Source organism: Dactylosporangium sp. NPDC050588, from assembly GCF_040654975.1.
Lineage (GTDB): Bacteria > Actinomycetota > Actinomycetes > Mycobacteriales > Micromonosporaceae > Dactylosporangium > Dactylosporangium maewongense.
This window is the reverse complement of the sequence record NZ_JBFAJA010000102.1, coordinates 1-46,025: the sequence shown is the minus strand read 5'-3', so window position 1 is coordinate 46,025 and position 46,025 is coordinate 1. Positions and strand designations below refer to the sequence as shown.

Here is a 46,025-nt window from a genome sequence, read left to right as displayed (position 1 = left end):
ATCGACCGGCTGGCTGTCGCCCCATCCCCAGCACAAGACGATGACCATCGACCCGCTCGGCGGCTACCCAGACTGAACATCCTCATCTGCCGCGATCCGTGCGGTTCGCCGTCACAGTGTGGGTCGTGCGTGGATCCAGCGGCTGGGACCAGGTGGGTGGTTAAGCCAGTAGGTGACCACTCTGGCGGTCGTCGCTGGCTGGGGCGAGAGGGTGCGGTTGGCGGGTCATTGCGGCGAGTGCGGCGGCGACGGTCTGCAGGTCGGCGCGGATGTAGGTCGTTGTCGCCGGTCCGGTGTTGTCGGTGTGGCCGGCGTAGGCGCGGGCGATGCCGTACCCGAAGTGGCGTTCGACCCAGGTCAGGGTGGTGTGGCGGAGCCAGTGGGTGCTGATGCCGTGTGCGGCGACCCATGGCAGGTGGGAGCCGATGCGGTGCCAGAGGTGGTCGTAGCGCGGCTGGTGAGTGGTTTGCCGTCGCGATAGCGCAGGAGCGCATCAGTGGGCAGGACGGCACCGCGGATGTGGGCGTGCTCCGCGAGGCGGGTGGCCAGGTCAAGGCTGACCGGCTGCCACCTGATGGTGCCGCCCTTTTCGCGGAGTAGGACGAGGCCGCGTTCGGCGTCGAGGTCCATGAGCCGCAGTCCGAGCGACCCGCCGCGTCGGCAGGCCGTCTCGGTGTGCAGGCGTAGGAGGAGCGCGTCGAGGACGACGTCATTGCCGGTGGTCCTGGCGACAAGATTGATCTCGGTGAGTTCATCGGCGGTCAGCGCGCGGCGGGTGCTGGGCAGGCGTCGGGGTTTGCTGATGCGGTGGGCCGGGCTGTCGGCTGCGTCGATGAGGCCGTCGTCGACAGCGCACTTGTAGTAGGCGCGGGCAGCCGCGACGAACAATTCGCTGGCGTAGCGGCCGCCGCGGCTGTTGCGACGGTGACGGGCGGTCGCGACGACCACGAGCCGCAGCGCCTGGATCTCGCTGGCGGCGATGTCGTCGATCGTCCGGCCTGCCCAGGTTTTGACCATCCGGTTCCAGTAGCTGCTGTAGACGCGTCGTGCGCTCGGCCCTGCGGCCGCGACGACGTGCGGCAGGTACTCGTCGAAGGTCGGCTGTCGTGGTCGTGCGTCGTGCTGTAGATCGGCGAGGGTGATCCCGAGGCCGGCGAGCGAGGCCCACGCTGCTGCGACGCGGTCCGGATCAGCGACCACGGCGACCATCCGCGAGGTGCGCGTGGTGTTCGGTGAGCAGCCGGACGATCATCGCCGCCGGATAGACCGTTCATCTGGCGACGACGAATATCGGCTGCCAGCACGATCTGGTCGCCGCTGGAGATCCCGCACAGCTGTCGCGACGCAGCGGGCACGGTGAGGGTGCCGCGGGTGTCCACCAGGAGTCGACCGCGCGGGTGGCGTTGGATCAAGATCGTGCCGTCGATGACGTCGATGCCGAACCGGTATTCGGAGTTCCAGCCCAGCCGGCGCAGGAGAGTGCGGGCGGAGCAGCGTCCCGCCCGGTCGAGTCGGGCCAGGTCGAGTTCGACGCCGTCGGCCCCGGATGGTGCCCGTGGCGGTGGCAGCGTCGGTAGTGGTGGAGGCTCCGGGCTGGGCCGGGGGAGCGGCTGAGGGATCAACGCGCCGATCGGCTGCTCGACGGCTGGCCCGCTGCGTCTCATGGCGGTCATCGTGACCGCACCGGGATCAGAGCACGCGTACCACAAACGGCCTGGTCACCCGATCGAGTCACCGAGCATGCGGTAGCGCGCCAACATCGCGGGCGACCGGGCCCTGAGGTGATGTTGGTGTATTCCCACACATACTGGTGTCGAAGGGGGACGTTATCCCCCATTTGTGGAATACGTGCTCGAAGCACGTGTCCATGCGCAAATTCTAGCAATGCCGATACGCAAATTCAACTGAGTATTTAGGCAGCTCGGAGGTGGTCTGGAAGGTCTTCGACGCCGCTATGGTCGCAGGTCAGTGCACGTATCAGCGAGGCGGGTTCAAGTGGCGAGTGAACCCGAATTTACCGCGTGCATGCGCAAAGCGGGCGCGTGCATGGTTCGATGGACGATAATGCGATGCTGTCTGCCGCTACGTGCAATTGGTGCACATCTTTTCCTGTCGATTAGCCGGTACTGGCTGTGTCGACGAGCCTCGATCGTGATGTCTGCCGCGTCCATAAATGGGTGGTGCTTGCTGCCAGCTTGCCCCGGCGGACCGGGCTCGGGCAGGTGTAATGCTTCCTTCTGAGCACTCGCAGGTGCGAGGAGTCACGACCGCTGCGGACACGCCCAGCCGACCCGCCGCAAGCAGCTCGGCCAACGATCAGCTCATGCAGCGGCTGCCCGACGCTGGCCTCGTGCCACTCCTTGAACCGCCGCCAACACGTCGCACCGAACGCACCAAACGCAGCCGTCGGTAACGCATTCCGCGACACCCCGGTCCGGCCGCAAACAGGCTGGGGGACTGTAAAACGAACGGTGTAACTCCTGATCAAGGAGTAGCACCTGATGGCGGATGTGTTGATCAATGGGGTCGATACTGACCTAGTGGCAAAGCGGAAGCCGGCCCAGCCGGCCGTGGACGGCGTCGATGCGCAGCTCGTCGCCCAGTTGGTGGAGCAGGCCCGCACCGCGGGCCTGCAGCTGACCGGCGAAGGCGGTCTGCTGCAGCAGCTGACCAAACGTGTTCTGGAGTCGGCGCTGGAGGGTGAGATCACCGACCACCTCGGCTATGACAAGGGCGACCCGGCCGGCAAGAACGGCGGGAACTCCCGCAACGGAGTGCGCGGTAAGACGGTCCTGACCGAGGTCGGTCCGGTCGAGCTCGCCATCCCTCGGGATCGGGACGGCAGCTTCGAGCCGCAGATCGTGCGCAAGCGGCAGCGGCGCCTGACGGGCGTGGAGGACATGGTGATCTCCTTGTCCGCCAAGGGGTTGACGACGGGCGAGATCGCCGCGCACCTGGCCGAGGTGTATGGCGCGGACGTGTCGCGGCAGACGATCTCCACGATCACCGACAAGGTCGTCGAGGGGATGGTCGAGTGGCAGAACCGGCCTCTGGACCCGGTCTATCCGGTCATCTTCCTCGACGCGATCCACGTCAAGATCCGGGTTCTGTCGCTGATCTTGTGATGCGAGTGGTGGTCACCTGCTCAACAGAACGCGTTTGCGGAGCAGATCGAGGCCTGCGCGACCGAACATTTGCCGCTTCAGCATCTTGAGGCGGTTGATCGTGCCTTCAACCGCTCCAGAGCTGTAGACAAGCGAAAGTCCATTGTGGACCGCGTTATAATCGCGGCGAAGGTTCCGGGCGAAGGACGCCAACGGTGCCAGGCTGTCTCGTTCAACCGCGGTGATCCAGTCTTCGAGCCGGTCGCCGTGCCGTCCGGTCATCATGACCGCGAACGCCCGCACATGGCCGACAAGTCGGTTCAGTGCACTGTCACGGCTGCGGATCTGTTGCAGCGCAGTCTTTTCGGCATCCTTCAGATGATCGGGGTGGGTCATGATCCAGGATGTGACCTTCCGGACGGACGGCGGTTTCGGGCCTGGCTGCGGGGCGTGGCCGCGGCCGTGCCGGAACCGTCGCAGATACCGTTGGACCGCCAGTTCACCACCGGGGTAACCGAGCTTCTTGATCTCCCGGAACAGCGCCGTGGCGTTGCGCTCTCCCTCGTGCCAACGTTGGTGCAGATAGCCGGTGTAGTCGTCGACGAGATGCTCCCGCTGCTCGGTCTTCGCGATCAGATCCTCCACCGAACGAGCCTGGACGAACTTGCGCACCGTGGCCTGGTGCAACCCCAACTCCCGTCCGATCGCCGCCTTCGACAACCCTTTCGCCGCCAGAGCATGCACTGCGGCGTACTGCTCCCGGAACCGGGTGACGATCTTCTTCTCCGGCAACGGCTGGACCGTTGCAGGAGCTTCATCCACCGGGACCTGCGGCGCCGGGTCGCCCAGATGAGCGCGATGCTCGTTGACCGTCTTCTCGACCGCCTGGCCAAGGTTCTGCCACAGATGGAACCGATCAGCGACCTGCACCGCCTGCGGCGCACCCTGGCTCGCGCCTTCCCCATAGCCACCCGAACGATCACGACAGATAACCTCGATCTCGGGATGCTGCCGCAGCCAGGCCGCGAGATCGTCACCCTCCCGGCCGTCGAACATATCCAACGGCCGGTGCGTGTCCATGTCGATCAGGACCGTGCCGTAATGCCGGCCCCGCCGGAACGCGAAGTCATCCACGCCAACCGCATGCACCGGCCCCACCACCGGCTCTGGCAACGCCCGCACCAACCGCAGCAACGTGTGCCGGCTGACGACCAACCCGGCCGCAGCCGCCAACCGCACCCCAGCCCGACCAGCCAACGCCAACCCGATCTGCGTCAACAACCCCTGCAGCAACGGCGTATAGCGACCATGCGGCCTCGTCAGACCCTCCACCTGCTCGGCGAACGTCACCGCCGCACACGCCGTGTTCTCGCACCGGAACCGCCGCACCCACAACCGAACCTCAACACCGACACCACCAGCCGCAACATCCCGAAGCCGGCGCCGATAGCCGCCATGAACCCGCCCCGACGGCACCCCACAACGACCACACACCGCCGCCTCCGACCGCACCCGCGCCTCGAGCACCACCACCCCCAAACCGCGTTCGACTCGATCGATGAACAAGCCCGCAAGATGCGGCAACAGCTCTTCCAGAACAGAACACGCCGAGCATGATCGCGAATACATCGACCTTCATGGGCGATCTGTCCACATCACAAGATCAGCGACAGAACCAAGATCCGGGACGGGAAGGTCGCGAACCGGCCGATCTATGTGGCCCTGGCCGTGACGGTCGAGGGCACTCGCGACATCCTGGGGTTGTGGGCCGGCGACGGTGGTGAGGGCGCCAAGTTCTGGCTGCAGGTCCTTACGGAGCTGCGCAACCGTGGTGTCGCGGACGCGTGCATGGTCGTCTGCGACGGGCTGAAGGGCCTGCCCGACGCGATCGAGGCGACCTGGCCCCTCGCGGTGGTCCAGACCTGCATCATTCACCTGCTGCGTAACAGTTTCCGGTATGCCGGCCGGCAGCACTGGGACGCCATCGCAAAGGCGCTGCGACCCGTCTACACGGCAGCGACAGAGGCTGCGGCGCGGCAACGTTTCGCCGAGTTCACCGATGCCTGGGGCGCTCGATATCCGGCGATCATCAGGTTGTGGGACAACGCCTGGGCGGAGTTCGTGCCGTTCCTGGCGTTCGACACCGAGATCCGCACCGTGGTGTGTTCCACGAACGCGATCGAATCGGTCAACGCCCGGATCCGCCGCGCGGTCCGGGCCCGCGGCCACTTTCCGAACGAGGCCGCCGCGCTGAAGTGTGTCTACCTCGCCGTGATGAGCCTGGACCCGACCGGCACCGGCCGGCGGCGCTGGACGATGCGCTGGAAACCCGCCCTCAACGCCTTCGAGATGACCTTCGAAGGACGACTCTCCGCAGGTCGCAAGTAGTTCTCAACGAGTCGAGTTACACCGTTAAGTTGACAGACCCCAGGCTGGCGGCACTCGGTGAAGATCAGCTATCGCGTGGTGGCGATGATGACTAGGAGCAGATCTGTGTGGGCACGTGCCGGCCGGCAAGGTATTCAGCGGTCGCGGCGAGGTGCCGGGCGGGGAGAGCGAGCGCGGCGAGGCGGCGGGCGCGGGTGACGGCGACGTACAGCACGCGGAGGGATTCGGCTGTCTCGTGCTCGGTGGGGGCCGGGCCGGTCGGAGCTGGGACTGCTCCGGCAGTCCATGTCGAGAGCAGGTGGGTGGTGCGCTCGTCGTCGGGGAGGAGCATTAGGACGGCGTCAGTTTCCTCGCCTTTGACTTGGTGCACGGTGTCGGTGCGAATTGCCTGGTTGGGGATCGCACCGGTGGGTACGCCGGCGAGGGAGGCCGCGGACTTTCTGGCCTTGCCTCTTGGGCAGGTCAGGCTCGTGCCCGCAGGTGCAGCGCTGCTGGGCAGGGGTCGCAGCGTGTTGAGGACGCGGCGGGCGGCTGCGCACCATTCCGCGGCGGGAATGGAAAGATCGGGTAGCTCGTCGAGGGCCCGGGCGGCAAGCCGGCGCAAGTGGTGCGGGTCGATTCCGTAGACGCTGAAGCGGTCGGCGGCCGTGGTTGTGTCGGCGTCGAGCATCCAGTGGCGCACCACTGCGGCCTGCAGGATTTGTTCGGCCAGGGACCGGGTGCGTTGGTCCGGCATCGTCTGGCGAAGCGTTGCCACTGCCCACGCCAGTGCGCTGGTGGGGTTGGCTGGTGGCCGGCGGGGGTCAGTTCCGGCGCCAGGCAGTGTCCCCGCAGCGTGGGCCAGGACAAGACGGCCGGTCGGGGGGATGCCAGCCTGGGTGGCGATGACGTCGAAGGTCTCCAGCTCCTTCCCACCGTCAAGGGGGATGAGGTGGACGGGCAGGTCGAGATCATGGTGGTCGGCCAGGGCGGTGTCTGCTGGACGGCACTGCGGATCGGCACGCATGGTGGCGGCGAGTCGGCACACCGTGGTGGAGGAGCGCCAATTGCCGGTCAACTCGATGGTGTCCAGCTTGCCCAGCAGGCGTTTGATCGCGGGTGGGCCGGGGTTGCGGAAGCCGTATATCGCTTGATCGGGGTCGCCGATGACGAGCGTTGGGAGGCCCATCGTTTGGATGGCCAGAAGCAGATTCACGTCTACGTCCGAGCAGTCCTGCGCTTCGTCGACGACGAGTTCGCTGAACCGCGCGGAAAGCATCTGTCCGAGAAGATCCGCATGTAGGTTCAAGTAGCGGTCAGCCACGCGCCGGGTTTCTTCGCCGGTGAACATCCGGTGCTCGTTCGCCAGCTGGCTGCGCCGTTGTTCGGCCAGGCGACACACCTGCTTGATCTGCTCGTCGCTGAGGTGCCGACGACTGCCGTCGCTGCGGGCGCGGCCGGTCAGCGTGGCGACCGGTGCACTGAGCTGGCCGGGGTAGCGAAACTGGAAGTCCGCGAGGTCAAAGGTGTACCGCTGCTGAGGCTTCGAGGGGTCGGGCAGGTAGTCGATTTGGCGCAGCTGCCGCGGCGCGTCGCGCCAGCTTTCCAGTCGCCGGAACGGTCTGGGGTTGGCTTCATCGGGTGGAGGCAAGAACGGCCGGACGAGGAAGCGCCAGAAGAATCCGTCCAAGGTCATGATGGCGTGGGGGTGTTGCAGCAGGTCGGGACGGCCGAGTTCGTGAGCACGGGCGCGGATCTGCGCTGCGGCGACCTTGGTGAAAGAAGCGATGGCGCGTCCGATGGGCTGGTTGCGCGGTGTGGCGCAGTGCCGGTTGACGATGGTCCGCGTCTTTCCCGCGCCAGGGCAGGCCACGACTGCGCAGGGAGCGGTCGCGGTCACCACGGCGTCCTGCTGGGCGGCGGCGATCGCCCGATGTCGGCGCAGGTCTTCGCCGAGCGTGGAGGCGGTTGAGGCTGTGGTCATGACAGTGGTGCGATCAGCCAGGCCAGGGCGTTGCGAACGTACGTCGGAACCTGCAGCGTGTGGCCGCCGGCTGTGGTGTGGTCCAGAAAGTCCTGCGCGAAGTCGCCTTTACGCAGGCGCGACTTCTTCATGGCGGCGATCAGGATGCGGGCGCGTTCGTCGGCGTCGGCGGCGGTCTCGACGCGAGCTTTCAGTTTGAGTCCGGCGGTGGGGCGCTGCACGTACCATGCCGGCCAGAAGGCGGCGTTGCCGGCTTCGAGCAGTTCCGGTTCGAGGGTGCTGGGGGAGGCGAACACCGCCGCAGCGTCGGTTGCCACCAGGCCGTCAATGAGTCGCTCAAGGGCGCCGATGGGGTCGTGACGCTTTCCGGGATCGGTGTCGGTCAGCACCGCGACTCGGTTGCCGATACGACCTGATGGCGTCCTGGTCAAGAGCATCCGCAGGTAGGGGCCGAAGTCGACGCCGTCGATCGCGACGATGGTCGAGCCGACGAAGCGGGTCCAGTCGCGGCCGGTCAACAGGGTGCGCGCCATCGCGGGCAGCAGGAGAGCCTCGGCGATCCCTTCGACCAAGATGGTGCGCGGTCCGAATAGCATGCTGCTGCGGGTGGCATCGAGGTAGCGGTTGACCCGTGCCCGGTCCGCGGCATCGAGGCCGAGTTCGGTGACCGCCACCGCGGCGGCGGTGAACCTCACCGACACCGCGGGATCGGGCGAGTCGCCGGCGGTAGCCGGCTGGGGTACCGCGACGGGGCGGCGCTGCAGCACGACGATGTCGTCGACGTCGGTGTGGGCGGCCAGCAGCGGCGCGTGTGTGGTGACGACGACCTGGATGCGGCCCAGCCATCCGTTGTCGGTCTGGCGCTGAGAGTCCTGAGCGGTGCGAGACAGATAGTCCAGCAGCACGGCCTGCAGCTGGGGATGTAGGTGGGCCTCGGGCTCTTCGACCAGCAGCAGGGTGAGATCGGCCTGGGCGGCGGCGTGCAGGTGGGTCAGAACAGTCGCGATGAAAGCGAGGTTGGCATAACCCATGCCCGACTCGGCGAGGTCACGAGGCTCCACCCCCGCATCGGCCATTCGCATCCGCAACCCGCGTACGAGGCTGGCGAGGTCTGCCCGGCCATAACCCAAGTCGGTTGCGTGCTCGTGCGCGCCGCTGGTCAGTGCGGTCAACGGTTCGTTGACCTTCTCGGACGCGCGCACCAGCACGGGATTGCGTTCAATGAGGCGCAGGTGCTCGCCGACCTCGCGCTGGAAACGTGCCCGGTCGTGACGCGTGCCCGTCTCGTCGACGAACGCCTCGTCGGCGAGCAGCCGCTCGACGATCGCCCGGATCCGGGAGCTGCCCGCCGGACCCAGTTCCCGGGCCGCATCGCGCAGCGGGGGCAGGTACACGTGCCGCAGCCGACCACGGGCCCCGGGGTCGGGGTCGTCGGCAACAGCCCCGCTGCCGGCGGCCCAGCTCATCCGGCCACGGGTCTCCGCCAAGCCGGGAGGCTCGTAGACCAGCGCGTAGTGCGCTTGCGTCTCGTCGGCGGTCGACGATGGGATGAAGGCATCGCTGTACGGGGCGAGTTCCGATGCCGTGCCGCGCAACGTCATCCGCAACGTGAAACTCGAGTAGTCGGCGACCCGGCAGACATCATCATCGTCGGCCCACAACGACCGCCGGCCATCCAGCGGTTCAGTGAGCATGCGCAACGCGTCGGTCACGCCCGACTTTCCGGCGCTGTTCTCACCAAGCAACACCGTCACCCCGCGCCGGAGCGCGATCCGCGCCTCGGCGAACGCCCGGAACCCAGTTAGCCCCAGCTCCGCCAGGTACACCATGTCCTCCCCTCGTCGCGCAGCGTACGCAGCGCGACAGCGGGGCGGAGTCGGCGGACTGGGGAGAGTCCGCGAGCGAAAGGTGCCGTAACCAAACAGGTCATCGCTCGTTGCGTCGGCCACGCAGACCAACCGAGGCTAGCCCAGCCGGGACGGCAAAACTGGCCAGAACGATTGAAAAGGGTGCTCGGCGCGGCAACGTCGCGTTGTTGCCCCCGGCAGTCGCCTGCGACCGCCTTGCCCGGCGTGCGCCTGCAAGGCGCCATGTGGCGCCACGGCAGCGTTAAGCGCATCTGCGGGATCACGTGGTCAACAAGCCGACGGCGCGCAAGGCGCTCTCACACGACACGTGGCACACATCGCCATGGTTCAGTGCCTTGAACTCGGCTCGGTGCTCGTCGGGACTCCAACGATCTAGCACGAAGACGCTGAGCTGACCACACCCCTGACAGACGGCGGTGTGCAGCAGTGGACGCAGAAGGTAATAGCGACCGAACTGATCGACTGCATAGGGACTGAACACTTCGACGTTGCCTGTAGTCGTGTCACGTCGCAGGCGCACCACACTGTGGTCGCCCATGAGTTCACGGAAGGCAACCTGGGTGCTGTTGGAGTAGCTGTCCCAGAGGGCCTCGTCCACGTGCCGGAGCGGGTAGTCGGCAAGCCATTCGGCCGCCGCGATGACCTTTTCCAACTCTGCCCGGGCGGACTCGCACAACGGTGCGAATTCGTGTACTGCTGGCACGCGGCCGTGAGCCATGTGGTTGCGACGTTCCTTCAAGTCCGCGACGGCCAGGGCGATGTCTCCGCCGAACTGGGCGAAGTTACGCAGCGGGGAGTCAGCTGGAATGGATGCGGTGGAGGCGACGCCGGCCAGGTCCGCCAGCATCGTGGTCCAGACGCCGAACGAAATCGGTGTACCTTGCTTGATCTTGCTCGACAGTGCGCGCAGTTTGGGCAGCGCCACCTGATGAGCAAACGCGAACTGCACGCCGACAGCGGCGCAGTACGTCACCACAGTCTCGGCGCAGTCGAGGACCGCCCGGTAGCCCGCTTCGTCCGGGCGTGCGGCATCGAGGGACCGCCACCGGCTGGCGATGGGGTGCGGCAGGGTTGTGCGGACGCGGGACGCGAACGCATCCAGAACTTGGGCGGCTTCCCACCGCTGACGGGTCAGCCGACCAGCTGCGATGATCTCGGCGCGCGCCGCGGAAATGTCTCGCCATTGGAAGAACAAGTCGACGGCCGTCATCGTCTGTCGGCGCCATTGGTCGAAATCATCCGCGGCGGCCGTCAGGTCGGCGATCGCCCGAAGTGTAGACCGGTCTAGCCGCGGAACCATGAGGTCGGCGAGGTCGTCGGGGGAGATGGTGACCAACTGCCGCCGGGAGACCGCCTCGTCGCCGAAGATGGCGTCGCCGCCCAGGTAGCGGCTGTACAACAGAGCCGCCCCGGGCGGAAGCGTATGCACTGGACGCAGGATGGCGAAGCGGGCCACGCTTGACGGCTGCAGCGCCGACGCGATCCACACGTTGTCCGATGTGCCGCACCACCGATAGTGCGGAACGATGAGGTCACTGTCCTGCCATGCACCGGCGGCGGGATCAAGCACGTCGAACACGTCAGTGAGCGGCTCGAAGTCCCGCTGGTCGGCACGGTCTGCCTTCACCGACGCAAGCGCGACGGCGGACGCAATCCGGCTGTGTCGTTCGCCGTCATCGCGGCGTTCAACATCGACGATATTGAAGATCCTGCCGGCGTCGCCGGGCGTTGACTGCCTGGTGTCCAACGCTTGGCCAGCCATCAGGTAGACGATGTGTTGTCCCCAATGGCGCAGGATTTCGGCCTCTGGCCGTGCTGCGGTCGCCGTCCACGGGAGATCCACGAAGGCGAGTACGGGCACCGCACCAGTGCCGCTGAGCGAAGCCCGGACACGTGCGAATACTGAGTTCAGTACGACAGCCGTCACCTCCTGGGTCATCCAGGAGGTCGAGCTCTCCCAGTGGTCCAGCGATACGTACCGTGGCTCGCGAACAAGATCGACCAGTATGCTGACGTCCACCGTGTGCCGGATCGCGGCCACCGCCACCGCAGCATGCCATTCTCTCGGCGCGGCGCGCTTCACCAACGCCTTTAGCTGCTCTCGCAGCATTTCGTCGGAGGGATCTGCGAATCGAAGCCGAACGAGCGGGCGCTGCGTGCCATCAGGGCCGGGAACGGTCGAAAGGTCCTCAACAGCCCGTAAGTGCCGTAGCAGTGTCTTAACCGCGGGCAATCCTTGCGCCACTACCTGTTCGGGGGCGAGGTCCGCCCCGCCCGTTTCCGTCAACTCCGGCACGACCACTGTCGAAGCCAGCCACCGGATGGCCTCCTCCACAAACGCCGCTCGGTCCGCCGTCCATCGACGTCCGTGTTCGCCTGGGAAGTAGATGCTATCGCCCCCGAGCCCGAAAGACTTCAGATGACTACGCCACGCCTCCTCCTCCGCCGTGAAGAACGGTTCGCCGCAATCGGGGCTTGCTGCCTCGACTAGGCAACTGCGTAACTGCTCAAGGCTCGACGAGTGCTTGGCGAGCGGCAGGGAACGGAGGTCAAGGCCGAGCCGCAGCCGTAGCGAGTAGCGGAAGCACCTCAGCTGGCCATGGCTTCGCATCGCGGCGAGCCCGAGCACGACGGACTGGTCGGAGGCTGGGTCGCGCCACTCATGTACGACGTGGCCCAGTTGATGCTCCGGGAAGAAGCGGCTCCATCCCGTGCGGGCTAATCCTTCAACTATGTGCGGAGTCAGGACGAATTGCACGAGCCGCGCAAACGTGGTTTTCCCGGACCCGTTGGCGCCCATGAGCAGGTCCGGAGCACCGGTTGTACCGAGGTCCAGGCATTCGTCCGCGAACGGCCGTCCCGGCGGCCCGACGGTGAGCACGCGAACCGTTCCCAGCTGGTACAACGGACCAACTCCTCATCGGGCGACAACACCGAGCGCGCTTGGAGACTACTCAGTCGACGTCGATGCGGACCACCCAATGGGGTTTCGTCGTCACCCGCGCAGGGCGAGTCTGCATAGTCGCTTCCACGGGATGCCGACATCGAGTCTTCGAAGTGGTGACACCGACGGCGAGCTCTACCAGCCCTCACCAGCCCCATGATCGACCCGCGCGGACCACGATCAACTTCCTGGACCCCTTGCCAAGGATTACCTGCATAATGCCGCGATGTGGGCGGGTGAGCTCGAGAGCGACTCTCAACGCTCTCGATTAATCGCCCGTTCCTTCGCCAGGTCATCGATGACCCAGCGCAGGGCCGACACGGCGTTCGAGTAGCGGAGGTAACGCGGGTTCTGGTTTGACTTCGGCTCGCACCGCTCGCGCATTCGGCGGAGCTCATCGATCATCTGCTGGAGTCTCTGTTCGTCCGTCACGCCGATCATCGTGGCCCCGCAGAGGTCGACGGACAAGGCGCACGCCCATTCCGCGATCCGCGCGGTTTGTTGTCGTGCGGGTCAGTGCACAGATCCATCGTCTGAGGTCAGGCGGGTGTTTAAGCCGGTGGGTGGCCACCGTCTGGTTGATTGTTGGTGGTTTGGGCGAGTGGGTGTGGTTGGCCGGTCATGGTGGCGAGGGCGGTGGCGACGGCTTGCACGTCGGCGCGGATGTACGTGGTCGTGGCTGGTCCGGTGTTGTCGGTGTGGCCGGCGTAGGCGCGGGCGGTGCCGTATCCGAAGTGGCGTTCGACCCAGGTCAGTGTGGTGTGTCGCAGCCAGTGGGTGCTGATGCCGTGGGCGGCGACCCAGGGCAGGTGCTGGCCGATGCGGTGCCAGAGGTGGTCGTAGCGGCGGCTGGTGAGTGGTGTGCCGTTGCGGTAGCGCAGGAGCGCGTCGGTGGGCAGGACGGCACCGCGGATGCGGGCGTGTTCGGTGAGGCGGGTGGCGAGGTGGAGGCTGATCGGCTGCCATCTGGTGGTGCCGCCCTTTTCGCGGAGCATGACGAGCCCACGTTCGGTGTCGAGGTCCATGAGGCGCAGCCCGAGGGCGCCGCCGCGTCGGCAGGCGGTTTCGGTGTGCAGGCGGAGCAGGAGCGCGTCGAGGATGGCGTCGTTGCCGGTGGTCCGGGCGATGAGGTTGATCTCGGTGAGCTCGTCCGGGGTCAGGGCCCGGCGGGTGCTGGGGAGGCGTCGGGGTTTGCTGATGCGGTGGGCGGGGCTGTCGGCTGGGTCGATGAGGCCGTCGTCGGCGGCGCAGGTGTAGTAGGCGCGGGCGGCGGCGATGAACAGTTCGCCGGCGTAGCGGCCGCCGCGGTTGTTGCGGCGGCTGCGGGCGGTGGCGACGGCCGCGAGCCGCAGCGCCTGGATCTCGCTGGCGGCGATGTCGTCGATCGGTCGGCCGGCCCAAGTGCTGGCCATGCGGTTCCAGTAGGTGCTGTAGACGCGTTTGGCGCTGGGTCCTGCGGCGGCGACGACGTGTGGCAGGTACTCGTCGAAGGTCGGCCGTCGTGGTCGTGCGTCGTGCTGCAGGTCGGCGAGGGTGATCCCGAGCTCGGCGAGCGCGGCCCACGCTGCGGCGAGACGGTCCGGGTCAGTGACCATGATGGCCGTCCGTGAGGCGGGTGTGGTGTTCGGTGAGCAGCCGGGCCACTATTGCCATCGGATAGACGGTTATACGGTCACGGGTGAGGTCGCCGGCGAGTACGATCCGGTCGCCGCCGCAGATCCCGCACAGCTGTCGCGCCGCGGCGGGCAGGGTGAGGGCGCCGCGGGGGTCCGTCAGGACCCGGCCGCCCGGGTGGCGTTGGATCAGGATCGTGCCGTCGGCGACGTCCACGACGAGTCGGTGCTCCGGGTGCCAGTCCAGTTGGTGCAGCAGCTTCCGGGCCGAGCAGCGCCCGGCCCGGTCGAGCCGGGCCACGTCGAGTTCGATCCTGTCCGGACCGGTCGGTGCCCGGGGTGGTGGGAGGGTCGGCAGCGGTGCCGGCGTCGGGATGGGCCGGGGGAGTGGCTGAGGGATCAGCGCGCCGATGAGCTGCTCGACGGCTGGTCCGCTGCGTCTCATGGCGGTCATCGTGACCGCGCCGCGATCGAGGGGCGTGTGCCACAAACGGGCTGGTCACCCGATCGAGTCACCGAGCACGCGGTATCGCACCAGCGCCGTGGGCGGCCGTGCCCTGACGTGATGTTGGTGTAATCCCACACGAACTGGTGTCGAAGGGGGGATTAACCCCCACCCATAGCATCCCTGCCCGAAGCAGGGATTCATGCGTTTATGCTATCGACACGGTTTCATTCCTTCAAGTCCTCGTCGGATCTCGGCCGTTGCCCGCTGTAGTTAGTCGAAAGCCGGTTGACGGCGGTACAGGCCATCGCCCCGTCGCGCTCGTTGGCGGTCGGCTTGCTCTGCCATGTCGAGGTGTTGGGCTGAGTTACGAGCGGGCGTTTCAGGTGGCATGAGACAATTCAATGGTCGCGCCTGACGATGTGCAGGGCCGCAACGCAACGGCGCCACCATCCATCCCGCCGCCGGTGGCCGGTGGGTTCTCTCAAGGTCTGTTGTACCCGCGCAGCGTCGCGACCTGCTGCGTTGCCATTGGTGACGAGCACCAGGACCGCAGCGGCGCGCAATGCCAGCGCGGCGTCGACGGGCCCGACATTGTCGGCGTAGCCGTGTGCAATGAGGTTCCGGAGGTTGGTGCCGTAGTTGAGCAGCAAGGTGCGTAGGAAGCGTTCCCAGTCGGGGTCAAAGTCGTTCTCAACCAGCAGCGGCAACAAGCTTCCGAGGCCGGGAAACTGGCCAACCGAGTCGCCGACGGCGGCCCGGTACATAGGTTCGTTGAGTTCGAGTAGCAACGCTCGCGTGGCGGCTTCGACCTTCGGCACGATGAGGTGGCAGCATGCGTCGTATTCTTCGACCCAGTACAGCTGGAATGCCGTGGCCAATGCCTGAGCCAGGTTCGGCGCGGCTCCTGATTGGAGCAGAAAGGCCTTGAGGTCGGCCTGGGATGGTATTCCGAATCGCTGTTGAAGTTGAACCAGTGCGCGGGCCAGGAAACGGCCGCGCATCTCCATTGTCTGTTGTTCGATCTGCACGAGCGCGTGCTCCAGGCGATCTGCGTCGCCGTCCAGCGCCCGGGCTGGAAGGTCGCCGTCGCGGAAGATCACCATGGAGGCGAGGCGGGTCATCACCGACGCCTGAAGGTTTCGGTTGGCTGCGCGTTCGTTGGCGGTAAAGCTGCCACTGGGTGCCGTTGAGTGCAGCCAGATCGAAAGTGCTTGCCGCCACTCGGATGCCTGCGAGAAGCCGGGCAGGTGGGCATGGAAGAACCGGGATGGCGTAGTGATCTTGTACTCGGAGACGGTCCAGGAGACCCTGGGCGCAGACTGCAAGCCTGCGACCGCCCTCTTCTCCAGGTCGGCCAAACCGTAGGTGTGGGCGGCCGCCGCAGCTTCGCTATACCGGTTCCTGATGATCATCGGATCGGTCGCCGCGTCGGCCTCGGCGATCATCGCGTTCACCTCGTGCCGGCTCGCCTGTTCTGCCCGTTCGCTGCCTTCGCCGGCGCGGCGCCGGATGAGGGTGGCGAATCCGCTGATGATGTGGACCTGCGAGTACGCAAGGACAGCCCGGTCAAGCAAGGTGTCCACGTCGGGGTCGACGGATTCGGGCCGTGTCCGCCCTGGGCTGATCAAGGCCGCGAGGACTGTCATGGCGGGGTACGGATCGCCTTGGTCGACGCCCTCCGTCGCCAGCGTCTTCATGGCCTCGTGGATCGCGTTGGACGTCGTGGTGTCGTTGAGGCTGACCCGGCGGGCGAGGACCCACGCTCGGACGAGGCTGTCGCCTCGGTGCCGACGTGAAGTAGGTGGCTTGGATGCCTCGAGATACGCGTTTATCGCCTGCTCGGCGGAGGTGCGACGGTTGCGCAACAGGGTGAGGGTGAAGACGATGTCCCAGCATCGTGCACGTGCCATGGGATGCCGAACGTGCTCGGCAAGCCCGAGCCAAAGTGTGCGCATCGCTTCTGTGGCGTCGCGCAACGCCACTGGCAGCAGCGACGGTCCGTCCAGCGGCTCCAACCGTGCGTCGACTCGGGCTTGGTCCGGTGTCGTTACTTCCAGCAGGTACATGAACGTGTGAAACAGCGCCATCTTCTCGGAGCGGCTCGTCAGCGGATCGATCTGCGGCGAGAGTTCATCGACTCGCAACGCGACGTCATGCGGATCCGCTGCGCCATCACAGGCGGCGTCGACCAACGTTGCAAGCGCAGGCAGTCGTTCCGGATCGTGGGTGTATGGCGGGATGGGACCGGCTGTCACCGCTTCGTCATCTGGCGGAGTGGAGAGGGCGTCAACTTGTGGCTCGCTCACGATGCCTTCCTGCAATACGTGGAGGGAGTCAAGTGAACCAGGTCATTCAGTTGCCGCTCCAACCGTTTACAGCGGGGCGCAGCGTCGGCGCCCGCCGCGGGTGGGCCAATGGGGGCTTTCTTGCTGATCTTGGCTCGTGCCGTACATGAGCCTGGGGCAGCATCCGGCGGGCCTCGGCCCTGCGGTGAGGACTCCAGACCCTAACTGCCGTCACCGGCAGACACCACCGTTTCTGCGCCAGAGCCGTTAAGTTGACAGACCCACTGCGGGCGGGTCCGCAGTTCTCAAGATGGGATCACCGACTTTGTTGGCTGTGCCTAGTCCGACGCCAGCGACCAGAAGCCCTCGGCCAGCTCGACGAACGGTTTGGTTGTGGTCTCGGGATGCACGCTGACGAGCTGGAGGAACACGATCTCGTCGGAGGCCAGCTCCGGTAGACCAAGGTGCTCGATGCGTCGGCGATCCTCTACTCGGCCGCCGCGGAACAGGAACAAGCCTTCTTGGGCCAGCTTCGGTTGCGCATCGCGCAGCCGTCTCGCCGGATCGGCCTGCATGACGACCGTCGCCAGAGCCGTACGGGAGATGGGGCGTCCCCGCGATCGCCGGGCGAGCTCCACGACCCTGTCGATGCTGCTGGCTTGGGCGAAGATTTCCTGCCGGTCTTCCTCGTCCAGTTCGGCCAGCACGTTCCGTTGGAGCGGTTTGTCTCTGAACAGCCATATGAGTCCCGAGTCGAGACGGTCTCGGCGCAGGGAAAACTTTCCGTCTCTATTCTTTGCCGGAGCCGCGAGGTCGTCGGTCACACGACCGAGGGCGAGGCCCCACTCTCCGAGTTCTTCGTTGGCATACACCAGTATGACGAGTTGGCCGGTGTTCTCCGGTCCGAGTTGCCACGCACCCCGGGTCTGGGTGAACTTGAAGTCCGCCTCGACACCGTCGATCGATAGGTCGAGGCGATGTCCATCGGTGAGTCCGAAGGTGCGTTGAAAGGCCAGTTCGACCTGGGCGCCGACGGTAGTTTTTTCCGACTTGAGGAGTTGTTTCAGGCTGTACCGACCGGTCCGCGGACCGTCGATCACCCCGTCCAGCGCCTCGCGCACGGCTGTCGCCGTCCGCTGGCCATTTGGATCGAGGCGCCGCAGCAGAGCGACAGCCCGCCACAAATCCGCGTCGGTGTCTGGCGATAGCGGTGCAACGATCGGCTGTTCGAAGTCGTCCTGCGCCTCGGCGGTGCTGCCAGCCCCCGGTTGATGCACCGGGAGGTCGATCTGCGACTCGCCGGAAGGTACTCTCACGGCAGCTGCGGTCGCCGTTCCTTCTGGCCCAATCGTTTCGGCGCCCAGTTCCAGCCGCCCCGACAGCAGGGCGTCGAGATCGTCCGGTGGTACCGCCCGCGAGTACAGGAATCCCTGCGCATGCTCGCACCCCAGCGACCGCAGCGTCGCCGCCTGCTCCTCGGTCTCCACGCCCTCCGCCACCGTCTGCAGCGAGAGCCCTCCGGCCAGCTGGAGGATCGCGCGCATCAGTGTGGTGTCCACGGCGGTCGCGATGAGCGTGCGGTCGATCTTCAGCACGTCGACGGGCAGGTGGACGAGGTAGGCCAGGGAGGAGTACCCGGTGCCGAAGTCGTCGATCGCCACCCGCACCCCGTCGGCGCGCAGCGCGTCCAGCCGGGCGGTCGAGTCGGCGTCGGCGACCAGGGTGCTCTCGGTGACCTCGAGGACGAGGGCCCGGGCCGGCAGCCCGGCGGCGTGCAGGGCGGCGCGGACGCGCTCCACGAAGTCGGGTTCGCGCAGCTGGTGGGCGGCCACGTTGACGGTCAGGCTGATCCCGTCGCGGGCGTGCCAGGCGCGGGCCTGGGCGCACGCCTGCTCGAGCACCCACCAGCCGATCGGCACGATGAGGCCGGTGGCCTCGGCGACGGGGATGAAGACGCCGGGCGGGATCGCCTCGCCGCCGGGCGGGGTCCAGCGCAGCAGCGCCTCGACCGCCGTCACGCGGCCGTCCGCGAGGCGGACCACCGGCTGGTAGTGCAGCGCGAACTCGCCGTCGCGCAGGGCCCGCCGCAGGCCGGCGGCGAGCTCGGGCGTCTCGCTCGCGGCTTCCACACGGTCGAGGAGCGGTATCAGGTCCTCTGTTCGTGCTGTTCCTCGCGGCGCGAATCGGCGGGCCACGACGACCCCGACGACCAAATCGTCGCCAGGGCGCCGAACAGGTGCGCCTGCCATGATTGAAGGGATGGCGGCAGTTCTTCCATCGCCGGTAGCCCAAACGTCATCGGTGTACGAGGAGGTGTGAGGTTCGGTGCCCAGCAGGGCACGGTCGATGATCACCCGAGTGCCGGCCGGGATTGGGTCGGTCGCGGCGAAGCCCGCGACCGATGCGTCGAACGCCTGAGTGCACCTCATCACCGCAAGGTCGGTCCGCTCGTCGACCACGGCTATCTGTGCGGGGATCGGCTGGCTGTGATGGTTGAGTGCAGTGACGACTATGTCAGGTTGTAAGTCGCTGACGATGTGCAGGGCAGTCACCAGGACGCCAGGTCGAGCTTGGAAACAGGTGCCGACGATATTTCCGGCGCGGTCATGGACCCGGCCAAGATATCCCGGAATGTCCTGGCCGTCGGGACGTGCAGGCTCCATCACCGTTCCGTCGACAGGTTCGTTCGGGCGGGGAAGTTCGACGTGGAGGCCGGTGGCGGCGGCGAGGACCCGTGCGACCTCGGAGGCGGTTGGTCGGCCCGCGGGGTCCTTGGCGAGGCAGCGGGCGATGAGCTGGCTGATGTCGCCGGGCAGGCCGGGGATCTCCGGGAGCGGGTGTGGGGGCTCATAGACGTGGTTGGTGATCATTTGCGTTGGCGTGTCCGCGTGCCACGGGAGTCGGTCGGTGAGGCAGCGGTACAAGAGCAGGCCGACGGTGTACACGTCGGTCGCCGGGATGACCCCGCCGCCAAGGAGCCGCTCGGGGGCCAGATAGGCGGGGGTACCGAAGATGGTGCCGTCCTCGTCGTCGGGGGCGAACGAGCCGGTGAGCCCGGCCACGCCGAAGTCGAGGATCTTCGCTCCGGCGGCGGTGAGCATGATGTTGCCGGGCTTAATGTCGCGGTGCACCAGGTTGCACTCGTGCGCTGCGGCGAGCCCGGCGGCGACCTGGGCGCAGATCTGGGTGGCGCGGCGCCACGACATAGGGCCGCTGCGCAGCCTATTGGACAGCAGCTCGCCCTCGAGCAGCTCCATCACGATGTACGGGCGCCGGCCGTACCGGCCGTACGTGTTCGCGGTGGGGTCACCGGCCTCGCCGTAGTCGTGCACGGCGGTGATGTTGGGATGATGGAGGCGGGCGAGGACCTGCGCCACGGCCCGGAAGGGCTCCGAGTTGCCGGGCTTGTCGGCGAGCAACTTGACCGCGACATTGCGGTCCAGCGCAAGATCCTGGGCCCGCCACACGACGGCCATGCCACCGGTGCCGATGGGGGCGATAAGCCGGTACCTGTTGTTAAGGATCTCGTGCCTGTTGCCAAGGATCTCGCCAGCCACAGCCGGTTCGGTGCGCACCGCTGCAATCCAGGCGTGCACCGGTGAGCGGTCCGCGCCAACATGTAGCGTCAGTGGCCGCAAGGCGGTCCATGATGCGCCAGTAACCGTATGGGCGACTGCCGTACGCAAGGAATCTGAGAAAACGACTGCGAGGTTGGCGTCGGTTGGGAGGCGCAGCTCGGGTGCGTTGAGCACTTCCGAGTTGAAGCCGGCTTCGTTCGCCAGATACATCGCTGCGCGAACCTGCAGCCGATCCTGCGGTTCGATGTCCTGGTTGGCGGTGACGATTCCATTGGCGAGCGCGGCGAGCAGCTCTGCGGCGCCGTCAGCGGACGTGCGAAGTGTCAGGTCGCGCCGGGGGTCGCCGCCGATCCGTTCGACGTCGTATTCATTCATGATCCGCTCGACGAAGACGCTTTGAAAGCGTGCTTCCAGCTGCTTACGCCGATCGCCAGCCTGCGCGATTTGCAGGTCCATCACCACGAGGCGGGCGGCACCGGCGTCGAGCTCGTTTGGGCCGGGCCGTTCGCCGCCAGGTGTGGAGGCGGCATGCGGCGCTCGCGACCGTACGATGGTCATCGATCCGGTTCCGGACGACCGCAGCGCCGGTGTCGACTGGACGCCGGCCCGGGCCATCTCGTGGTAGACGTACTCGTAGACGTCGTTGATGGTGATGACGCCGTCGCCGTCGGCGTCCGCATCGCCCGTGGAGAGGCCCTTGACGACCGCTGCGGTGAAGGCTGACATCCCTGGTCTGCCGTCCTCGCCAGTCGTCTGCCACGCGTACTGCGTGCCCTGCGTCGCGGTGAGGACGGCTCGTCTGACATCCGGCGCGAGGGGGTCGCGGACGTCCGGGACGGTGTTGCGCCTGTCGGCCATCGCGCCGCTGAAGCAGGTGTCGATGAGCAACACCTGCTGCCGTGCGCGGGAGTGGTCGAGCAGGTCCATGATCCATTGCGAGTCGATGGCGGTCGCCAGCAACCTATCGCGTCGGGTGTCGGTCGTTGCGAGGTACAGGTGCCCCCGCGGCTCCAGCATCCCGTGACCAGTGACATACACCAGGACCTGGTCGTCGGGCCCGCTGCCGGTGAGGACGTCGTCGAGGGTCTGCCTGATCGTCCGTTCGTCGCGGTCGAGGAGGACGGTGACGTCGTAGTTGCCGATCGACGGGTCTCGCAGCACCTCGGCGATCGCGCTGACGTCGGCGACCGCGCCGGGCAGTGGCGGCAGCTCCGAGTCGGCGTACGTAGACGTGCCGATGACGACAGCGATCCGGCGGCCGGTGGAGACCGGCCGCGGCGGGGGCTGCTGTCCGGCGTCGATGCCGGCCCATCGATCGCGGGCGGTCGGCCCGGTCCAGGAGGCGGCGATCCGCGACACCAGCTGTTCGACGTGGTCGATGAGCGGGATGACGAACGGCACCCCGCCCGGGGCCAGGCCGTGGCTCATGGAGCGCACCGGGTCGACGTACTGTTCGGGGTCGATGCGTGAATTGGGAGGATCGTCGAAGGTCGTTTCGAGCTCGATCTCGAACCGACCGAGCGAGTCCCAGGATGTCGCCGACACCAGCACCCGGATGCTCGACGTCGGTCCTGACCGGCGGATCTCCTCCACGAGCGGGAGGAGGTCCGGGACATCGTTCACGACCAGCACCGTGCTCGGCCCGCTCGCCAGCCGCCGGGCCTGCATGGCCCGCCGCACCCGGGCGATCAGGTCGGCGTCGGGCCGGGGAGCGTACTGCGCGACGTGCGGCAGCCCGGCAAGGTCGGCGAGGGGGTTGGCCGGGCCGACGATGAAGAACTCGAGTTGGTCGGGGCGCCGGCGTCGGGCGAACGACAGCACCAGCGACGACAGGATGGTGCCCTTACCCGAGAAGATCCGGCCGACGATCGCGACATTGCCGTCGTCGAGGTCGACCGTCAACGGCTCGTAGTCCCTGCGGCTCTCGTCATCGACACCGCCGACGACGCCGAACGCCCGGCCGTCCGCCGGCAGCCGGGCGAGGAGCTCGTCCAGGGTCGGTGGGTTAGCACGTGCCGGCACCCAGATCGGCGGCTGCCGGTCTGGATGGCGCGCGACCGCTCGTTCGATCAGCATGTCGGCGACCGTCCGGCGTTCGTCGTACGCCACCGCCGTCGTCGCGGGCAGCATCTGCGTTGCGTGTTGCCGGTCGTGCGTCTGGGTGACGAGATTGGCGAACGGTGCGTGCGGCTCATCGAGCCGCACCGTGATCGTGGTGACTGCACCTCTCGGGATGTCGTTGGTGTCGGCGTACAGATACGCCGTCTCGACAGCGTCGCTGCCGACGGCAAGCGTGATGCACTTGGGCTTCGCTGCGGGGCTGCCGGCGCGGCTGCGGATGGCCCGGTGCAGGCGGCGCCGGTCCTCCTGCCGGCTCAGGTCCGTGACGGCCGCGACGACGTGGGGCAGGACGTGCAGGTCGTCGAACACCCGGTCACCTGTGGTGTCGAGCAGGACCAGGTTGACCTCGCTGGGGCGGTACGTGCAGGCGAACGCGAGCGCGATGGTGCGGAGCGTGTCCGTCCGGGCGCGCTCGGTGGAGAACACCGCCGTCACCACGTGCTGGTCGGTGTTCAATGGAAGGTACACGGGCTGGCCGGCCACGGTGCCGACCGGCGCACTCATCCACGGGGACGGGGCGAGGTCAAGGTCCAGCAACAGATGCAGCGGCACCCGCTGGTCCGTTCGGTCAGTCGACGCGTCCACCGGCTGGACCCGGGCCAGCAGCCGCAGCAGCGGTGCCGCGACGTCGTCGGCGGTGTCGCGCAGCGCAGCCCGGATCGGTGCGACGTCCGCGCCGGGCAGCAGCGCCAGCTCGCCGAGCAGCGACAGGACGTCAGTGTTGCCGGCGCGCAGACGGGCGAGCGCGGCCTCGATCTCGTCGGCGACCCGCAGCGCGGGGTCCGGTCGTGCGGCCAGGCGGCCGCGCATCGCCACGAACCAGTCCGGCGACAGCTGCACGGGCGCCGACGTCCCGGCGCCGGCCTCGTCGAGCCATCGGAACGCTGCGGGCGGGTCGATGATGCTCAACGCGGTCAGCTGCTGGGCGTGCAGGAGCAGCGGCTGCCCGCCCCACACGCCGGGGCGGTCGCAGTACCGCTCCAGCAGCAGCGCCACCTGGACGGCACGGTCCACCCCGTACCGGGTGCCGAGGCTCAGCAGCAGGTGGCGGCGCAGGTCGGGCTCGAACTCGTACAGGTCGCCGCCGAGTTCACGGAACAGCGGTGAGCCCAGCAGGTCCGCCTCGACCGTCCACGGCAGCTCGTCCGGCGGGTCGAGGAAGAAGTTGGTGCGCAGGAGGTTGAGCAGCGTCGGGTCGACGGCGACCGGCACGGCGGCGTGGCAGGCGAGGTCGAGCGCGCCGGGTGGCAAGGTCGAGCGGGCCTCGGCCAGGCGGGCGGCCGCGGCCGACGCGGCGGCGAGCGCGGTCACAGTGGGCGCTCCAGTGTCGCCGGCCGGCCGCGGAGGACGTCGACTGCGGCGTACATGCCGTCCCGGTCGAGCGGGAACATGGGCACGTGCCGGGCCAGCTGGCCGGCCGTCGTGCCGGCCCAGCGTCCGCGGGCGAGCGGGTTCAGCCAGGCGAGGTGGGCCCGGCGGGCGGCGACGGCGAGCGCGAAGGCGACCGCGTCGTACAGGCGGGTGATGGCGAACGAGCCGCGCATCGCGCCGGCGTCGCTGATGACAGCAACGGACGAGCCGGGGGTGGTGTCGGCCAGGAGCGCCGGCAGCGGCCGTGAACCGGTGAGGTCGGGGTTGCGGTACACGCGCCCGCCGGGCAGCGGCGTGATGCGGTCCAGCACGGGGTCGAGCTCGGCGCCGAGCGGGTCGGGCAGGTCGGCCAGCGGGCTGCGGTCGGGGCTGCGGCCGGGGGAGTTGTGGAAGTAGGCGATGGTGATCTCGTCGAGGCGGGCGGCGCGGACGATTGCCCGCAGGACGTGCTCGACGAGGCCGTGGAACGGGGTCATGGACCCGTTGAGGTCGACGAGCAGCAGCAGCCGGGCGGCGTTGACGCGGCGCGGGGCGAGCACCGGCGGCATGGCCACGCCGGTCGACGCGTAGCGCACGACGGTGGCGTCGACGTCGAGCTCCGTCGGCGGGCCCTGGCGGACGGGCAGCCGCAGCCGGCGCCACACCTGGGCGACCTCCCGCTGCGACAGCGGGTACTGCGGCTGCAGCATCAGGAACGGCGCGGACCGTCCGGAGCGTGGCGGGCCGAGACCGTCGCCGAGGCGGGTGGGGGCGGTGATGGTCAGAGCTTCCGGCATCTCGGCGTCGGCGGCGGGTGGGGGCAGCTCGACGGCCGACTCGGGCGCCGGGAAGGCGACGGGCGGCCCGTCCGTCACCGGTGCGGCGCCACCCTCCACCGGCCACTCAGGCACGTCCACGAGGTGCAGCGTCGAGACGATGAGCTCGGCATCGCGGCGGGACTTGGCCCACAGCGTGACACACAGCGCGCGCAGCTCGTCGGGGGATCTGAGACCGTGGCCGGTGCTGAGCACGGTCCGCAGCGCCGCGCAGTCATCCACGCCGATCGGCAGTCCACGGCGGCGCAACCGGATCACGAGGTCGTGGAGGAACGCCGGCATCGGCGGGCTCATGGTGTGCTCAACCGTTTGCGGGCCCGGTCCTGGTCGGCGCGCTGCTTCACCAGTGCGCCGATCTTCGGCAGCGTGGTGAGGCTCTGCGGGTCGACGTCGTCGCTCTGCAGGCAGCGGGCCCAGTCCAGCAGCTCGCTGAGGCCCGGTTTGCGGGCCAGTTCGACGCCGCGCAGGCGCTGCAGGACGTCGATGGCGCCGCCGCGCAGGGCGGCGTCGGCGATGCCGTGCATGTCGAGGATCGCGTCGAGGTCGTCTGGGTGCTCCGGGAACTCGACGTAGTGGAACGCGCAGCGGCGCAGGAACGCGCCCGGCAGCTGCTTCTCCTCGTTGTTCGTCACGATGATGATTGGCCGCAGGTCGGGGCGGTCCGGCGGCACCTCGTACCGCAGGCCGGGGACCTCGTCGATGTCGAAGCGCAGCTCGTCGAGCTCCCGCAGCAGGTCATTGGGGAAGTCGAGGTCGGCCTTGTCGATCTCGTCGATGAGGACCACCGACCGGCGGCCGTGACGGGCGCGGGCGATGGCCCTGCCGAGCGGGCCGAGCCGGACGTAGCTGCGGTCGTCGGGCAGCGTCTTGGTCCACGGCCGGTGCAGTTGGGCGTCGGACAGGCGGCGCACCGCGTCGAACGTGTACAGCAGATCCCGGCCGCGGCTGGTGGACTTGATGTGCGCCTGTTCCAGCGGCAGCCCGAGCCGGTACGCGACGGCGTGCGCGAGGCGGGTCTTGCCGACGCCGGGGTCGCCCTGGACGAGCAGCGGCCGGCCGAGGGTGATCGCGACGTTGACCGCGTCGCACAGGTCGGCGGTGAGCAGATACGGCTCGGCCGGCACGGTCCGCAGCTGCGGCCTGCCGAGCGCGCCGGGCGCCGCCTCGACGTCCTCGATCGGCCGCTGCGCCGGCACGTCATCGTCCAGGTCCAGTCGCATCGACGTGTCGACGCCCCGGCTGACGTTCACGTCATGCCTCCTTCACCAATTCGCCCTGCAACCATGCGCTGAACTGTGCGGGGTCCTCACATCTGCGGGCCGCGTTGATGCTGCTGTGCAGCGCCCCGTACGTGAGCGGGATGCTGAACCCGTCGCGCAGCTCGGCGCGTTTCTGCACGTAGCCGCTCCAAGGGCGGGCCAGATCGGCCGGCCAGCCGAGGCCGGCGAGCACGTCACGGGCCCACTTCGCCACGTCGAGCCGGGTGAACACGGGCCGGCCCAGATCGAAGACCCCGCACGGCGCGGGAGTGTCGGTCGCGGTGACGAACAGCAGCACGAACCAGCGTTCGATCGGTCCGCAGCCGTCCCGGACACCCTGCCAGAAGCCGTCGACGGCGGCGGGCGTCGCGTCGTTGACGAGGACCTGGCAGACGATGCCGGTCTCGTCCAGCTCCGGCAGGTGCTGCAGGATCTGCTTCACCTTGTGGTCCGGGTCGGCGATGACGGCGCCGAGGCTGACGTCGTCCTTCTCCTCGAGATCGCCGAGGCAGTGCGGCAGCCACGCGCAGAGCCGCTTCGCCACCGCGGTCTCCTCGGCCGTCACCCAAATCCCGAGCAGCCCGGCCTGCCGGTCGAGCAGCAGGTCGTGGATCACGTTCTTGGCATGGTCGAGGTCGAAGTAGGCGTCGTTCTGGTGGCGCACCTTCGCCGGCACGGCCCGCGCCGCCGCAACCTCGCGCCCGTACGCCTCAGCGTAGGCCGCGACCTGCCGGTTCGCCGGCCGGCAGGCCATCAGCCGGCGGGTCAGCAGGTCGTCCCACCCCTCGGCCACGGCCTGCTCGACCAGCCGGAACGCGGTGTCGTGCAGCGGCCCGTCGCCGGCGATGTCGGCCAGGTTCCGGTCGAGGTCGATGCGGACGAAGACGGCGAGCTGCTGGTAGGTCGGGTAGGCGCTCTTGAGGGCAATGATCAGCAGGCGCATGCGGATGCCGTCCATGGCGTCCGCCCTCAGAAGACCGCGAGGTCCGGCGGCAGCGCCTGCCGGATCGCGGTGATCGGGACGGCACGGTTGTGCGTCGGTAGGTGCCCGCGGCGCTTGTCCGGGTCGCCGCCCTGGTGCATCGCGACCACCGCGAGGGAGATGTCGAACACGGGGGCACCTGACGAGCCGTGCGCGGTGTTGACCATGTGCCGCAGCCGGGTGCCGTTACCGTTGTAGTCGATGGTGTGCCCGAACGCCATGCTCAGCGGCTCGCCGTCGAGGTGCTGCAGCATCACCAGGTCGTCGTAGGCGGCGAGCGAGTCCTGCCGCGCCGGCCGCAGCCAGCCGCCCGGTGTCCCGGCGGTGCGCAGGACAGCGAAGTCCAGCTCACCGGCGGCGGGCAGGCGGTCGCCGGGATCCTCCAGCGTGTCCACCGGGCTCGGCGGTGCGGCGGCCATGAGCCAGTCGTGGTGCAGCGGGGCCGTCGCTCCCGCGTCGTCGTGGCGATGGTTGAACTGCAACCGGATCGTCGACGGTGTGACGTCGTCCAGCACGTGGTGGGCGGTCAGGCACAGATCCGGGCCGATGAGGAACCCGGTGCCGAGCGGTCGCAGACCGGCGGGCGTCTCGGCCGCGACCCGGCACACCACGCTCTGCGCCGCCGCGAGCCGGGCGCGCCAGGCGTCGGGGTCGAGCTCCGGCGCGCGCGGGCGGACGGTCCGCTCGAAGACGTCGGCGGCTTCCGGTGACGGGGCGACCTCCGCCCGCCACCCGGTGTCCACGGCCCAGGCCCGCACCAACGGGTTGCCGGCGCGGTCGGCGAGGACCGCGTCGATGAGGTCCGGCAACCAGCCCTCGGCCTCGCCGGCGGTGATCACGGCGAAGACGACCTCGGTCATGCCGACGTTGCCGACCAGGTCGGACAGCCGCCGGTCCAGGTCGAACCGCAGCACCTGCTCCAACCCGATCCGAGCCGGATACGCATGCAGCAGCGCCCCGGCGAGCTGCCGCAGCTGCGGGCCGCTCAACGCACGAGAGATGCCACACCACCTTCGATCGACCACCCCAAGGACTGTCACTGTACGACAACGCACGGTGCCACAACTCCTCCGCTCCGCCCACCCGGAGGTTCGGTCGAACGGCCAGGGTGGCGGGGTGACGCCGTGGCGATAATGTCGCGATGACGTCGATGCGGCACGCGCGGGAACGGATCACGGTCACCGATCAGCAGCTGGCCGGTTGGACCGGCACCAGGTCACGCACGGAGCTGCTGTTGTCCGGCGCCTGCCCCGCGTGCCATGACTCGATGTTCATGAACCTACCGCTGACCAGCACCTCACTGGAGAGCGCACCCGGCCTGCCCGCCCCGACGACGCTGACCGCCTCCGTGCCGTGCGCCTGCCGCGGTGAGCACCCAGACCGGCCGGAGGGCGTCGCGGACGGTTGCGGTCGCACATGGACGGTCACCGCGACGTTCGTCTCCGACACCCAGGTCGACGTCGCTGCCGCGAACGACCCGTACCTAAGCGAGGCGGCCGAGGCGCTGCGGTCGGAGACGGCCGGCCGGCTGCAGTCGGTGCGCACCGCCGCGGACCGGTGGACAGCCGCCGTGGTCACCCTCATCGGGCTCGTCGGCATCGTCCTGCCTGCCCTGGGGCGCGACGACATCCGTTCGCTCGAGCCGTGGGCCCAGGTCCTCGTCGGCGGGTCGCTGCTGGCCGCGCTCGCCGCCGCCGCGGTCGCCGTCGTCAACGGTCATTCGGCCGCCCACGGCCTGCCGGTCACCCGTGCGGTCGCCGACGACGAAGGCCTCCGCGAGTGGTACGTCGCCCACCGCGCACGGGCATCGGTCGCAGGCGCTCGCCTGCGCCGGGCGATCATCGCCGCCGCTGTCACCATCGCCGCCCTGGCCGCGGCCGTGGGAGTGACGACGTTCGCCCCGGCCGCCCCGCCGGAGTCGACCCCGGTGCAGGTCACCCGCCCGGACGGGGCCACCGTATGCGGTGTTCTGCTGCCCTCCACGGCCGACAACACGCTGCGGATCCGTCGTGCCGACAGCGGCGACATCGAGATCCTCCGTCCGTCCGACCTTGTCCGTCTCAAACCGGTAAAGGTGTGCTGATTTGACTGGTTCATCGCCCTAAAGGGCGTCGGTGCCGAGCCAGCCGTCAAGTCGAGGGTCTGCGGCGGCGTGGTCGAGTTGGCCGCCAACTCCTTCACACGGGCATGGATCTATTTGTCAAGCGCGCGCTGAAGGTCAGTGTCCGCTTCTCAAGTTCGACGCCCGCGGTGTGCAAGATGCGGCGCGCCTGCTTGCGGAAGTAGCCGTTTTGACGCGCAATCTCGGCCTGAGAGGCGCCCTCCTGGCACGCTGATACGACGCCCTCGGCCAAGGCCCGGCGGGCTGCGGTGCGTGCCTCGCTGGCGGCCCAGACCTTCACTTCGGCGGCGTTCTCAGCGACGGGCACGGTGTTCTCAGCGCCCTGGTCAGCTCGTCGAGGGGGCCACGTTCAGGAGCCTAATAATTGCAGGGCTCTCTGCGTTGTACCACATGATGATCTTGGCGCGACCCCATGCTGTGCCGCACTACTGCGACGCAAACGTGTTCAAGGCTTCGCTAGACCACCCGCTGGTCGTCGATGGGTTGCGCGAGCGGGTGCGGCTGGCCGGTCATCGCGGCGAGGGCGGCGGCGACGGCTTGCAGGTCGGCCCGGATGTAGGTGGTGGTGGCTGGTCCGGTGGTGTCGGTGTGGCCGGCGTAGGCGCGGGCGGTGCCGTAGCCGAAGTGCCGTTCGACCCAGGTGAGGGTGGTGTGGCGCAGCCAGTGGGCGGTGATGCCCTGGGCGGCGACCCAGGGCAGGTGCCGGCCGATGCGGCGCCAGAGTTCGTCGTAGCGGCGGCTGGTTAAGGCGCGGCCGTTGCGGTACCGCAGCAGCGGGTCGGTTGGCAGGACGGCGCCGCGGGCGGCGGCGTGCTGGGTGAGGCTGGTGGCGAGGTCGAGGCTGATCGGCTGCCAGCGGACCGTGCCGCCCTTCTCGCGGAGTTGGAGGAGGCCGCGTTCATCGTCGAGGTCCTGCAGCCGTAGGCCGAGGGCGCCGGCGCGCCGGCAGGCTGTTTCGGTGTGCAGGCGCAGCAGGAGTGCGTCGAGGATGGTGTCGTTGCCGGTGGTGCGGGCAACGAAGTTGATGTCGGTCAGTTCGGCTGGGGTGAGTGCCCGTCGGGTGGTGGGCAGTCGCCGGGGCTTGCGGACCCGGTGGGCTGGGCTGTCGGCGGCGTCGATGAGGCCGTCGGCGATGGCGACGTTGTAGAAGGCGCGGGCGGCGGCGATGAGCAGTTCGCCGGCGTGGCGGCCGCCGCGGCTGTTGCGCCGTGCTCGGGCGTTGGCAACGATGCGTCGCTGGAGTGCCTGGATGTCGCTCGCGGAGACGGCGTCGATGGTGAGTTCGCCCCAGGCCGTGGTCATGCGTTGCCAGTAGCTGCGGTAGGCGCGCAGCGCGCCGGGCCCTGCCGCGGCGAGGACCTGCGGGAGATATTCGTCGAAGGTCGGCAGCGTGGGTCGGGCGTCGTTCTGCAGGTCGGCGAGGGTGACGCCGAGCTCGGCGAGGGCGGTCCAGGCGGCGTCGAGCCGAGCGCGGTCAGCCGCCATCGGCTGCGGCGGACCGGTCGACGAGGAGCCGTGCGACGGTGTGGGCCGGATGAATGAGGAGCAGGTCACGGCCGGGGTGGGCCAGGAGGACGACCACGTCGCCGACGGCGAGGTGACACAGCTGCCGAGTCGCCGCCGGAACGCCCAGGAGACCCGTGGCGCCGATGGTGTGCCGTCCGGCCGGGTTGGAGGTCGCGGTGATGGCGCCATGCGCGATGTCGAACTGGATGCGGTGCCCGGGTGGCCAGCCCAGGAGGTGCAGCAGCGCGCGGGCCGAGACTCGGCCGGACGGGTCGAGCCGGCCGACGTCCAGGTGCGCCTCGGCCTGGTCAGGGCCGGTGCGAGGTGCTGGCAGATGGGGCAGTGGTGGCCGTGGCGGGCGGGCGCGGGGGAGTGGCGCGGGGATGAGTGCCGCGATCATCTGCTCGACCGGGGCTAAATTGCTGCGCGGCACGCGGGTCATCGTCGCCGCCGGGGCGCGGTCCGCACATGGCGAAACCCGACCGGGTGGTCACCCGCTCGGGTCTGCTGTTTGGATGCTATGGTCCCCACGATCTTGGTAAACATTCACCAAGACCAGTGTCGAAGGGGGGAAACCCCCACCCATAGCATCCCTGCCCGAGGCGGGGATTCATGCGTTTAGCCTATCGACGAAGAACTGCTTCTTCAAGTGGCTAACCCTGTCCCGGGTCGGCCGGCAAATGTCGTCGGCCCCGAACTGAAAAGGCGAAGCGGCGACCCGCGCCGAGTCCTGGGTGAGCAGCTCGGAGAGCTGTTAGCGCCGCCGGGACCAGGGGCGATCCCGTCGACGTCGTTCGTTGGGCCCGCGCGACGGGATGGATGCAGTCCGCGCACGGCAGTAGCTGGCAGGCCTGGTTGCCTGCCGGCCGCTTGAACTTCTGGCTGTTTGTCTGGCATTCGACTCGGTGTGCCATGAAATCTCAGTGCTGTCGTGCATGTGCTATTCGGCTCGGCGTGGTGCTGGCAGTTCGGTAGCACGTCGCCGTATTTGGAAACATCGCATGAAGGCTTCTTCGCCGTCTTCGATGACCTGGTGGATGTGGGTATGAATAGTCAGGTCATCGTTGGAGCTGTGGCTGGTGGCGATGGCGTGCGAAGCCTCCTCGCGGCGCTTGGCCGGCCGGGGCGCCGCGGGCCACGGCGCCGAGCCGCCGCATCCGCAACGCCGCCCAACACGCCGGCGCGGCGACGAGCGAGCGCGTACGCACGCAGGCCAGCACGCCGACACGCCGACACGGTCGACACGGTCGACGGCGTCGCCCCCGGCCAGATCGGCGAAATCGGGGGTCAGCGCCGGGGTCCTCAGCCTTGCCGAACGCCGCCGGCCATGACGAGAATCTCGCCGATCTCCGCGCCGTACGGCGCGAGGTCGCGCAGGTTCAGCAGGGTGGCGGAGCCCGGTGGCTTGGTGCGCCGGCTCAAATCGAGGAAGGTGGCGGCGAACCGCGCGGGCTCCGGCTCCAGGTTGGCCTGCGCCAGGGCGATGACCCGGTCGTACATCGCCACGTCGGGAATCAGCACCAGGTCGGGGTCCTTGGGGAGGCGCACCCGGTCGAAGCGGACCCCGCGGAAGGTGCAGTTCTCGAGCCGAGCGTCGGTGAAGTCGACGTCCTCCATCGGGTTCGGGTCGGGTTTCGGCTCGCCGAGCACCCGCCCGTCGAAGATCACGTCCTTCACCGGGCCCGCGAAGCGGCAGCGGATGAGGCTGGACTGCCAGAAGTTCACTTTCTGTAGTTGCGCTGACGAGAAGTCGCAGTCCCGGTAGACGGCGGTGAGGGTGCTGGCGTCGATCAGCTTCGCCCCGACGAAGCTGACCCGTTCGTAGACGCTGCCACGTCCGCCGTGCCAGTAGCCCAGGCTGCTGTCGCGCAGGTTCGCACCCGCGAACGAGCAGTCCGTCACGTCTGTGGCGAACACCTTCCAGTCGCGGCAGACGGCTCGTTCGAAGCGGCAGTCATCGAGCTGACATCCGGTGAGTTCCACCAGGCTCACGTCGGCATGGCTGAGGTCGAGGCCGGTGAGACGGACGCCCGTGAACCGCAGGTACCTGGCACCGAAGGTGATGCCACGCAGGTCCACCCGCGCGTCGACGGTGTCCAGACCCAGGTCGCCGAGCGCTTCACCGGTTTGGAGGCGGCGCAGGATGTCGGCGGCGGAACTCCGCCCGGTGGGCGTGGTCCAACGCCGCTTCAGCGCGGCGGCTGAGGTCACTTCCACAGGATACCTACGCCTCTGCCCAGCCAGCCGTAAAGCTGGACATGGTCGTCCCACTTGTCTGGGGTGGTGAGGTCATACCAGGCGGCGTTCGCGTGCGGCCACGTGTTGGTCCAGTCCGGCGCAGGTTCTCGCGGCCCTGAAACATACAGCGCGCGCAGGGAGGGATCCCGCTCGCTCAGATCCTTGACCCGCTTGTCCAGGACGTTGCCCTTGTAGGTCTCCTCGAACCTGCCCGGGTGCCGGGCGATCGCCGCTGCCTGGGCGTCTGAGTAGCCGATGACCCCGCTGTCCCATTCGGCCAGTGCCTGGTTGGTGTGGGCCCGCAGCCGCGCCGCGATGGCGTCCGGCACGGCAATGGTGTTGCCGGCTTCGTCGACGACGCGCGCGCCGCCGCTGCCGCTGCCCGAGGACGCTCCGGTGCCGCCGCCGCCGAATCCGCCTTCGGCGGCCCGGCCGGCGTTGGCCGCCTCGGCACCTGACGCGGCTCGCGACGAGCCGCGGATCATGTTGATGAACGGCCGGAACCCGCTCGACAACCCGCCGGTGATGGCGCCGATCGCGAGGTCGGTCCAGGTGGTCGGCCGGCACTCCGCGGTGTTCACCACCCAGGAGAAGCCGGCGCCGGCGGCCATGTTGACGCCCGTCATGGTCAGCGTGAATGCGGCCGTCCCGGACTCCAGACCGAGCGCTCCGGCGGCGGCGATACCGGCGGCCGGCATGAGCAGCCCGGCCGCGCCGCCGATGAGCGCGCCCTTACCGGCGGCCATCGCCATGTCGCCGTAGCTGAAGTTCGGGTCGTCGCGGTGCTGCCAGGCGTAGACCCCGGCGCCGACGATGCCACCGATCGCCGCGCCGGCGAGTGCGGTGACGCACATCGGGCAGTTGCCGCTGGGGTCGGTCTGCTGCAGCGGGTTGTTGTCCGCGTACGCGTACGGCTGGCGGGTGTTGTCCACCATCGGGTCGACGGTGAGGAACTGGCCGGTCGCCGGGTCGTAATCGCGGGCCCGGAGGTAGACGAGTCCGGTGTCGGGGTCGGTCCAGTTGCCGGTGTAGCCGAACGCGCTGGTGGCGGTGCCGGTGTGCCCGACCCGGTTGCCGTAGGCGTCGTAGGTGTTCGTCGCGACCGTGGCGCCGGTGGCGTCGGAGATGGAGCGCACCGAGCCCAGTGCGTCGGTGTGCAGGTACTCGATCGTGCCGGTCCTGCTCACCTGGGCGTACGGGGTGACGCCGGGGCCGTAGAGGTAGCGGTGGTCGCCGTCGTCGAGCAGCAGCGGCATCGGGCCCGCGGACGCCCACACGAACCGGCTGGTGGTGCCGTTGCGGGTGCGGCTCTGCCGGAGCCCGTCGGCGTCGGTGGTGTAGCGGGTGGTCGTGCCGTCGGCGGCGGTCACCGTGCTCAGCGCGCTGCTCTGGCTATACACCAGGTTCGTGGAGGCGGACCCGGTCGTTGCGCGGATCCGGTCGCCGTTGCCGTTGTACGTGTAGCCGGTCGCCGTACCACCGGCCTTCGTGGAGGTGGTCAGCTGCTGCGCCGCGTTGTACGTCTGCGTGGTGCCGTCGGCGAGCTGCTGGAGCAGGCCGGCCGAGGTGCTGCGGTACGCGCCGCTGTCGGCGCCGTTCGTAGTGGTCGTGGTGAGCTGGCCCAGCGGGTCGAACCCGTAGCTGCGGCTTGCGGTGTCGGTGCCGGTGAGCAGCTGGCCCGCGGGGTCGTAGCTGTAGCCGTACTTCGACGTCGTCGCGCCGGGCCCGGCATGCGTGATGTCGGTGATGCGGCCGGCCTGGTCCCGCGTCGTCGTGGTCGTGACGCCGTTGGGGACGGTCAGGCTGACGTTGTCGCCGTCGGCGTTGTAGCCGAAGCGGGTGACGTTGCCGGTCCAGTCGGTGGCGGAGGTCAGCAGCCCACCGGTGTCGTAGCCGTAGCTCACCGTGTTGCCGCCGGGGTAGGTGAGCGCCGTCAGCCGGCCGGCGGCGTCGTAGCTGTAGCCGACGGTCGCTCCGCCCCCGTCGGTGGTGGCGGTGACCTGACCGGTCGCGTCGTAGGTGTACCGCGTGGTGCCGGTGCCGTCGGTCATGCTCGACCGCATGCCGCCCGCGTCGTAGGTGAAGGTGACCGCCGGGGTGGCCGGGTCGCTGTATGTGATGCCGGTCAGTTGCCCCGCGGCGTCGTAGCCGCGGGTGACGGTGCCGCCGCCGGGCTGGGTGACGGTCGCGATCCGCCCGGCAGCGTCATAGGTGTAGCTGGTGCGCAGCCCGCCGGGCTGGACCTTGGACAGCGGCAGTCCGGCGTCGTCGTAGATGTAGGTGGTGCGGTTGCCGTCGGCGTCGGTGAAGGTGCCGAGCTGCCCGTCCGCGGTGTACTCGAACCGGATGGTGCTGCTGTCGGGGTTGGTGACGAGCGTGACGGCCCCGGCGGCGTCGTAGGTGCTGCGGGTGGTGCGCCCGTTGGGGTCGGTGACGCTCACCTGCTGACCGGCGGCGTCGTAGGTGTAGGTGGTCGCGTTGCCCGCGGCGTCGACGGTCTTGGTGATCTGGCCGACGACGTCGTAAGTGATGCTGGTGCGTGCCCCGGACGGCAGGGTCGCGGTGAGCTGGCGGCCGTTGCTGTCGTAGGTGTACCGGGTGATGCCGCCGTTGGGGTCGGTGGCGGTGAGCTTCCGGCCGAGCCTGTCGTAGGTGAACGTGGTAGTGCGGCCGGTCGGGTCGGTGATGGCGGTGGTGTCGCCTGCCGCGTTGTGGGTGGCGCTGTCGGCGGCGCCGGTCGCGTCGACGCCGCCGGTGACCTGACCGGCGAGGTCGTAGCGCATGGTGGAGGTGTTGCCTGCGATGTCGGTGACGGTGGTGCGGTTGTGGTCGCCGTCGTAGCCGTAGCGGACGGTCCGGCCGAGCGCGTCGCTGCTGGAGATGAGCCATCCGGCGGCGTCGTAGGTGGCGGTGGTGGTGTTGCCGCCGGGGTCGGTGCCTGACACGACTCGCCCGTCGGCGTCGCGGGTCACGCTCACGGTGCGCCCGTTCGGGTCGGTGACCGCGGTCTGCATGCCGTTCGCGTCGTACGTGTAGCGGGTCACGTGCCCGCCGGGGCTGGTGACCGTTGCGACGGTGCCGTCGGCGTTGAAGGTGCGCCGCTGGACGAGTCCGTTGGCACCGGTGCCGGTGAGCTGGTTGCCGCGGGCGTCGTAGGTGGCCGTGCTGGTGTTGCCCAGCGGGTCCGTCGCCGCGGTCTGGTTGCCCAGCGCGTCGTAGGTGTACCGGGTGGTGCGGCCGAGCGCGTCGGTGGTGCTGAGCAGGTTGCCGGCGCTGTCGTAGGCAAACGTGGTCACGGCGCCGCTGGGGTCGGTGACGCTGGCCCGCTGGGAGGTGACCGGGTCGTAGGTGTAGGCGATGTTGGTCTCGTCGCTGGTGCCCGCGGCACGGGTGAGGGTGCGCAGCTGGCCGTCGAGATATGCCTCGACGCTGCGGGTGCCGTCCGGGTGGGTGACGGTGACGGTCGCGTCGCCGTTGGTGCCGCCGACCGCGTAGGCGAACCCGGTGACGCGGCCGATCGGGTCGGTCTGCTGCACGACGCGGCCGGCGTCGTCGTAGACGTTGGTGGTCACGCCGCCGCGCGGGGTGGTCGTGGTGGTCATCTGGTGCTTGGCGTCGTAGCCGTAGCGGGTGATGCCGCCGGCGGCGTCGGTGACCGAGGTGAGGTCACCGGCGGTGTTGTGCGTGTAGGTGGCGGTGGCGTCGGACGGGGTCTTCGCCGTGGCCAGCTTGCCGGCCGCGTCGTAGGTGAAGGTCAGGGTGCGACTGGACGCGTCGGTGACCTGGCTGAGCCGCGCCGACGCGTCGTAGGCGAAGCGCAGGCTGTTGCCGTTGACGTCGGTCTCGGTCAGCAGCTTGCCGGTGCTGTCGAAGACCAGCGTCACCCGCTGTTTGCGCACGAACGTGTAGGTGCCGTCGGCGTTCTTGACGAGGGTCGCCTGCAGCCGCGGGGCGCCCTGGAAGGTGCCGTCGCCGCCTCGGTAGAAGGTCGCGGTGCTGCCGTTCTCCTGCGTCACGTAGGCGAGGCCGACGCTGCCGGACGGCAGGGTGAGGCGCATCGAGTACGGCCAGGCCCAGCCGTTGCCCAGCGGGGTCGGCAGGGCGGCCGTGGCGGAGCTGTAGGTGCGGGTCATGCCGAGCTGGATGCCGCGGCCGCCCTCCAGCTTCAGGTCGACGGCGGTCTCCACGAGTGCGCCGGTGTCGGTCTGTACCGGGTCGCCCTCGCACGTGTGGCAGTCGCCGTTCTCGGACGGGTTGCCGCCGCCGGCTGTCTCGTGCCAGAGGCTCGGCCCGCCGTTGGCGGTGGGCTGCTTGACCCCGACGATGCGGCGTAGCCAGCTGCCGGTGCCGCTGACGCTGTCGGTGATGTACAGGTTCGAGCCGTCGCTGGCGACGTCGGTGATCGTGCCGAAGGTGGCGTCCATGGCGACGCCGTCGGTGTGGCCGGTGCCGGCCCCGCCGGCGATGAGCTGCGTCGCGCCGGTGGCCTTGGCGATGCTGACGACCGCCGGGTAGTAGTTCTGGCGGAGGGCGTCGGCGACCTTGGCGTCCGCGTAGAGGTAGTCACCGGCCGACTGCAGTGTGACGACGCCGCCGTCGAGGCCCAGGGTCGCCGTGGCGATGGCGCCAGTGTTGATGTCGACGCGGTAGATGTAGGAGGAGTTGGCGATGTAGATCATGCCGGCGTCGGCGGCCAGCGCACCCGACGGCGCGCTGGTGCTCAGCGTGACGATGTCGCCGCTGCTGAGGTCGTAGCGGACCAGTTTGCCTTCACCGAGGATGTAGGCGTATCGGCCGGCGACCGCCACGTCGTAGTAGTAGAAGGCGGTGTTCGAGAACGAGGTGAGCGTGTACGTGGAGCCGTTGGCCGGGTCGACGCGGCGCAGGCCGCAGGTGTCGTTGACGAACACGAACGTGCCGTCCGTGCCGACGACCGTCGGTGCGGGCCGGTAGGCGCTGAACCGCGCCGCGGCACCGTTCGGGGCGTCGACGCAGGTGTCCTGGGTAGCCGAACCGGCGAGCACGGACACGGCGCCGGTGGCCTTGTCGACCCGCTTGATCTGCAGGCCGTCGGCCACGTAGGCGGCACCGCCGATGACGACGGAGCCACGCGCCGAGGTGAGGGCGCCGGTGGCAGTGACAGTGGTGACCGCGCCGGACGCCATCGTCGGGCCGGCTGGGGCGGGGGCGAACGCGAACGGTGTGGTCGGTGCGATCGCGGAGACGAAGCTCTGACCGGTGGTGGCGCTGTCGGTGACGTAGAGCTTGGCGCCGTCGGCAGCGATGCCGTTGATGTTGGTGATCGGGGTGCCGGGGGTGGCGCCGCCGCCCGCGATGATCCGCGTGGAACCGTCGGTCTTGCTGATGCGGACGAGCCGCGGGTATCCGTTGCTCCCGTTCATGGTCGCGTACAGGTAGTCCCCGACGGACAGCGCCGCCTTCGGTTCCATGATCGTCGGCAGCTTGTAGGAGACCGCGACCATGTTGCCGGTGGCGATCTCGATCCGGTACAGGCTCGTGCCGCGGAAGTTCCAGACCGCCGTGTCGTCGGCGGCGATGATCCCGTAGGCGCTGGTGGCGAGGGTGGTGATGTCACCGGTGGCGAGGTTGTACCGCAGGATCTTGCCGTCCGACATCATGAACGCGTTGGACCCGGCGACGGTGAGCGAGCTGTACCGGCTGCCGGTGTTGGAGGACGACGTCAGCGTGTACGTGGCGCCGTTGGACGGATCCATGCGGCGCAGACCGCACGAGTCGTAGACGAACACGAACGTGCCGTCCGTGCCGACCACCGTCGGGTAGTCGTATTGGTAGGTGTTGAACCGGGCCGCCGCACCGGTCGGCGCGTCCACACACGTGCTCTGCGTCGCCGAGCCCGCGACGTCGGAGATGACACCGGTGGTGAGGTTGACGCGCTTGATCTGGTTGCCGTCCGCGACGTACCCGGACCCGCCGACCACCGCGACACCACGGGCGTAGGACAAGGCACCCGCCGACGTGACCGCGCGTACCGTGCCGGTCTCCATCACCGGGCCGGCGGCCGGGCCCGAGAACGCGAACGGTGTGGTCGGTGCGATCGCGGAGACGAAGCTCTGACCGGTGGTGGCGCTGTCGGTGACGTAGAGCTTGGCGCCGTCGGCAGCGATGCCGTTGATGTTGGTGATCGGGGTGCCGGGGGTGGCGCCGCCGCCCGCGATGATCCGCGTGGAACCGTCGGTCTTGCTGATGCGGACGAGCCGCGGGTATCCGTTGCTCCCGTTCATGGTCGCGTACAGGTAGTCCCCGACGGACAGCGCCGCCTTCGGTTCCATGATCGTCGGCAGCTTGTAGGAGACCGCGACCATGTTGCCGGTGGCGATCTCGATCCGGTACAGGCTCGTGCCGCGGAAGTTCCAGACCGCCGTGTCGTCGGCGGCGATGATCCCGTAGGCGCTGGTGGCGAGGGTGGTGATGTCACCGGTGGCGAGGTTGTACCGCAGGATCTTGCCGTCCGACATCATGAACGCGTTGGACCCGGCGACGGTGAGCGAGCTGTACCGGCTGCCGGTGTTGGAGGACGACGTCAGCGTGTACGTGGCGCCGTTGGACGGATCCATGCGGCGCAGACCGCACGAGTCGTAGACGAACACGAACGTGCCGTCCGTGCCGACCACCGTCGGGTAGTCGTATTGGTAGGTGTTGAACCGGGCCGCCGCACCGGTCGGCGCGTCCACACACGTGCTCTGCGTCGCCGAGCCCGCGACGTCGGAGATGACACCGGTGGTGAGGTTGACGCGCTTGATCTGGTTGCCGTCCGCGACGTACCCGGACCCGCCGACCACCGCGACACCACGGGCGTAGGACAAGGCGCCGGCCGACGTGACGGCGTTGACCAGACCGGTGTCCATCAGCGGACCGGAGGCCGCCGGTGCGAACGCGAACGGCGTGGTGGGGCTGATGATCTTTACCCAGCTGCCCGCGGAGCTCGTGTCCGCGGCGTAGAGCCGGACGCCGTCGCTGGCGATCCCGTTGATGTTGGTGATCGGCGAGCCGGTGCCGGCGCCGCCGCCGGCGACCATGCGGGTCGACCCGTCGGTCTTGCTGATGCGCAGGATACGGGGGAAGGCGTTGCTGGCCCACATCGTTGCGTACAGGTAGTCCCCGACCGACAGGACGGCCTTCGGCTCCCCCACCGTCGGCAGATTCGACGTCACCAGCGTGCTGGCACCGGTGGCGATGTCGATGCGGTACAGGCTGTAGCCGACGAAGTTCCACAGGGCGGTGGTGTCGGCGGCGATGACGCCTGACGTCGATGCCGCGATCGTGGACAGCGTGCCGTCGACCAGGCCGTAGCGCATGAACTTGCCGTTGCTGAGCAGGTACGCGTTGCGGCCGACGATCGAGGCCGTCACGATCCGGGCGCCGGTGGAGCCCGACGTCACGAGCGTGGTCGTGGCGCCGGTCGCCGCGTCGACGCGGCGCAGCCCGCAGCCGTCGGTGACGTAGACGAAGGTGCCGTCGGTGCCGACGACCTTCGGGATGTCGTAGCCGTTGTTGCTGAACCGTGCCGTCGCACCGTCGGCGGCGTTGACGCAGGAGTTGACGGTCGGGGACCCGGCGACGATCGTCGCCGTGCCGGTGCTGAGGTCGATCCGCTTGACGGTGGTTCCGTCGGCGGTGAACGCGGCACCGCCGAGGATCGCGACGCCCCGTGCCCCGGTCAGGACGGCCGCGGTGTTCGCGGTCGAGCCGACGCCGGTGTCCATGATCGGGCCGGTGGCCGGCGCCGTGTACACCTGCCACTTGAAGCTGGCCGTGCCGGCCCGTCCGGAGCTGTCGGTGGCGGTGAGCACGACGCTGCTCCGGCCGCCGCCGGTCGGTGTGCCGGTGACGGCGCCGGTGGTCGCGTTGACGGTCACGCCGGCCGGCAGCCCGGTCGCGGACCATCGGTACCCGCCGGCGCCGCCGGCGGCCGAAGCGGTCAACGACGTGGCGGTGTCGGCGTCACCGACCTGGTCTCCCGGTCCGGTCACGGTCACCGGTGCGGTGACCGCCCAGGTGAGGTTGGCGCTGACGCTCCGGCCGCCGCTGTCGGCGACGGTCACCGTCGCCGACGAAGAGGCGGCCGTGCTCGGTGTGCCCGTGATCGCGCCGGTACCGGCGTTGATCACGAGCCCGGCGGGCAGGCCGGTGGCGCTCCACGTGTACGGGCCTTCGCCGCCGCTCGCGGTCGGGGTCACCGTGGTGCTGACGCCGACGGTGCCATTCTGGTCCCCGGGACCGGTCAGGACCAGCGGCCCGACCACGATCCATGTGAAGCTGGTGCTGGCGGTGCGCCCGGCCGCGTCGGTGACGATGGCCGCCACACCGCTCGTACCGGCCGCGCTCGGCGTCCCACTGATCACACCGGTCGATGCGTTGAACGACAGGCCGGCGGGCAGCCCGGTGATGTTCCAGGTGTACGGGGTCGTGCCGCCGGCGGCGGTGAGGGCCAGCGACGTGCCGGTGCCGGCCGTGCCGTTGCGGTTGCCGGGGTTAGTGAGGCTCAGCGGGGTCGCCACGACCCAGGTGAACGTCGCCGTGCCGGTGCGCCCGGCCGTGTCGGTGGCGGTCACCGTGACCGAGACGGTCCCGGTCGCCGTCGGCGTCCCGCTGATCACACCGGTCGACGCGGCGAGCGCCAGCCCGGCGGGCAGCCCGGTGGCGGCCCACGTATAGGACGACGCACCACCGGTCGCGGTGAGCGTCAGCGACGCGGCGGCGCCGACGGTGCTGTTGCGGGGGCCCGGGTTGGCCACGGCGACCGGGCCGGTGACCACCCAGGTGAACGAGACCGAGTTGGTGAGCTGGTTGGCATCCTTGACGGTGGCGGTGACACCGGCGTTGCCGGCGGTGCTCGGCGTGCCGCTGATGACGCCCGTGGTGGTGTTGAGGCTCAGCCCGGCGGGCAGCCCGGTCGCGCTCCACGTGTACGGGGCGGTGCCGCCGGTGGCGGTGAGGGTCAGCGAGGCGGCGGTGCCGGTCGTGCCGTTCTGGGTGCCGGGCTGCGTGGCGCTCGGCGGCGGTGCGACGGTCCACGTGAACGTGACGCTGCCGGCGACCTGGTTGGTGTCCTTGGCGGTGACCGTCACCGGGCCGCTGCCGGTGGCGGCCGGGGTGCCGCTGATGACACCGGTCGAGGCGTTGATGCTCAACCCGACGGGCAGCCCGGTCGCGGTCCACGTGTAGGAGTTCGTACCGCCGATCGCCGCCATCGACTGCGTTGCGGGCAGGCCGGCGCCGGTGGTGCGGGCGCCCGGGTCGGCGACGACGACACCGGTGGTCCAGGTGAAGGTCGCGCGGCCGGCGATCGCCTGCGCGCTGGTGGCGGTGACGGTGGTGGTGGTGGTGGTACCGGCGGCGGTCGGCGTGCCGCTGACGACGCCCGTCGAGGCGTTGATGCTCAACCCGGCGGGCAGCCCGGTCGCGGTCCAGGTGTACGGCGTGGTGCCGCCGGTGGCGGCCATGGTGAGGCTGAGCGCCGTGCCGGTGGGGCTGATCCTGGTGCCGGGGTTGGTGACCGCCGGCGCCGGACCGGTGACCCAGGTGAAGGTCGTCGTGCCGCTGCGCTTGCCGGTGCTGTCAGTGCCGGTGACGGTGACGCTGCTGCTGCCGTCGGCGGTCGGGGTGCCGCTGACGGCACCGGTCGAGGCGTTGATGCTCAACCCGGCCGGCAGCCCGGCCGCGGTCCAGGTGTACGGGCCGGCGCCGCCGCTCGCGGTGACGGTCACGGCGGTGACCGCCGCGCCGGTGGCGCTGGCCTGGTTGCTGGGCTTCGCGACGGTCACCGGTGTGGCGACGACCCAGGAGACGGTGACACTGCCGGCGACCTGCTTGGCGTCGGTGGCGGTGAGCTTGACCGTCGACGTCCCCGTCGTGGTCGGGGTTCCGGAGACGACCCCGGTGCCCGACGCGATACTCAGGCCGGCAGGCAGGCCCGTCGCGGTCCACGTGTATGGGGCGGTGCCGCCGGTCGCGGCGGCGGTGAACGAGGTCGCGGCGCCGATCGTGCCCTGCTGCGTGCCGGGGTTGGTCACGGCCGGCGGCGCGGCGACGTTCCAGGTGAAGGACGCGGCACCGGCGACCGTCTTCGTGTCGGTTGCCGTGATCTTCACCGAGTAGGTGCCGGCGGTGCCCGCCGTACCGCTCACGGCCCCGGTCGACGCGTTGATGCTCAGGCCGGTCGGCAGCCCGGTCGCGGTCCATGTGTACGGCTTGGTGCCGCCGGCCGCGACCGGTGTCAGGCTCGCCGCGGTACCGGTGGCGGTGCCCTGCATTCCCGGGTTGGTCGTGATCACGCCGGTGACCCAGCTGAACGACGCGGTGCCGGTGACGTTGGCGGTGTCCTTCGCCGTGACGGTCGTCGCGTAGGTACCGGCCGTGGTCGGCGTACCGCTGAGCACGCCGGTCGACGCGTTCAGGGTGACGCCCGGGGGCAGTCCGGTCGCCGTCCAGGCGTACGGCTTCGTCCCACCGGCGGCGGTGACGGTCACACCCATGGCGACCCCGGTCGGACTGTTCAACGGCCCCGGGTTGGTGACGACGACCCCGGTGACCCAGGTGAACGTCGCCGTTCCGGCCAGCTTCGCGGCGTCGGTCGCGGTCACCTTGGCCGTGAACGTGCCCGCCGCGCTCGGCGTACCGCTGATCACGCCCGTCGTCGCGTTGACCGACAGGCCCGTCGGCAGACCGGTGGCACTCCACGTGTACGGCGTCGTCCCGCCGGCGGCAGTGACCGGCAGCGACAGCGCCACCCCGGTCGGGCTCACCTGGTTCGCGGGCGCCGTGACGGTCGGCGCCGCCGCCGCACTCGCCGGCACCGCCGGCAGCAGCGTTGCGAGCACCGCCAGCACAGCCGCGAACGAGACCGTCTGCAGCCGGTACCGGCGGCGACCGGCTTCCGGTCGAGTGTGCAGGATTTCGACACCGCGCACGCGCATCTGCAGCCCTTCGGACGGACAAAGATCGACCGAAGGACCGTACGGCGAGGTCCCGGCCCGTCTCGCCGCGAAATCGGCTGCCACGATGACCCTCATGACCGCTCAGGGCGCCGCATCGTCTTGTCAACGCGGCCGATCGGTCGACAGGTCAGTGACGTCGTACCGCTTCCGCCACACTGGTCGCCCCGCAGGTCACAGCAGCAGCGGCTGCCACCGGGAGCAGGTGCGCGTGAGGAGGCCGACAGCAAACTCTGGTCAAGCGGAACGAGAAGGTTGGTCCCGCCCAGAACCAGGCCATCCCGTCCACGCCTTCGGACCCGGACGGAAAGCTGCTGCTAAGGCTTGCGCAGCACCTCATGACTGTCCCCACTCTGACGTCCGAGTTTGCGGCTGTGACGCGAGCGTGTTCAAGGTTTCGTAGACCACCAGGGTCGCCGTCGGCAGGCTGCGCGAGCGGATGCGGCTGACCGGTCATCGCGGCGAGGGCAGTAGCAACGGCCTGCAGGTCGGCGCGGATGTATGTGGTGGTGGCCGGTCCGGTGGTGTCGGTGTGCCCGGCGTAGGCGCGGGCGGTGCCGTACCCGAAGTGCCGTTCGACCCAGGTCAGGGTGGTGTGGCGCAGCCAGTGGCGGTGATGCCCTGCGCGGCGACCCAGGGAAGGTGCCGGCCGATGCGGCGCCAGAGCTCGTCGTAGCGATGGCTGGTCAACGCTTTGCCGTTGCGGTACCGCAGCAGCGGGTCGGTGGGCGGGACTGCGCCGCGGGCGGCGGCATGCTGGGTGAGGCTGGTGGCGAGGTCGAGACTGATCGGCTGCCAGCGCATGGTGCCGCCCTTCTCGCGCAGGAGAAGTAGGCCGCGGTCGGCGTCAAGGTCCTGCAGCCGCAGGTCGAGCGCGCCGGCGCGTCGGCAGGCGGTCTCGGTATGCAGGCGCAGCAGGAGCGCGTCCAGGATGGTGTCGTTGCCGGTGGTGCGGGCGACCTGGTTGATCTCGGTCAGTTCGGCCGGCGTCAACGCCCGTCGGGTGGTGGGCAGCCGCCTGGGCTTGCGGACTCGGTGGGCTGGGCTGTCCGCGGTGTCGATGAGGCCGTCGGCGATGGCCACGTTGTAGAAGGCGCGGGCGGCGGCGATGAGCAGTTCGCCGGCGTGGCGGCCGCCGCGGCTGTTCCGCCGAGCTCGGGCGCTGGCAACGACACGCCGCTGGAGTGCCTGGATGTCACTCGCGGAGACGGCGTCGATGGCGAGGTGGTCCCAGGCCGTGGTCATGCGTTGCCAGTAGCCGCGGTAGGCGTGCAGCGCGCCCGGACCGGCCGCGGAGAGCACCTGCGGGACGTAGTCGGTGAACGTCGGCAGTGCCGGTCGGGCGTCGTGCTGCAGGTCGGCGAGGGTGACGCCGAGCTCGGCCAGGGCGGTCCAGGCGGCGTCCAGCCGCTGTCGGTCAGCCGTCATCGCCGGCGATGCGCCGGTCGGTCAGCAGTCGTGCGACGGTCTGAGCCGGATACACCAGCAGCAGGTCGTGAGCGGGGTCGGCGAGCAGGACGACCAGGTCGCCGGCGGCGAGGTGACACAGCTGGCGGACGGGCGCCGGGATGGACAGGAGGCCGGTGGCGCGCCGATGGTGTGCCGTCCGGCCGAGGCGGAGGTCGCGGTGATGACGCCGGCCGTGATGTCGAACGTGACCCGGTGCCCGGGTGGCCAGCCCAGTAGGTGCAGCAGTGCGCGGGCCGAGATCCGGCCGGACGGGTCGAGCCGGCCCACGTCCAGGTGCGCCTTGGCCTGGTCAAGCCCCGTGCGAGGGGCGGGTAGCCGGGCCAGTGGTGGCTGTGGCGGGCGGGCGCGGGGGAGCGGCGCGGGGATGAGCGCCGCGATCAACTGCTCGGCCGGGACCGGACTGCTGCGCCGCACGCGGGTCATCGTCGCCGCCGGGGCGTGGTCCGCACATGCCGAAACCCGACCGGGTGGTCACCCGCTCGGGTCTGCTGTTGGGATGCTACAAGTACAAGGATCTTGGTAAACCTTCACCAAGACCAGTGTCGAAGGTCCGATCGCGACCAAACCCCCACGCTTGGCGGGCCATCAACAACGATCCGGCTTGCATAGTTCGTGGTTCGCGCCGGTGGTGCCAACAGTGCATGTTGCCGACCGAGGCGCGTCTGCGGTCGTACTGCATGCTCCTGAGGCGTCGCAGCGTGGTTGCCTTCACCTTGCTGATGTGGATGGTCATGAAGTCGTGGCCATTGTTGCTGCGTACCTCGCGGCACCTTCTTCGGGTCGCCTGGTGGTGTCGGTGTGGTGGGCTGCGGTCCGCCGATGCTGTGCGGCTCAGCCAGCTGTGCGGGTCAGCGCTTGTGCAGCGGCTTGCGGACGCGTTCACGGGAGAGGATCCACAGCGCCTCGACGCCGTCCTTCCAGGTGATCTTCTTGCCCTCTTCGCGGGTGCGGGCGCGGTAGCTGATCGGCACCTC

At 69.2% G+C, this 46,025-nt stretch carries 22 protein-coding genes and 2 pseudogenes; 3 read left to right on the top strand and 21 right to left on the bottom strand.

What is annotated here, in order from left to right; genetic code table 11:
* Nucleotides 1-357: 357 nt before the first annotated feature.
* Nucleotides 358-1,209, bottom strand: coding sequence for a tyrosine-type recombinase/integrase (locus AB0I21_RS48475; protein WP_360571426.1), 852 nt, complete (start codon nucleotides 1,207-1,209; stop codon nucleotides 358-360).
* Between the two features lie 1,292 nt (nucleotides 1,210-2,501).
* On the opposite strand from AB0I21_RS48475, the pseudogene AB0I21_RS48470 reads away from it, so the two are divergent.
* A pseudogene (locus AB0I21_RS48470) lies at nucleotides 2,502-3,104 on the top strand (transposase); the annotation flags it as partial.
* Nucleotides 3,105-3,137: 33 nt separating this feature from the next.
* Here AB0I21_RS48470 and AB0I21_RS48465 read toward each other — a convergent pair.
* A complete protein-coding gene (locus AB0I21_RS48465; protein ID WP_360571424.1) occupies nucleotides 3,138-4,670 on the bottom strand; it encodes an ISL3 family transposase in 1,533 nt (510 codons plus the stop codon).
* Nucleotides 4,671-4,781: 111 nt separating this feature from the next.
* On the opposite strand from AB0I21_RS48465, the pseudogene AB0I21_RS48460 reads away from it, so the two are divergent.
* A pseudogene (locus AB0I21_RS48460) lies at nucleotides 4,782-5,492 on the top strand (IS256 family transposase); the annotation flags it as partial.
* A gap of 91 nt (nucleotides 5,493-5,583) precedes the next feature.
* Here the strand turns inward: AB0I21_RS48460 and AB0I21_RS48455 are convergent.
* The 12 genes from AB0I21_RS48455 to AB0I21_RS48400 all read right to left on the bottom strand — a co-directional run bounded on the left by AB0I21_RS48455 (nucleotide 5,584) and on the right by AB0I21_RS48400 (nucleotide 27,728).
* The gene (locus AB0I21_RS48455; protein WP_360571423.1) at nucleotides 5,584-7,455 is read right to left on the bottom strand and encodes a UvrD-helicase domain-containing protein; all 1,872 of its coding nucleotides are present in this window, start codon (nucleotides 7,453-7,455) and stop codon (nucleotides 5,584-5,586) included.
* Entirely contained in the window at nucleotides 7,452-9,284 is a 1,833-nt protein-coding gene (locus AB0I21_RS48450) for an AAA family ATPase (RefSeq protein ID WP_360571421.1), read from the bottom strand. The genes AB0I21_RS48455 and AB0I21_RS48450 overlap by 4 nt, the downstream gene beginning before the upstream one ends.
* 298 nt (nucleotides 9,285-9,582) lie before the next feature.
* Nucleotides 9,583-12,228, bottom strand: a complete 2,646-nt coding sequence (locus tag AB0I21_RS48445) for a hypothetical protein (protein WP_360571419.1) — start codon at nucleotides 12,226-12,228, stop codon at nucleotides 9,583-9,585.
* Between the two features lie 294 nt (nucleotides 12,229-12,522).
* Nucleotides 12,523-12,699: a hypothetical protein gene (locus tag AB0I21_RS48440; RefSeq protein ID WP_360571417.1), complete on the bottom strand. Its 177-nt coding sequence runs from the start codon at nucleotides 12,697-12,699 to the stop codon at nucleotides 12,523-12,525.
* Nucleotides 12,700-12,818: 119 nt separating this feature from the next.
* The gene (locus AB0I21_RS48435) at nucleotides 12,819-13,862 is read right to left on the bottom strand and encodes a site-specific integrase (RefSeq protein WP_360571415.1); all 1,044 of its coding nucleotides are present in this window, start codon (nucleotides 13,860-13,862) and stop codon (nucleotides 12,819-12,821) included.
* Nucleotides 13,852-14,325, bottom strand: coding sequence for a hypothetical protein (locus tag AB0I21_RS48430; RefSeq protein WP_360571413.1), 474 nt, complete (start codon nucleotides 14,323-14,325; stop codon nucleotides 13,852-13,854). The genes AB0I21_RS48435 and AB0I21_RS48430 overlap by 11 nt, the downstream gene beginning before the upstream one ends.
* A 401-nt stretch (nucleotides 14,326-14,726) precedes the next feature.
* A complete protein-coding gene (locus AB0I21_RS48425) occupies nucleotides 14,727-16,634 on the bottom strand; it encodes a hypothetical protein (RefSeq protein ID WP_360571411.1) in 1,908 nt (635 codons plus the stop codon).
* Nucleotides 16,635-16,951: 317 nt separating this feature from the next.
* Nucleotides 16,952-23,623: a NaeI family type II restriction endonuclease gene (locus AB0I21_RS48420; protein ID WP_360571409.1), complete on the bottom strand. Its 6,672-nt coding sequence runs from the start codon at nucleotides 23,621-23,623 to the stop codon at nucleotides 16,952-16,954.
* On the bottom strand, nucleotides 23,620-24,780 hold the full coding sequence (locus AB0I21_RS48415; protein WP_360571407.1) for a hypothetical protein: 1,161 nt from the start codon (nucleotides 24,778-24,780) through the stop codon (nucleotides 23,620-23,622). Before AB0I21_RS48415 ends, AB0I21_RS48420 begins: the two co-directional genes overlap by 4 nt.
* Nucleotides 24,781-24,788: 8 nt before the next feature.
* On the bottom strand, nucleotides 24,789-25,748 hold the full coding sequence (locus tag AB0I21_RS48410) for a MoxR family ATPase (protein ID WP_360571406.1): 960 nt from the start codon (nucleotides 25,746-25,748) through the stop codon (nucleotides 24,789-24,791).
* Nucleotide 25,749: 1 nt separating this feature from the next.
* Nucleotides 25,750-26,715 (bottom strand): effector-associated domain EAD1-containing protein, encoded by a 966-nt coding sequence (locus tag AB0I21_RS48405; RefSeq protein WP_360571404.1) that lies wholly within the window; start codon nucleotides 26,713-26,715, stop codon nucleotides 25,750-25,752.
* Between the two features lie 11 nt (nucleotides 26,716-26,726).
* Nucleotides 26,727-27,728: an effector-associated domain EAD1-containing protein gene (locus AB0I21_RS48400; protein ID WP_360571402.1), complete on the bottom strand. Its 1,002-nt coding sequence runs from the start codon at nucleotides 27,726-27,728 to the stop codon at nucleotides 26,727-26,729.
* Nucleotides 27,729-27,880: 152 nt separating this feature from the next.
* On the opposite strand from AB0I21_RS48400, the gene AB0I21_RS48395 reads away from it, so the two are divergent.
* Nucleotides 27,881-28,822, top strand: coding sequence for a hypothetical protein (locus tag AB0I21_RS48395; RefSeq protein WP_360571400.1), 942 nt, complete (start codon nucleotides 27,881-27,883; stop codon nucleotides 28,820-28,822).
* Between the two features lie 94 nt (nucleotides 28,823-28,916).
* Here AB0I21_RS48395 and AB0I21_RS48390 read toward each other — a convergent pair whose 3' ends face one another.
* The 7 genes from AB0I21_RS48390 to AB0I21_RS48360 form a co-directional block, all read right to left on the bottom strand.
* Complete coding sequence (locus tag AB0I21_RS48390) at nucleotides 28,917-29,168, bottom strand: hypothetical protein (protein ID WP_360571398.1); 252 nt, start codon at nucleotides 29,166-29,168, stop codon at nucleotides 28,917-28,919.
* Between the two features lie 149 nt (nucleotides 29,169-29,317).
* Nucleotides 29,318-30,346: a tyrosine-type recombinase/integrase gene (locus AB0I21_RS48385; protein WP_360571397.1), complete on the bottom strand. Its 1,029-nt coding sequence runs from the start codon at nucleotides 30,344-30,346 to the stop codon at nucleotides 29,318-29,320.
* Nucleotides 30,336-30,800 carry a hypothetical protein gene (locus AB0I21_RS48380; protein WP_360571395.1) on the bottom strand — a complete coding sequence of 155 codons (465 nt, stop codon included), beginning with the start codon at nucleotides 30,798-30,800 and terminating at the stop codon, nucleotides 30,336-30,338. Before AB0I21_RS48380 ends, AB0I21_RS48385 begins: the two co-directional genes overlap by 11 nt.
* An 869-nt stretch (nucleotides 30,801-31,669) precedes the next feature.
* Entirely contained in the window at nucleotides 31,670-32,578 is a 909-nt protein-coding gene (locus tag AB0I21_RS48375; RefSeq protein ID WP_360571393.1) for a pentapeptide repeat-containing protein, read from the bottom strand.
* Nucleotides 32,575-43,557: a putative Ig domain-containing protein gene (locus tag AB0I21_RS48370; protein ID WP_360571391.1), complete on the bottom strand. Its 10,983-nt coding sequence runs from the start codon at nucleotides 43,555-43,557 to the stop codon at nucleotides 32,575-32,577. Before AB0I21_RS48370 ends, AB0I21_RS48375 begins: the two co-directional genes overlap by 4 nt.
* A 609-nt stretch (nucleotides 43,558-44,166) precedes the next feature.
* Nucleotides 44,167-45,009 (bottom strand): tyrosine-type recombinase/integrase, encoded by an 843-nt coding sequence (locus AB0I21_RS48365; protein WP_360571389.1) that lies wholly within the window; start codon nucleotides 45,007-45,009, stop codon nucleotides 44,167-44,169.
* A gap of 21 nt (nucleotides 45,010-45,030) precedes the next feature.
* Nucleotides 45,031-45,465: a hypothetical protein gene (locus AB0I21_RS48360; RefSeq protein WP_360571387.1), complete on the bottom strand. Its 435-nt coding sequence runs from the start codon at nucleotides 45,463-45,465 to the stop codon at nucleotides 45,031-45,033.
* Between the last annotated feature and the right edge of the window lie 560 nt (nucleotides 45,466-46,025).

Coding starts and splice junctions, on each gene's coding strand:
- AB0I21_RS48415 (WP_360571407.1), bottom strand. CDS start 24,780: ATGCCGGCGTTCCTCCACGACCTCGTGATCCGGTTGCGCCGCCGTGGA.
- AB0I21_RS48450 (WP_360571421.1), bottom strand. CDS start 9,284: ATGGTGTACCTGGCGGAGCTGGGGCTAACTGGGTTCCGGGCGTTCGCC.
- AB0I21_RS48385 (WP_360571397.1), bottom strand. CDS start 30,346: ATGGCGGCTGACCGCGCTCGGCTCGACGCCGCCTGGACCGCCCTCGCC.
- AB0I21_RS48395 (WP_360571400.1), top strand. CDS start 27,881: ATGACGTCGATGCGGCACGCGCGGGAACGGATCACGGTCACCGATCAG.
- AB0I21_RS48455 (WP_360571423.1), bottom strand. CDS start 7,455: ATGACCACAGCCTCAACCGCCTCCACGCTCGGCGAAGACCTGCGCCGA.
- AB0I21_RS48405 (WP_360571404.1), bottom strand. CDS start 26,715: ATGGACGGCATCCGCATGCGCCTGCTGATCATTGCCCTCAAGAGCGCC.
- AB0I21_RS48430 (WP_360571413.1), bottom strand. CDS start 14,325: ATGAGACGCAGCGGACCAGCCGTCGAGCAGCTCATCGGCGCGCTGATC.
- AB0I21_RS48475 (WP_360571426.1), bottom strand. CDS start 1,209: ATGGTCGCCGTGGTCGCTGATCCGGACCGCGTCGCAGCAGCGTGGGCC.
- AB0I21_RS48435 (WP_360571415.1), bottom strand. CDS start 13,862: ATGGTCACTGACCCGGACCGTCTCGCCGCAGCGTGGGCCGCGCTCGCC.
- AB0I21_RS48365 (WP_360571389.1), bottom strand. CDS start 45,009: ATGACGGCTGACCGACAGCGGCTGGACGCCGCCTGGACCGCCCTGGCC.